This is a genomic window from Vibrio hyugaensis (assembly GCF_002906655.1).
GTDB classification, from domain to species: Bacteria; Pseudomonadota; Gammaproteobacteria; order Enterobacterales; family Vibrionaceae; genus Vibrio; species Vibrio hyugaensis.
Genome location: NZ_CP025794.1, coordinates 2533901 through 2591571 on the forward strand (window position 1 = coordinate 2533901; position 57671 = coordinate 2591571).

General features: G+C 46.2%; 43 protein-coding genes, 3 tRNA genes, 6 rRNA genes and 1 pseudogene (2 of these 53 running past the window's edge). 41 read left to right on the plus strand and 12 right to left on the minus strand.

Going from position 1 to position 57671, the window contains the following annotated elements:
• Both C1S74_RS12545 and metF read left to right on the plus strand, forming a co-directional pair.
• A protein-coding gene (locus tag C1S74_RS12545) for a bifunctional aspartate kinase/homoserine dehydrogenase II (protein ID WP_045399136.1) crosses the window boundary here: on the plus strand, window positions 1-324 show its 3' end. Its footprint begins 2085 nt before the window's first position; only the last 324 of its 2409 coding nucleotides appear in the window; its start codon lies beyond the left edge, outside the window; its stop codon occupies window positions 322-324.
• 271 nt (window positions 325-595) lie between these two features.
• Window positions 596-1498, plus strand: coding sequence for a methylenetetrahydrofolate reductase (gene metF / locus C1S74_RS12550; RefSeq protein ID WP_038873696.1), 903 nt, complete (start codon window positions 596-598; stop codon window positions 1496-1498).
• A 70-nt stretch (window positions 1499-1568) separates the two neighbouring features.
• Here the strand turns inward: metF and C1S74_RS12555 are convergent, their stop codons facing one another.
• The 3 genes from C1S74_RS12555 to argE all read right to left on the minus strand — a co-directional run bounded on the left by C1S74_RS12555 (window position 1569) and on the right by argE (window position 6596).
• Window positions 1569-2108: a PadR family transcriptional regulator gene (locus tag C1S74_RS12555; RefSeq protein ID WP_038873693.1), complete on the minus strand. Its 540-nt coding sequence runs from the start codon at window positions 2106-2108 to the stop codon at window positions 1569-1571.
• A 438-nt stretch (window positions 2109-2546) separates the two neighbouring features.
• Window positions 2547-5180, minus strand: coding sequence for a phosphoenolpyruvate carboxylase (ppc, locus tag C1S74_RS12560; protein ID WP_045399152.1), 2634 nt, complete (start codon window positions 5178-5180; stop codon window positions 2547-2549).
• A gap of 279 nt (window positions 5181-5459) precedes the next feature.
• On the minus strand, window positions 5460-6596 hold the full coding sequence (argE, locus tag C1S74_RS12565) for an acetylornithine deacetylase (protein ID WP_045399134.1): 1137 nt from the start codon (window positions 6594-6596) through the stop codon (window positions 5460-5462).
• Between the two features lie 144 nt (window positions 6597-6740).
• Between argE and argC the strand changes: the two genes are divergently transcribed.
• The 4 genes from argC to argH all read left to right on the plus strand — a co-directional run bounded on the left by argC (window position 6741) and on the right by argH (window position 11988).
• Window positions 6741-7745, plus strand: a complete 1005-nt coding sequence (gene argC, locus C1S74_RS12570) for an N-acetyl-gamma-glutamyl-phosphate reductase (RefSeq protein ID WP_045399131.1) — start codon at window positions 6741-6743, stop codon at window positions 7743-7745.
• A 21-nt stretch (window positions 7746-7766) separates the two neighbouring features.
• A complete protein-coding gene (gene argB / locus C1S74_RS12575) occupies window positions 7767-8558 on the plus strand; it encodes an acetylglutamate kinase (RefSeq protein WP_045399129.1) in 792 nt (263 codons plus the stop codon).
• A 90-nt stretch (window positions 8559-8648) separates the two neighbouring features.
• Complete coding sequence (locus tag C1S74_RS12580; RefSeq protein WP_045399126.1) at window positions 8649-9863, plus strand: argininosuccinate synthase; 1215 nt, start codon at window positions 8649-8651, stop codon at window positions 9861-9863.
• Window positions 9864-10113: 250 nt separating this feature from the next.
• Window positions 10114-11988, plus strand: coding sequence for an argininosuccinate lyase (gene argH, locus C1S74_RS12585; protein WP_045399124.1), 1875 nt, complete (start codon window positions 10114-10116; stop codon window positions 11986-11988).
• Between the two features lie 153 nt (window positions 11989-12141).
• Here argH and C1S74_RS12590 read toward each other — a convergent pair whose 3' ends face one another.
• The 3 genes from C1S74_RS12590 to C1S74_RS12605 form a co-directional block, all read right to left on the minus strand.
• Complete coding sequence (locus C1S74_RS12590; protein WP_045399122.1) at window positions 12142-12423, minus strand: DUF3624 domain-containing protein; 282 nt, start codon at window positions 12421-12423, stop codon at window positions 12142-12144.
• A gap of 384 nt (window positions 12424-12807) precedes the next feature.
• Entirely contained in the window at window positions 12808-14280 is a 1473-nt protein-coding gene (locus C1S74_RS12600; RefSeq protein WP_045399119.1) for a dihydrolipoyl dehydrogenase, read from the minus strand.
• Window positions 14281-14507: 227 nt separating this feature from the next.
• Window positions 14508-15236 (minus strand): redoxin family protein, encoded by a 729-nt coding sequence (locus tag C1S74_RS12605; RefSeq protein ID WP_045399116.1) that lies wholly within the window; start codon window positions 15234-15236, stop codon window positions 14508-14510.
• A 173-nt stretch (window positions 15237-15409) separates the two neighbouring features.
• Here C1S74_RS12605 and oxyR point away from each other — a divergent pair, with 173 nt between their 5' ends.
• Window positions 15410-16318 carry a DNA-binding transcriptional regulator OxyR gene (oxyR, locus tag C1S74_RS12610; protein WP_038865506.1) on the plus strand — a complete coding sequence of 303 codons (909 nt, stop codon included), beginning with the start codon at window positions 15410-15412 and terminating at the stop codon, window positions 16316-16318.
• Between the two features lie 69 nt (window positions 16319-16387).
• Here oxyR and C1S74_RS12615 read toward each other — a convergent pair whose 3' ends face one another.
• The gene (locus C1S74_RS12615) at window positions 16388-18952 is read right to left on the minus strand and encodes a penicillin-binding protein 1A (RefSeq protein WP_045399114.1); all 2565 of its coding nucleotides are present in this window, start codon (window positions 18950-18952) and stop codon (window positions 16388-16390) included.
• Between the two features lie 177 nt (window positions 18953-19129).
• Here C1S74_RS12615 and pilM point away from each other — a divergent pair, with 177 nt between their 5' ends.
• From pilM to rplI, 14 genes are all read left to right on the plus strand, one after another.
• A complete protein-coding gene (gene pilM, locus C1S74_RS12620) occupies window positions 19130-20146 on the plus strand; it encodes a type IV pilus biogenesis protein PilM (protein WP_045399109.1) in 1017 nt (338 codons plus the stop codon).
• Complete coding sequence (locus C1S74_RS12625; RefSeq protein WP_045399107.1) at window positions 20130-20696, plus strand: PilN domain-containing protein; 567 nt, start codon at window positions 20130-20132, stop codon at window positions 20694-20696. The genes pilM and C1S74_RS12625 overlap by 17 nt, the downstream gene beginning before the upstream one ends.
• A complete protein-coding gene (locus C1S74_RS12630; RefSeq protein ID WP_045399104.1) occupies window positions 20689-21282 on the plus strand; it encodes a type IV pilus inner membrane component PilO in 594 nt (197 codons plus the stop codon). The genes C1S74_RS12625 and C1S74_RS12630 overlap by 8 nt, the downstream gene beginning before the upstream one ends.
• Window positions 21272-21787 (plus strand): pilus assembly protein PilP, encoded by a 516-nt coding sequence (locus C1S74_RS12635; protein WP_045399101.1) that lies wholly within the window; start codon window positions 21272-21274, stop codon window positions 21785-21787. Before C1S74_RS12630 ends, C1S74_RS12635 begins: the two co-directional genes overlap by 11 nt.
• 34 nt (window positions 21788-21821) lie before the next feature.
• On the plus strand, window positions 21822-23573 hold the full coding sequence (locus tag C1S74_RS12640) for a type IV pilus secretin PilQ (protein WP_045399099.1): 1752 nt from the start codon (window positions 21822-21824) through the stop codon (window positions 23571-23573).
• A 188-nt stretch (window positions 23574-23761) separates the two neighbouring features.
• Entirely contained in the window at window positions 23762-24280 is a 519-nt protein-coding gene (aroK, locus tag C1S74_RS12645) for a shikimate kinase AroK (RefSeq protein ID WP_038865492.1), read from the plus strand.
• 31 nt (window positions 24281-24311) lie between these two features.
• Window positions 24312-25412 (plus strand): 3-dehydroquinate synthase, encoded by a 1101-nt coding sequence (aroB, locus tag C1S74_RS12650; protein ID WP_045399097.1) that lies wholly within the window; start codon window positions 24312-24314, stop codon window positions 25410-25412.
• Between the two features lie 52 nt (window positions 25413-25464).
• A complete protein-coding gene (locus C1S74_RS12655; RefSeq protein ID WP_045399094.1) occupies window positions 25465-26958 on the plus strand; it encodes an SPOR domain-containing protein in 1494 nt (497 codons plus the stop codon).
• Window positions 26959-27027: 69 nt separating this feature from the next.
• Window positions 27028-27867, plus strand: a complete 840-nt coding sequence (locus C1S74_RS12660; protein WP_045399091.1) for a Dam family site-specific DNA-(adenine-N6)-methyltransferase — start codon at window positions 27028-27030, stop codon at window positions 27865-27867.
• A 100-nt stretch (window positions 27868-27967) separates the two neighbouring features.
• Window positions 27968-28639 carry a ribulose-phosphate 3-epimerase gene (gene rpe, locus C1S74_RS12665; protein ID WP_045399088.1) on the plus strand — a complete coding sequence of 224 codons (672 nt, stop codon included), beginning with the start codon at window positions 27968-27970 and terminating at the stop codon, window positions 28637-28639.
• A gap of 229 nt (window positions 28640-28868) precedes the next feature.
• Window positions 28869-29258: a 30S ribosomal protein S6 gene (gene rpsF / locus C1S74_RS12670; RefSeq protein WP_010443890.1), complete on the plus strand. Its 390-nt coding sequence runs from the start codon at window positions 28869-28871 to the stop codon at window positions 29256-29258.
• A gap of 8 nt (window positions 29259-29266) precedes the next feature.
• Complete coding sequence (gene priB, locus C1S74_RS12675; RefSeq protein ID WP_005438449.1) at window positions 29267-29569, plus strand: primosomal replication protein N; 303 nt, start codon at window positions 29267-29269, stop codon at window positions 29567-29569.
• 16 nt (window positions 29570-29585) lie between these two features.
• Window positions 29586-29813, plus strand: a complete 228-nt coding sequence (gene rpsR / locus C1S74_RS12680; protein WP_000090472.1) for a 30S ribosomal protein S18 — start codon at window positions 29586-29588, stop codon at window positions 29811-29813.
• Window positions 29814-29846: 33 nt separating this feature from the next.
• Complete coding sequence (gene rplI, locus C1S74_RS12685) at window positions 29847-30299, plus strand: 50S ribosomal protein L9 (RefSeq protein ID WP_005438451.1); 453 nt, start codon at window positions 29847-29849, stop codon at window positions 30297-30299.
• Between the two features lie 88 nt (window positions 30300-30387).
• On the opposite strand, the gene C1S74_RS12690 is transcribed toward rplI, so the two are convergent.
• Window positions 30388-31152, minus strand: a complete 765-nt coding sequence (locus C1S74_RS12690) for a DUF481 domain-containing protein (protein ID WP_045399085.1) — start codon at window positions 31150-31152, stop codon at window positions 30388-30390.
• Window positions 31153-31474: 322 nt separating this feature from the next.
• On the opposite strand from C1S74_RS12690, the gene C1S74_RS12695 reads away from it, so the two are divergent.
• Genes C1S74_RS12695 through C1S74_RS12705 form a run of 3 tightly spaced genes read left to right on the plus strand, consistent with a single transcriptional unit; the run spans window position 31475 to window position 35165 of the window.
• A complete protein-coding gene (locus C1S74_RS12695) occupies window positions 31475-32875 on the plus strand; it encodes a replicative DNA helicase (protein WP_045399082.1) in 1401 nt (466 codons plus the stop codon).
• A 4-nt stretch (window positions 32876-32879) separates the two neighbouring features.
• Window positions 32880-33965: an alanine racemase gene (alr, locus tag C1S74_RS12700; RefSeq protein WP_045399149.1), complete on the plus strand. Its 1086-nt coding sequence runs from the start codon at window positions 32880-32882 to the stop codon at window positions 33963-33965.
• Window positions 33966-33968: 3 nt separating this feature from the next.
• Window positions 33969-35165 carry a BamA/TamA family outer membrane protein gene (locus C1S74_RS12705; RefSeq protein WP_045399079.1) on the plus strand — a complete coding sequence of 399 codons (1197 nt, stop codon included), beginning with the start codon at window positions 33969-33971 and terminating at the stop codon, window positions 35163-35165.
• A 51-nt stretch (window positions 35166-35216) separates the two neighbouring features.
• Here C1S74_RS12705 and C1S74_RS12710 read toward each other — a convergent pair whose 3' ends face one another.
• Window positions 35217-35636: a secondary thiamine-phosphate synthase enzyme YjbQ gene (locus C1S74_RS12710; protein WP_045399077.1), complete on the minus strand. Its 420-nt coding sequence runs from the start codon at window positions 35634-35636 to the stop codon at window positions 35217-35219.
• Between the two features lie 306 nt (window positions 35637-35942).
• Between C1S74_RS12710 and pgi the strand changes: the two genes are divergently transcribed.
• Complete coding sequence (pgi, locus tag C1S74_RS12715) at window positions 35943-37595, plus strand: glucose-6-phosphate isomerase (RefSeq protein WP_045399075.1); 1653 nt, start codon at window positions 35943-35945, stop codon at window positions 37593-37595.
• Between the two features lie 99 nt (window positions 37596-37694).
• On the opposite strand, the gene C1S74_RS12720 is transcribed toward pgi, so the two are convergent.
• Together C1S74_RS12720 and zur are read right to left on the minus strand one after the other, a co-directional pair.
• Window positions 37695-38156 carry a chemotaxis protein CheX gene (locus C1S74_RS12720; protein ID WP_045399073.1) on the minus strand — a complete coding sequence of 154 codons (462 nt, stop codon included), beginning with the start codon at window positions 38154-38156 and terminating at the stop codon, window positions 37695-37697.
• Window positions 38157-38164: 8 nt separating this feature from the next.
• A complete protein-coding gene (gene zur / locus C1S74_RS12725; RefSeq protein ID WP_045399146.1) occupies window positions 38165-38629 on the minus strand; it encodes a zinc uptake transcriptional repressor Zur in 465 nt (154 codons plus the stop codon).
• A 285-nt stretch (window positions 38630-38914) separates the two neighbouring features.
• Between zur and dusA the strand changes: the two genes are divergently transcribed.
• The 16 genes from dusA to rrf (C1S74_RS12815) all read left to right on the plus strand — a co-directional run bounded on the left by dusA (window position 38915) and on the right by rrf (C1S74_RS12815) (window position 57248).
• Entirely contained in the window at window positions 38915-39895 is a 981-nt protein-coding gene (gene dusA / locus C1S74_RS12735; protein ID WP_032802564.1) for a tRNA dihydrouridine(20/20a) synthase DusA, read from the plus strand.
• Between the two features lie 163 nt (window positions 39896-40058).
• Window positions 40059-40274 (plus strand): envelope stress response protein PspG, encoded by a 216-nt coding sequence (gene pspG, locus C1S74_RS12740; protein WP_005438463.1) that lies wholly within the window; start codon window positions 40059-40061, stop codon window positions 40272-40274.
• A 100-nt stretch (window positions 40275-40374) separates the two neighbouring features.
• Window positions 40375-41040: a TIGR04219 family outer membrane beta-barrel protein gene (locus C1S74_RS12745; protein ID WP_005438464.1), complete on the plus strand. Its 666-nt coding sequence runs from the start codon at window positions 40375-40377 to the stop codon at window positions 41038-41040.
• 150 nt (window positions 41041-41190) lie between these two features.
• On the plus strand, window positions 41191-41421 hold the full coding sequence (locus C1S74_RS12750) for a hypothetical protein (protein ID WP_005438465.1): 231 nt from the start codon (window positions 41191-41193) through the stop codon (window positions 41419-41421).
• Between the two features lie 116 nt (window positions 41422-41537).
• Window positions 41538-43412, plus strand: a complete 1875-nt coding sequence (locus tag C1S74_RS12755) for an assimilatory sulfite reductase (NADPH) flavoprotein subunit (RefSeq protein WP_103415294.1) — start codon at window positions 41538-41540, stop codon at window positions 43410-43412.
• Window positions 43412-45148, plus strand: coding sequence for an assimilatory sulfite reductase (NADPH) hemoprotein subunit (gene cysI / locus C1S74_RS12760; protein WP_045399070.1), 1737 nt, complete (start codon window positions 43412-43414; stop codon window positions 45146-45148). The genes C1S74_RS12755 and cysI overlap by 1 nt, the downstream gene beginning before the upstream one ends.
• A complete protein-coding gene (locus C1S74_RS12765; protein ID WP_045399067.1) occupies window positions 45141-45920 on the plus strand; it encodes a phosphoadenylyl-sulfate reductase in 780 nt (259 codons plus the stop codon). Before cysI ends, C1S74_RS12765 begins: the two co-directional genes overlap by 8 nt.
• A 626-nt stretch (window positions 45921-46546) precedes the next feature.
• Window positions 46547-48099: ribosomal RNA gene (locus C1S74_RS12775) — 16S ribosomal RNA — on the plus strand.
• A 123-nt stretch (window positions 48100-48222) separates the two neighbouring features.
• Window positions 48223-48298, plus strand: a tRNA-Glu gene (locus C1S74_RS12780).
• Between the two features lie 293 nt (window positions 48299-48591).
• A 23S ribosomal RNA gene (locus C1S74_RS12785) occupies window positions 48592-51482 on the plus strand.
• A gap of 90 nt (window positions 51483-51572) precedes the next feature.
• Window positions 51573-51689 (plus strand): 5S ribosomal RNA (rrf, locus tag C1S74_RS12790).
• A gap of 367 nt (window positions 51690-52056) precedes the next feature.
• Window positions 52057-53609: ribosomal RNA gene (locus C1S74_RS12795) — 16S ribosomal RNA — on the plus strand.
• Window positions 53610-53674: 65 nt separating this feature from the next.
• Window positions 53675-53751 (plus strand) — tRNA-Ile (locus tag C1S74_RS12800).
• Window positions 53752-53787: 36 nt separating this feature from the next.
• Window positions 53788-53863, plus strand: a tRNA-Ala gene (locus tag C1S74_RS12805).
• Window positions 53864-54152: 289 nt separating this feature from the next.
• Window positions 54153-57043, plus strand: a 23S ribosomal RNA gene (locus tag C1S74_RS12810).
• An 88-nt stretch (window positions 57044-57131) separates the two neighbouring features.
• A 5S ribosomal RNA gene (rrf, locus tag C1S74_RS12815) occupies window positions 57132-57248 on the plus strand.
• Together the 16S, 23S and 5S rRNA genes with 3 tRNA genes alongside form the textbook arrangement of a ribosomal RNA operon.
• 110 nt (window positions 57249-57358) lie before the next feature.
• On the opposite strand, the pseudogene C1S74_RS12820 reads toward rrf (C1S74_RS12815), so the two are convergent.
• Window positions 57359-57671 (minus strand): annotated as a pseudogene (locus C1S74_RS12820) (IS630 family transposase); it runs 647 nt beyond the window's last position.

Genomic DNA, 57671 nt, shown 5'->3' on the forward strand with positions numbered 1-57671 from the left:
CGAGATTTGAGCCTAGACGCTTTCTTTGACCAAGGCGATACCTTAAGTGAAATCCTGCAAGAGCGTCTAACTAAAGCTCAAAGAAACGACCAAGTGCTACGTTATGTCGCCCGTCTCGAACGTAACGGTAAAGCAACGGTAGGAGTTGAGGCACTATCACGAGAGCATGCTTTAGCGAACTTACTACCGTGTGACAACATTTTCGCAATTGAGAGTAAATGGTACAAAGACAATCCATTAGTGATTCGTGGTCCAGGCGCAGGGCGTGAAGTGACGGCTGGTGCGATTCAATCTGATCTTAATCGCCTAGCTGGCTTATTCTAAATCTTACTAAGCTTAATTTTGCGAACCACCACAAAACCTCGGATGGCTTCCGGGGTTTTTTATTGTCTTGATAATGCCATACTGAATCGCAGAGTTAGGCGATGAGGTTGTCACTTAGGAACTTGAACTATCCTAATTATTAACTTGAGAAAAATTCATAATCACAAGGTTGACATTAAATCGTATTCAATACATTCTGGAGACATATAGACGTCTAAACGTCGATTTAAGGATTTTGATTTCGTGGTGGAGTTGCCACAGGGAGAGTAAGATGGGATACACACATGCAGGGCATATCGATGCCTTAAACCAGAATATCGCTGAACTATCAGACAATATCAACGTCTCATTTGAGTTTTTCCCACCAAGCAGTGAAAAGATGGAAGAAACACTGTGGAACTCAGTGCACCGCCTTAAAACTCTTCAACCGAAATTCGTTTCTGTTACTTATGGCGCAAATTCAGGCGAGCGTGACAGAACCCACTCTATCATCAAAGAAATCAAAGCAGCGACGGGTCTTGTTGCTGCGCCTCACTTAACGTGTATCGACGCAACTCGTGATGAATTGATCGACATTGCTGACGATTACTGGAATAACGGTATCAAGAACATTGTTGCGCTGCGCGGCGATATTCCACCAGGTGGTGGTGCGCCAGATATGTACGCATCAGACTTGGTAGAGCTGCTTAAAGCACGCCATGATTTTGATATCTCAGTGGCAGCATTCCCAGAAGTACACCCAGAGGCGAAAAGCGCACAATCGGATCTGCTTAACTTAAAGCGTAAGGTTGAAGCAGGGGCAAACCGTGCAATTACCCAATTCTTCTTTGATGTGGAATCTTACCTACGCTTCCGTGATCGCTGTGTAGCGGCAGGGATTGATGTAGAAATCGTTCCGGGGATCTTGCCAGTATCAAACTTCAAACAAGCGTCTCGCTTCGCTGCGCAGAACAACGTGAAAGTGCCGGGTTGGATGAGCAAACAGTTTGAAGGTTTGGATGATGATCCTGTGACGCGTCAGCTTGTTGGTGCTAGCCAAGCGATTGATATGGTGCGTGTCTTAAGCCGTGAAGGCGTGAAGGACTTCCACTTCTACACACTTAACCGTGCAGAGATGACTTATGCACTATGCCATACGCTCGGTGTTCGCCCACAAGTCGCAGTAGGCGCTTAATACGTTTTCCCCAGATAGACAAAAGGCTTGCCCATCGGCAAGCCTTTTTCGTTTCATTCAAAGCGACGAATTAGCCAATCACTTCAAGTTCTGTTAGCACTTCTTCTGCCCAGTTAATCCACGCTTCACGTAGCATTAAGTTACGACGAAGTGTTAGACGCTCTAGTCGTGCTTGTTTGTCTAGTGTTGATGGTGTTGCGTAGTACGCGGCTTCAATCTCTTTGTAATGAGAAACCAGTTTACGAGACTCTTCCACAAGTTCAGAAAGTTGGTCACGAAACGGTGTCGCAGGTTGCACTGCACAAGCCATTAGCTTAGCAGAGAACTCATCACGTACTGTTGGGTGTGCTGTTGGTTGATCGAACCACTCACCTAATGCGCCACGGCCAGCGTCAGTAATTGAGTAAACCTTACGGTCAGGTTTGCCTTCTTGCGGTTCAAGTACGCAAGTAACCAGCTCTTTCTCAGCCATTTTGTTTAGTTCACGGTAAACTTGTTGGTGACTTGCTTTCCAGAAGTAACCGATGCTAGCTGAGAATTCTTTAGTGATGTCGTAACCGGTTGCGTCGCGAGTGCTAAGAACAGTTAAAATTACGTGTGGTAATGACATGTCTTCAATCCAAATGGTCAATAAACTTGTAAACAAGCTACTTACACTTTCATTTGCGCTCTTTCTGACGCTTGAGTTTTTTATGTGTAAATAGCACCAACAATGTTGGTCCTGTCACCTTAAAGCCGTTTATCACCTAGAGTGATGGGTGTTTCCATCGAGCTGGAGCCTATTTGATTGGATTTGTGAGCTTCCAGCAGGCAAGTAGTATATAAATAATAAGCATGAAGTGGAATAGTAGGACAAAATTACCCAAAAAAACTAATAAAATACTCAATAGTGTTTTTGTGTAGTGTTTTATGTTGTTTGGTGGGGACTTTTTGTTTTTTTCTTGGATTAAATATCTGGTTGCGTATTGCTCAAATAGTAGAAGTGATTGGTTAGTAGTAACAAAGGCTGAGTATTAACTCAGCCTTTGGTTCTTTATGCGTAGCTTGGTTAGCCTGTGTTACGCATACCAGCTGCAATACCTGCAATGGTTACCATCAGTGCTTCTTCTAAGTTTGCAGAAGATTCTTCAGTCTGGCGAGTACGGTACAGCAATTCAGCTTGAAGCATGTTCAATGGCTCTACGTAGATGTTACGTAGGCGAATGGATTCTAGGCCCCAAGGATCGCTTTGCATCAAGTTCTCGTTGTTTTCTACGTTCAGGACAGACTTAATGTCCTGTTGAAGTTGATCTCGTAAGCGATCACCCAGCGGTTGAAGCTGCTCCTCAACTAAGCGCTGATCATAGTAACGAGAGATATCCATGTTGCACTTGGTATACACCATCTCAAGCATACCTAGGCGAGTCGAGAAGAATGGCCATTCACGACACATTTCTTCCAGTAGTGCCTGATGGCCTTTGTCTACTGAGTATTGAATCGCTTCACCAGCCCCTAGCCATGCTGGAAGAACCAAACGGTTTTGGCTCCAAGAGAAGATCCAAGGGATCGCACGTAAACTTTCCACGCCACCGTTCGGGTTACGTTTTGCAGGGCGAGAACCTAGAGGCAGTTTACCTAGCTCAAGTTCAGGTGTTGCTTGGCGGAAGTAAGGCACGAAGTCTGGCTCACCACGAACGACGCTACGGTAGGCTTCACAGCTCACCTCGGACAGCACATCCATTAAGTCACGCCACTCTTGTTTAGGCTCTGGTGGCGGCAGTAGGTTCGCTTCTAGGATTGCACTTGCATACAAGTTGAAGCTGTTGACAGCGACATCAGGTAGACCCAGCTTAAAGCGGATCATCTCACCTTGTTCGGTTACGCGCAGACCGCCTTTCAGACTCTTAGGTGGTTGAGATAGTAGTGCAGCGTGAGCCGGCGCACCACCACGACCAATTGTACCGCCGCGACCGTGGAATAGTGTGAGTTCAACGCCTTCTTCTTCTGCAACCTTAACCAGTGAGTCCATCGCATGGTATTGCGCCCAACCTGCTGACATTACGCCTGCATCTTTTGCAGAGTCAGAGTAGCCGATCATCACCATTTGGTGGTTTTGGATAAAGCCGCGGTATAGATCAATGCCCATCAGCTGCTTGATTACCGCTTCTGCGTTGTTCAAATCGTCTAGCGTTTCGAACAATGGACATACGTCCATGCGGTAAGGGCAACCCGCTTCTTGTAACAGTAGATGCACGGCAAGTACGTCAGAAGCGGTACGTGCCATTGAGATAACGTAAGCACCAAACGCTTCGCGAGGTTGTGCTGCAACAATCTTACAGGTATCCAAAACCTCTTTAACTGGATCTGATGGCTCCCAGTCGCGAGGTAGAAGAGGGCGCTTAGATGCAAGTTCGTTGGTTAGGAAAGCAATCTTGTCTTGCTCGCTCCACTGCTCATAGTCACCAATGCCTAGGTAACGAGTCAATTCAGAAAGCACATCAGCATGACGAGTACTTTCTTGACGAATATCGAGACGAACTAGGTGGATACCGAATGCTTTAACGCGGCGCAGCGTATCTAGCAGTGAGCCGTTGGCAATCACGCCCATGCCACATTCGTTTAGCGATTGGTAACACGCGTAAAGTGGTTCCCAGAGCTGCTCTACTTTTTGCAGTGGCGCTTTGACTGCCAATTTCTGGCCGTGAACTTTCGCGTCTAGAATGTCTTTAGTTTCGTTCAATAGTGAGCGAAGTTGTTTCAGAATCGCACGGTATGGTTCGTGTTGATCTTCACCTGCAAGCTCACGAACTTTGTCGTTGCACACTGTCATTGACAGTTCGCTGATCAGTTCGTTGATGTCGTTAAGATATAGGTCAGCTGCTTTCCAGCGAGATAGAAGCAGTACTTCACGAGTCACGCTGTGGGTTACAAATGGGTTACCGTCGCGGTCACCACCCATCCAAGATGAGAAGTGCACTGGGCGAGCATCAATTGGCAGACCTTCGCCAAGGTAAGATTTCAGGCGGTCGTTCATTTCACGTAAGAAGTCAGGTACGGCTTCCCATAGTGAGTTTTCGACCACTGCAAAGCCCCATTTAGCTTCATCAAGCGGTGTCGGGCGCTGCTGACGGATAACGTCAGAGTGCCAGCTTTGAACGATAAGTTGCTCAAGGCGACGTTCAGTTTTCTTACGCTCTTTGAAAGAGAGATCGCTCAGCTCAAGCTTAGATAGACACTCGTTGATCTTCACAAGCTTATTGATCATGGTTCGACGAGTGATTTCGGTCGGGTGCGCAGTTAGAACCAATTCAATGTTCAGGTCGCGAACCGCTTGTGCCGTGTCTAGCTTGCTCACATCATTTTGTACCAGCTTTGAGAACAGCGAGTTAATTGCGTCAGGTTCGCAGATATGCTCTTCACAATGGCGTGAAATGGTGTGGTATTGCTCAGCAATATTGGTCAGGTTTAGAAATTGGTTGAACGCGCGGGTCACGGGCGTCAATTGCTCATCTGGCAAGCTTTTAATCTCTTCGATTAAGCTGTCTCTGTCAGCATTATTTCCAGCTTGGGCCGATTTGGATAATTTACGAATGGTTTCCACTTTCTCGAAGATTTCTTCGCCGTGGGCATCGCGAATTGTGTTGCCCAGTAAGTGGCCCAGCATGCGCACATTGCTTTTGAGTGCGGCGTATTTCTCGTTCATTGTCATCCTGCCTCGTAAAAAAACTACATCCATTGTCCTTGTTAAGACTCCAATCTAGCGAAAAGCACCAGTTCTAGTCAAATAAAGCACGCATAGATTGCAATTATTCCACTTCTCTCCTGATTTAGAGCAAAAATAGGTCAGCTTATCGAAGGAGAAGTGAAAATTAATTACAAAATAGCGCTCTAAAAGAAGGATATAGCGTGCTAGAGGGGACGTGGCGCAGATAACAAAATGCAGCTCAATCGAGCTGCATTGTGAGGAAAGTACAGAATGCGACTAACAACAATATTTCACCATCGCACGTGATAACACGTCGATGGTTGGGTCGATAAAGTCGAATGACAAGAACTCATCAGGTTGGTGAGCTTGGTCAATCGAGCCGGGACCTAAAACCAGTGTTGGACACAACTGTTGAAGAAATGGTGCTTCAGTACAGTAGTTAACGGTTTCTGAACTGGTTTGGCAGATCTTTTCTACACCACCGATAAATGGGTGGTCGTGTTGGCATTCGTACCCCGGAATTGGCTCGTGCAGGGGAATAATTTCTATACGCCCTGGCCATTTCGCTTCCACTTCCTTCAATGCTCCGCGCAGCATGTTCTCTAAACCATCAAGGCTAATACCAGGAAGAGGACGCACGTCATAATGCAGTTCGCAGCAACCGCAAATCCGGTTTGCACTGTCACCACCATGAATATGACCAAGGTTTAGTGTAGGGCTTGGAATGGCAAAACCTGGGTGGTGGTACTCTTTCACTAGTTTGTCACGCAGTTGCATCATGGCAAACATGACCTCATGCATGATTTCAATGGCGTTGACACCAAGTGCCGGATCCGATGAGTGACCGGATTTACCTGTTACGCGAATAGCATTTGCCACATGTCCTTTGTGACCTCGAATGGGTACAAGGCTGGTGGGTTCGCCAATGATGCAGTAATCCGGTTTAAAAGGTGCGTTCTCAGTGAAATGACGCGCACCCAGCATGGTGGTTTCTTCATCACAGGTCGCCAGCACATACAGCGGCTTGGTTTGTTTACTCCAGTCGACTTTCTTTACCGCTTCATAAATAAAGGCAAAGAAGCCTTTCATATCCGCAGTACCTAAACCGTAAAAGCGGTTGTCTTTCTCGGTCAGCTTATGTGGGTCAAAACTCCAACGTCCTTCATCAAATGGCACGGTATCACTATGGCCTGCGAGAAGTAAGCCGCCTTCACCTTCACCCATACGTGCGATCATATTGTGTTTGCCTGGTTCCACTTCGATCACTTCAACACTAAAGCCAAGATCTTTAAACCAAGATGCCAGCTTCTCGATCACTTTGGCATTGCCTTGATCCCAACTTGGATCGGTTGAGCTTATCGAAGAGGTACTGATCAGTCCTTCATAGACCTCTAGAAAACTTGGTAATTGCATGGATTCTTCAATTCTCCTGTTGACAGACAGAGCACAAAAATGTAAAACACATATTAAATCATATTTATTGAATAAAAAATCAAAATAAAGCAAAAATTAAATATGAATAATCACTTTGAGCCTTAAGTATATGGATGTCATGTAATGCTAAAAACCACGATTATCGGAGCCAGCGGCTACACCGGCGCAGAGTTGGCTTTAATGGTCAACAAACACCCTGAACTCACGCTATCAGGTTTATACGTTTCCGCCAATAGCGTAGATGCAGGAAAGAACATTGCTCAATTGCACGGCAAGTTAGCGGGTGTGATTGATATGCCAGTTTCGCCGCTGACTGACCCTGAGCAGGTTGCTCAAGCGTCAGATGTGGTCTTTCTGGCAACGGCCCATGAAGTGAGCCATGACTTGGCTCCTATCTTCTTAGAGGCAGGATGTCAGGTATTCGATTTATCTGGTGCATTTCGTGTGAAAAGCGAAGGCTTCTACGACACCTTTTATGGCTTTGAGCATCAACATAACAACTGGCTAGATAAAGCAGCATATGGCTTAGCAGAGTGGAACCAAGAATCAATAAAAACCACTCCTTTGATTGCAGTAGCAGGTTGCTACCCAACCGCTTCACAGCTTGCAATCAAACCTTTATTAGAACATGCATTACTGGATACCAACCAATGGCCTGTGATTAACGCAACCAGCGGTGTATCAGGTGCAGGGCGTAAAGCCTCCATGGTTAACAGCTTCTGTGAAGTGAGCTTGCAACCTTACGGTGTTTTTAATCATCGTCATCAACCTGAGATTGCTCAGCACTTGTGTTGCGATGTGATTTTTACTCCACACCTAGGCAACTTTAAGCGCGGTATTCTTGCCACTATTACTATGAAATTGGCACAAGGTGTGACGGAAGCACTAGTGGCAAAAGCATTTGAACAAGCTTACCAAGGCAAGCCAGCGGTTCGTCTTAAAGGTGACGGTATTCCACGTATTCAGGATGTCGAAAATACCCCTTTCTGTGATATCGGCTGGAAGGTGCAAGGCGAACACATCATTGTGATTTCGGCGATCGACAACCTACTTAAAGGTGCATCGAGTCAAGCGATGCAATGTCTCAATATTCATTACGGTTACCCAGAACTGACAGCGTTGCTGTAGTCGTTGAAAGAGGGAAATGCGATGACGCAAACCAATCAAGCTCCTTTAGTCATTAAGCTCGGTGGTGCAGCTCTATCTTGCACTCAAACCTTAAGCCAACTGTTTGCTGCTATTGCGGCATACCAAAAATCAGCGCAGCGACAAATCGTCATCGTTCATGGCGGTGGCTACTTAGTTGATGAGTTGATGGCAAAGCTCCAGCTTGAAACCGTAAAGAAAAACGGTCTACGCGTAACACCTTACGATCAAATTCCTGTGATTGCCGGCGCGCTTGCTGGTACCGCGAACAAGATACTGCAAGGCCAAGCAATTTCTGATGGCCTGAATGCGGTGGGTCTTAGCCTTGCTGATGGTGGTTTATGTCATGTTGAAGAGCTTGACTCAGAACTAGGTGCTGTCGGCAAAGCATCACCGGGTGATTCAACCTTATTACAAGCGGTGCTAAACGCAGGCGCACTGCCGATCATCAGCTCAATTGGTCTGACTGAAAAAGGTCAGATGATGAATGTGAATGCGGACCAAGCTGCGGTAGCGGTAGCGGGCGCACTAGATGCGGAGTTAGTACTTCTGTCTGATGTTAGCGGTGTACTTGATGGCAAAGGTCACCTGATCAAAACGCTATCCGAGCAAGAAGCCGATGCATTGATCAAAGGGCAAGTAATCACCGACGGTATGATCGTCAAAGTTAAAGCCGCTTTGGAGGCTGCCAATGATCTTGGTCGTCCTATCGAAGTCGCGACATGGCGTTACCCAGAGAAACTAACCCAGCTATTCGCGGGTGAAAGTATCGGAACGCAGTTTCTGCCGCAATAGAGCAGAAGCAAACCAGTTAAAGAATTGAACATTAGGAAGTGGTTGGCACTGACCGCCGAGAGCAGCGCCAGTTAAGTTTGGAGAAAAAACATGAGCAAAGTGAACGTAAATAAAGTGGTAGTCGCATACTCAGGCGGTCTAGATACTTCAGTAATCATCCCGTGGCTAAAAGAGAACTACGACTGTGAAGTGGTGGCTTTCGTTGCCGATGTTGGTCAAGGTGCAGAGGAGCTAGAAGGTATTGAAGCGAAAGCAAAAGCTTCAGGTGCTTCAGAGTGCTACATCGCTGACCTGAAAGAAGAAATGGTCGCAGACTACATTTACCCGACACTAAAAACAGGCGCTTACTACGAAGGTAAATACCTACTAGGAACATCAATGGCGCGTCCAATCATTGCCAAAGCGCAGGTTGAAGTTGCACGTAAAGTTGGCGCAGACGCTCTGTGTCATGGTTGTACAGGTAAAGGTAACGACCAAGTACGTTTTGAAGGTGCATTTGCAGCACTAGCACCAGATCTGCAAGTTATTGCGCCTTGGCGTGAATGGGATCTAGTGAGCCGTGAAGAATGTCTGGATTACCTAGCAGAGCGTAACATTCCTTGTTCAGCATCTCTTACTAAGATTTACTCGCGTGATGCGAATGCATGGCACATTTCTACTGAAGGTGGCGTTCTAGAAGATACATGGAATGCGCCAAATGAAGATTGCTGGGCTTGGACTGTAGACCCAGAGCAAGCACCAAATGAAGCTGAAACCGTGACCTTGAAAGTAGCGAAAGGTGAAGTTGTTGAGGTAGACGGTGAAGCGATGACACCATACAACGCGTTGGTTTACCTAAACGAGAAAGGTGCGAAGCATGGTGTTGGTCGTATCGATATTGTCGAAAACCGTCTAGTGGGTATGAAGTCTCGTGGTTGCTACGAAACTCCGGGTGGCACTATCATGATGGAAGCGCTGCGTGCAGTGGAGCAACTTGTGCTGGACAAAGCATCATTTGAATTTCGCGAGGAGCTTGGTCTGAAAGCATCGCACCTTGTTTACGATGGTCGTTGGTTCACGCCTCTATGTAAGTCTATTCTTGCGGCTTCTGAAGAGCTCGCGCAAGACGTGAATGGCGAAGTGGTTGTGAAGCTTTACAAAGGCCACGCAACGGTCACGCAAAAACGTTCGGATAACAGTTTGTACTCTGAAGAATTTGCTACTTTTGGTGAAGATGAAGTTTATGACCAAAGCCATGCTGAAGGCTTTATCCGTCTTTACTCGCTATCAAGCCGTATTCGTGCGTTGAACAGCCAGAAAAAATAAACCAATTTAGCGCCTTATAAGATAAGAGACCTGCCACTATTGGCGGGTCTTTTTCGTTTTTGCTGACCTCATTGGCATAAAGATAAAATATTCATGAATAAATATGTAGAAATATTGAATTTCTACTTTATTTTTATCTGTGATTATCGTAACGTTGAGACATAAGAAAAAGTGAGCAAATGACCACCGATTTGGTCAACACTTAATGAAGAATACGTTAGCGTAAGCAATAGTCATCAGGAGAAACGCAATGGCATTATGGGGCGGAAGATTTACCCAAGCGGCAGACACCAGATTTAAGGACTTCAACGATTCATTGCGTTTCGATTACCGATTGGCTGAGCAAGATATTGTTGGTTCAATTGCGTGGTCAAAAGCCTTGCTTTCTGTTGACGTATTATCAGCAGATGAGCAGCAAAAGCTAGAACTAGCTCTCAATGAGCTCAAGCTTGAAGTGATGGAAGACCCTCAGCAAATCCTACGTTCGGATGCGGAAGATATCCACTCTTGGGTTGAACAGCAGTTGATCAGCAAAGTGGGCGACTTAGGCAAGAAGCTACATACAGGCCGTTCTCGTAATGACCAAGTGGCTACAGACCTTAAACTTTGGTGTCGTCAGCAAGGCCAACAACTGTTGATTGCTTTAGACCGTCTGCAAACACAAATGGTAGGCGTAGCTAAGCAACATCAAGGTACGGTGCTTCCGGGCTACACGCATTTGCAACGTGCTCAGCCTGTTACGTTTGCTCACTGGTGTTTGGCTTATGTTGAAATGTTTGAACGTGACTACTCGCGTCTGAGTGACGCACTTAAGCGTTTGGACACGTGTCCACTTGGTTCTGGAGCGCTTGCGGGCACCGCTTACCCAATCGATCGTGAAGAGTTAGCTCACAATCTCGGTTTCCATCGCGCAACGCGTAACTCATTGGATTCAGTTTCCGATCGTGACCATGTGATGGAATTGATGTCTGTGGCGTCTATCTCGATGTTGCACCTTTCGCGTTTAGCAGAAGATATGATCTTCTACAATTCGGGTGAATCTAACTTTATTGAATTAGCTGATACGGTAACCTCAGGCTCTTCTCTGATGCCACAGAAGAAAAACCCTGATGCATTAGAACTTATCCGTGGTAAGACGGGGCGTGTGTACGGCGCACTTGCTGGCATGATGATGACGGTTAAAGCGTTACCATTGGCTTACAACAAAGACATGCAGGAAGATAAAGAAGGTCTGTTCGATGCGCTCGATACATGGAACGATTGCATGGAAATGGCGGCACTTTGTTTTGATGGTATCAAAGTCAATGGTGAGCGTACGCTAGAAGCGGCGAAACAAGGTTACGCAAACTCTACCGAATTGGCAGATTATCTAGTGGCGAAAGGCATCCCATTCCGTGAAGCGCACCATATTGTCGGTGTCGCTGTGGTCGGTGCTATTGCCAAAGGCTGTGCGTTGGAAGAATTGTCGATTGAAGAGCTGAAAGCTTTCTCTGAAGTGATTGAAGCGGATGTGTATGACATTCTTACCATTGATTCGTGCCTAGAGAAGCGTTGTGCACTTGGTGGTGTCGCGCCTCGGCAAGTTGCTTTCGCCGTCGATCAAGCAGACAAGCGCCTTTCTCAACGTGATACATCAGCAGTGAAAGTTCGACCTGCTCGTCTAACCGATATTGAAACCGTAGAAGGTATGGTTGCTTATTGGGCGAATATGGGGGAAAACCTACCACGCTCACGCAATGAGTTGGTACGTGATATTGGCTCCTTCGCGGTTGCCGAGCATCACGGAGAGGTTACTGGTTGTGCATCTTTGTATGTCTATGACTCAGGGTTAGCAGAAATTCGCTCTCTAGGCATTGAAGCTGGTTGGCAAGGCCAAGGGCAGGGGAGTGCGATTGTGAACTATCTGGTTGAGAAAGCACGTCAGATGGCTATCAAGAAAGTCTTTGTGCTGACACGTACGCCTGAATTCTTTATGAAGCAGAGCTTCTTGCCAACCTCGAAGTCGTTGCTACCAGAAAAAGTACTGAAAGATTGCGATCAGTGTCCACGTCAGCATGCGTGTGATGAAGTTGCATTAGAGATCAACTTGGTTGAACAAGTGATCCAAAAAAGCCATGTCGCCTAGGTGGATGATTTTATTAGCTTTGAATAAATGATTTAAAAAATTGAAAAAAAGTTGGAACCTTTGAGAGGAAGCCCGGTCTATTAAAGTACCACTGCTTTTTCTTAGAAGAATCTAAGAGAGCCCCAAGACCGGTATTGGTTTTGGGGCTTTTTTCTATCTGTCATCTGAGTGATGATCATCCTTACTTTCTCTTCCACGACGGCGCTGCCACGGCAAAACCACAAAGCGCATCCATAGGTGCAAAAACAGTAAGCCGTTAAATGCAAATCCGGCAAAGATCAGTGCGATCGATTCAATACTTTGCGGATCATCTTTAAACGCAAACCACCACACGATCCAACATAAAACCGAAAGTACCGTCAGTTGAACCATGCATCGTTGGCAACGTCCGATCTTTTTCCAAAACCAGTGCTCCTGGCAACTTCGACAAGCCATTGTTCTATCCACACTATCTATTTGTTCCTGATTATAACGGCTAACTCATGTTTGAGTTTCTCTTTGTCTGGTTTCTATGTCGTGTCTATCGAACCAAAAATGGAAAATTAACTTGGTTAAAAATGTGTAGCACGTAATTGGTGTATGGTGAGCTGTCAGCCAGACAATAGGAAAATAATAATGTCGACAGAACTTAAAGTAGCACTAGGCCTTGCTGGTGGTTTCTTCACAATTGGATTTACTGCCATTGTGCTTGTTAGCCGTTACGCAATGATGACTGCTTAAACAACCACTTTGCTCAGTTTGAACTGATAGAGTTGGAATGAGAAAGCCTCGTCTATGACGAGGCTTTTGTTTGTCTGGGAGAGGTAAAGAGAGTGAGCGTTAGCAACCAGGACCGCAATCTAGGCAGTGCTTAATCGTCTCTGGACCTAAGTGAAGTTTCGCATTCAAATCTCGTAGCGCAGTGCGAACGCCTTCTTCAATCACAGGGTGGTAAAATGGCATATCAAGCATTTCAGATACTGTCATCTTATTTTGGTGTGCCCAAGCAAGCAGGTGGGCTAGGTGTTCGGCGTTTGGTCCCATCATTTCTGCGCCCAAGAAGCGACCAGTACCTTGTTCCCCATAGACATGCAGAATGCCTTTATTTCGAAGCATAACGCGTGAGCGACCTTGATTTTCAAACGATACTTGACCGGTAGCGAAACAGCCACATGTGCCAAAACGCGTTTCTAGTTGCTTGAAGGTTTCTCCTACCATGGCAATTTGTGGATCAGAGAACACTGCTGAGATTGGCGAGCGGCGCAGGCCTGCACGAATATCAGGGAAACGACCTGCGTTGTCGCCAGCAATACGCCCCTGATCGGCCGCTTCGTGTAATAATGGAATTTGATTGCTTGCATCACCCGCGATAAAGATGCTCTCTACCGAGGTTTGCAGAGTGTAATGATCCGCCGTTGGTACGCCGCGCTCATCCAGTGCCACATTGGTGTTTTCAATCGCTAGCTTGTCGACATTCGGGCGACGACCAGTTGCTGCCAATACGTAATCAACAATAAAGGTTTCTAGTTCACCATCGTGGTTGATGAATTGGATTTCGACCTTATCTTCACCGTCATTTTCTGGTGAAGTAATACGTTTCATGCTTTCGACTTTTACATCGGCATCAAGGTAAAACTCTTCTTTGAAGGCTTTATCGGCATACGCCATCACTTCAGGGTCGGTCAATGGTCCTACTTGACCACCAAGACCAAATAGCTTCACATTTACACCTAAGCGATGCAACGCTTGACCTAATTCAAGACCAATCACACCCGGACCAAATACTGCAACGGATTCTGGCAAGTCATCCCAATCGAACACATCATCGTTAATCACCAAGCGGTCGCCGAGTTCATTCCATACGGCAGGGTAAGCAGGACGCGAACCTGTTGCGATCACAATACGCTTAGCTGTGATTTGAGTTTGGTCATCAACGATTAACGTGTTGTCGTTGGTAAACTTAGCATAACCCGACACTTTATCTTCAGCAGGAATCTCATCGACGCCTTCCAACACAAAGCCTACAAAGCGGTCACGCTCTCGCTTTACTCGGTCCATGACTTCACGACCATTAATGTAAATGTCGCCTTGTGGGTGTACACCAAAGCCTGGTGCTTTCTCGATTTGGTGTACGCTTTCAGCGGCGGCGATCAAAAGTTTCGATGGCATGCATCCGACACGAGCACATGTTGTGCCGTAAGGGCCACCTTCGATCATCACAACGCTGTCTGTGTGTGATTTTGCTGCGCGGTAGGCGCCAAGGCCAGCTGTACCACCACCAATAATTGCTACGTCGACATTTAACTGTTTCATAATGGATTCTCGTTTTTCCCAAACGCAGTTGAAGTGACTAAGTTTGGATGAGTGAATTTGAGTTCATTAATCTTGATAACTGGTTGAACGGTGAAGACGACCAGTTATCAAGACTAAGCATAGGAAGTGATTGAGGGGGATGGTCTCCCAGGCGAGGGATGCTCCGGGAGACCAAGGGCTGAGTTCTGGATAGCGAGATTGCCAACTCAAGCCCATTAGGCAAATTATTAACCAAGGTACGTTTCTAGCTCTTCGCTACCGCCGATGTGTTTACCACCGATGAACACTTGAGGTACCGTTGTGCGACCAGAGATTGCACGTAGACTTACTGTTGTTGCGTCTTTACCCAGAATCACTTCTTCATATTGAAGACCGTGGTCAATCAGATTTTGTTTCGCCTTCATGCAGAAAGGACAACCTGGTTTGGTGAACACAGTGATAGATTCTTGAGTTTTGTACTCAGGTGCTACGTAGTTCATCATTGTGTCTGCGTCGGAAACTTTGAACGGGTCGCCTGGCTCGTTTGGTTCGATGAACATTTTCTCAACCACGCCGTTTTTCACTAGCATGCTGTAACGCCATGAACGCTTGCCAAAGCCGATGTCGTTTTTGTCCACTAGCATACCCATACCGTCTGTGAACTCACCGTTACCATCTGGGATGAAGGTAATGTTTTCTGCTTCTTGGTCAGCTTTCCATGCGTTCATTACGAATGTATCGTTTACGGAAACGCATAGAATCTCATCCACGCCATGTTCTTTAAATACAGAGAACAGTTCGTTGTAACGTGGTAGGTGGCTTGATGAGCACGTCGGAGTAAAAGCACCAGGCAAGCTAAATACGATAACCGTTTTGTCTTTAAACAAGTCTTCCGTGGTTACATTCACCCATGCGTCACCTTTACGGATAGGAAAAGTAACTTGTGGTACAGCTTGACCTTCTTTTGATGCAAACATGATGATTTCCTTTTAAATCTATGAATAATTCATTATCGAGCTTAGCGTTATTTAGCGCTCAGTTTCGTTTTCTTGAGCTCATTATTGAAAAAAAACTTTGATAGCTCTAATCGTTTAATGCTATGGTTTTGATAGATTATTTCTATCGCCAAACAAGAAGTGAATCGTACGTTATGAATATTCGAGATTTTGAGTACTTGGTGGCGCTTGCGGAGCACAAGCATTTTCGAAAAGCAGCGGAAGCTTGTTTTGTTAGTCAGCCAACATTGAGTGGCCAGATTCGTAAACTAGAAGACGAGTTAGGCACTGCCCTGCTTGAAAGAAGCAGTCGTCGCGTGTTGTTTACTGACTCTGGTTTACAGTTGGTTGAGCAAGCAAAACGTATTTTGAGTGAAGTAAAAACCTTCAAAGATATGGCGAGCGGTCAAAGTGGTGCCATGACTGGCCCAATGCACATTGGCTTTATCCCAACAGTTGGTCCTTACCTCCTACCTAAAATAGTCCCTCACCTTAAAGAAGAGTTTCCAGATTTGGAGCTGTTTTTACATGAGGCGCAGACCCACCAATTGGTCCGTCAATTAGAAGATGGCAAGTTAGATTGTCTTGTTTTAGCATCGGTTGATGAGACTGCGCCCTTTAAAGAAATTGAGGTGTACAACGAGCCTTTAAGTGTTGCGGTACCTTGTGATCACGAATGGGCTGGGTTAGATCATATTGATATGCTCGACCTCAATGGCAAGACGGTGTTGTCTTTGGGTGATGGTCATTGTTTACGAGACCAAGCTCTGGGTTTCTGCTTTGCTGCAGGAGCGAAAGATGATGAGCGCTTTAAAGCGACTAGCCTAGAAACACTGCGTAACATGGTGGCGGCGGGAGCAGGGATTACTCTGTTGCCACAGTTGTCTGTGCCGCATGAAAAGAAAAAAGATGGCGTGTGTTACGTGCCAGCAATGAACCCAACACCATCACGCAGCATTGTGTTGGTTTACCGTCCTGGCTCTCCATTGCGTACGCGTTTTGAAACCTTAGCAGCGACCATCAAAAACATTCTTGAAGCGAAAGAAGCACCAATTGCAGCCTAGCTTTGAAATGCTGATATAGACAAAAGGGAGCCAATCGGCTCCCTTTTTCTTTGTTAGTATTACGTGCTATTAGAACAGTTCTTCTGCACCGCCACTGCCACCAGAGTAGATGCTGTCTTCCAGGCTGTTGCCGACATACTCGGTTGGTTCTGTGCCTTTTTCGAAGTATTCGAACATGGATGAACCATCAATTTTATGAGTCAGTAGGCCACTATCACGATCGATACGAACTCGAACGATATTGTCTGGAATATTCTTACCTTGTTGAGGCACTCCGTCTAGTGCAGTACGCATGAAATCAATCCAAGCTGGTTCTGCCGTTTTCGCACCAGATTCTGCACCAGAAATTTGGCCTTTCCCTAGGTTACTGTTCACAGTGGTACGGCCTAACGTGCGAGAGTGATCATCAAAACCAACCCATGCGATAGCCACAATACCCGGGCCGTAACCGTTGTACCAAGTGTCTTTTGAGTCGTTGGTTGTACCGGTTTTGCCACCAATATCACGACGTTCCAATTTTTGCGCTCGCCAGCCGGTACCGTTCCAGCCAGTGCCATCTCGCCAGCTACCACCACCCCAGATGTTGCTGTACATCATCTCGCGCATGATGAATGCATTTTGAGCAGAGATAACTTGTTTCGCGTACTGTGGTGTGTCGTTTTCTAGAGCGTTATCAGGGGCAATGTTTTCCGTTGTTACATCTTGCTCACCAAATTCGGCTGCAAACTTGTCTTCAGGTTGTACTGGCATTTGAGGACAGTCGTGCTGACAAATCACTTTTGGGTTTGCCTTAAACAGTACTTCACCAAATGAGTTTTCTACGTGGTCAATGTAAAACGGTTCTACGTAGTAGCCGCCATTTGCAAACACAGAGTAGCCTTGCGCGACTTTCATTGGTGTTAAGCTACCAGCACCCAATGCGATAGTCTCTGAGCGAGGCACTTGGTCAATATCAAACCCAAAGCGAGTTAAGTATTCACGTGTTTCGTCCAAGCCCACTTCACGCAGTGTACGAACTGCCATTACGTTTTTCGACTGCGCTAAACCGATACGTAGGCGAGTAGGGCCAACGTAAGTCGGTGGTGAGTTCTTCGGACGCCATGCCGAACCTGAACCTGCATCCCACTTGTTGATTGGCGCATCGTTTACCAGCGAAGCAAGGGTTAAGCCCTTATTGATTGCCGCCGAATAGATGAATGGTTTGATACTCGAACCAACCTGACGAATAGACATGGTTGCACGGTTAAACTTGCTATGAACAAAGTTAAAGCCGCCAACTAAAGACAGGACTGCACCGTTTTCTGGATTCATTGCTACAAACGCAGTATTTGCACTTGGTACTTGGCTTAGTTTCCAGCTTTGAGTTTTTGTGCCTTCTTTATCTGTCGAACTGATCTCACGTACCCAGATTTGTTGACCTGTCGCTAAAATTTCTTTGGCTGACTTTGGCGCTCGACCTTGACGTTGGTCTGTTAGGTATTTACGAGCCCAATTCATCCCTGTCCAAGTGACAGTTTGTTCTTCGTTATTTTTCACCCAAACCTGCGCGGTTTTGTCATCTACTTTGGTGACAATTGCAGGATAGAGCTGACCATAGGTTGGTTGCTTCTTCAGGTGCTTTTCAATTTGTTCTGTATCCCAAGACGTTTCGCCCTCTTTCCACAGCACTTTTTCTGCACCGCGGTAGCCATGACGTTCATCGTAAGCCAGGATATTGTTGATAGAAGCCGTGTTTGCTGCGTCTTGTAGTTTTGAATCTACCGTCATGTAGATATTCAAACCTGATGTATAAGCTTGTTCTGCACCGTACTCTTTTACTGCCCATGAACGCGCTAACTCTGCAACGTATGGAGCAGATAGCTCAATTTCAGCGCTGTGGTAGCGAGCTACAATTGGTTCTGAACGCGCTTCATCGTATTGCTCCTGAGTGATGTATTTCTCATCTAGCATACGCATCAACACCACATTACGACGATTTGTCGCACGCTCTAACGAGTAAAGAGGGTTCATGGTTGATGGCGCTTTTGGCATGCCTGCCAATGTCGCGATTTCGCTCAGTGTTAGCTCATTTAGACTTTTCCCAAAGTAGACCTGAGCGGCTGCGCCGAAACCATATGAGCGGTAACCAAGGAAGATCTTATTGACATACAACTCCATGATTTCTTCTTTAGAAAGAAGCTGTTCAATGTGAATTGCGATGAAGATTTCTTTAATTTTACGCATGATCTTCTTCTCGTTAGATAAGAAGAAATTACGCGCTAGCTGCTGAGTAATAGTACTCGCACCTTGTTTTGCAGAACCTGACAAAGCAACCACGACTGCTGCACGCGTAATACCGATTGGGTCAATGCCTGGGTGCTCATAAAAACGACTATCTTCGGTCGCGATCAGCGCATGAATTAAATCTTGTGGAATTTCGTCGTAGGTAACAGGAATTCGACGCTTCTCGCCAAACTGTGCGATCAGTTTCCCGTCTTGACTAAATACCTGCATAGGTGTTTGTAATTCAACATCTTTTAGTGTTGCAACATCTGGCAATTCAGGCTTCACGTATTGATAGAAGCCAAAAATTGTGGTGACTCCAAGAATTATGCAAATCAATGTTAAAAATAATAAACGCTTTATGAACTTCACCGGAGAATCCCTGATTGGTTGAGGCTGTGTAACGGCAAACCCTTGTACTCTTAGGTCAAAAATTTAGCACATAAGAGATATTAACTCTTATTTGGATGCTAATAACAACCTTTGCACGAAGAAAATTCTCTGGGTGCTCTTTACAGTGCACACAGGAGTTTCGGAGCGAGAGTAGAGATGGATAAGCTATTAGTTACGGGTATAGATATCGGCCATAACAGCCTCAAAGCCGTGGTACTTAAACCCAATGGCAACAGTTATGCCTTACTGGGTTACAAAGAAATAATACTTAAAGAAGGTATTGTCGCTGAAAATAACACCATAAATCATCAAGAAATTGTAAAGACCCTAAAAGAGATGAAAAAAGACCTCCCTTTTAGGGCTAATCGAGTCGCGATTTCGGTACCTGACAATGCGGTGATCAGCAAAAAACTGCAAATCGAACAAAGTTTAGAGGAAAGTGAAAAAGAGTTTGCTGTCGTACAGGCTTTTTCTCATCAATCGCCGTTCCCTGTAGAAGAGCTTAGTCTTGATTTTGTATTAGTGGAATCTGAAGAGCAAATGCGTGGGACAGAAAGCTATCAAGTTTTTGCAACACGTAAAGACGTGGTGGAAACCCGCGTAGAAGCATTGCAAAAATCTGGTCTAAAAACCGTGCTGGTGGATGTGCATTCCCAAAGTCTTGGGCATATCTGGAAGTTAACCACTGAACGTTATCCTGACAAAAGCAAATACTGCCTACTGGACATCGGGGTATTAAATAGCTCGTTCACTATGTTTACCGAGCAAGGCGAGTTATTCCATAAGGAGTTTGTGTCTGGCACTCGTGCCGCTAGCGGCCTTTTGCACGACAACCCGCTTTCTGATGATGCTCAAGTCATGACGGAACAATTCAACCGTCAAGTTGTGGATCGTGTGAAACGTCAAATGCAGCTCTATACCTCTATTAATGGTTCTCAAGATATTAAAGGTATTTGGCTCTCCGGTGAGGGCGCATCCACTCCGATGTTAGCCGAGGAGCTTTCCAGCCAACTGGCTCTAGAATGTGAGTTGCTTAACCCACTGGGCTTATTTGAAATGAAAGTTTCTAAGCGCAAGCGCCGAGCCGCGGATTGGCAGCACTTTACCACTGCTGCGGGTTTAGCTGTACGTGGTATCCAGTGGTTGGGAGGCAATCATGCTGTATCACATTAACCTACTCCCTTGGCGTGAAAACCTGCGTGAAGAACATCGTCGCCGCTTTATTGGATTGATTGTGCTCGGTGCAATTGCAGCGTTAGGGGTGCAATGGGGAATTGGCAAATATTACCAATACCAACAAGACCAACAGCAACAACGTTTGGATTACTTAGCTCATTATATCTCTCAATTAGACAAACGCATTGAAGCAATGAAGATTGCAGAACAAGAGCACGGCAAAATCTTAGAACGTTTGAAAATTGTTGAAGGTCTACAAAACGGACGCAATAAAACCACCGAGTTTATGAACTTGATGCCGTCGGTGATCCCAAATGGTGTTTATGTCGACAAGATAAAAATGAACGACTTTGAGATTGAAATTTCCGGTATCTCTGACAGCACGCCACGTTTGGCGACCATGTTAGACAACATGGAACGCTCTGCGAAGTTGCTGGATGTCGAAATGCATTCAATTGTTCATGGTAAAGCACGTTTTGGTAAAGAGTTCCAAACGTTCAAAGTCTCTTTCATGTTTAAAGAAGCGGGAGGAGAACAACGTGGTTAATTGGCAAGATCTCGATATAGATGAAATTGCTGAGTGGCCAGTGCTGCCTCAGTTGGTTGTCATCTTATTAATGATGCTTTTGATCCAAGGCTTTGGCTATTGGTTCTATCTAAAGCCGGAGGAGGAGCGCTTAAATACGCTGATCCAGGAAGAGCAAACCTTAAAAGTCGCTTTGCGTATCAAGGCCAACAAAGTGGCGGCGTTACCGCAATTGCAATCTCAACTTGATGAGCTAACCACGCGCTACGAGTTGTTGCTGCAGCAACTGCCTGCGCAAAAAGAACTAGCGACCATGTTGGCTTCGGTCAACGAATTGGGGATCGACAATAAGCTGACGTTTACTCGAATTGACTGGGGCGAGAAGCAATCTGAACACTTCCTTTACCGTTTACCACTCAACATCGAGTTAACAGGAGATTTCCACGACATCGGCCGTTTCTCTCAGGCTATCGCGACGTTACCTCGCATCATCACATTTAAAGACGTGACTTGGCAGCGTGTCAGCCAAGAAAGTGAAACGTTGCACTTCCGTGTTAGGGCGAATACTTACCAGTTCAAACCAGAGGAAAAGAAAGATGCGAAATAAATCTTTGCTGATGGTTTGCATGGTCACTTTATTAACCGGCTGCCAAGCCAATGATGAGTCACTCACAGGCTTTATTCGTGATGTGGAAAACCAAGCTCGTCGTGATGTCGCCAAACTGAAACCTGCCGAAGATTATGTGGTGGTGAATTATGAGCCGAAAATCATGCGAGCGCCTTTTGAGTTGCCGAAGGAGGCGACCATTGCGACTCAACCAGTCGCAAGAGAAGACTGTTGGCAACCACCATCAAGAAAGCGTACTGGCAAATTAGAGCGCTTTCCGCTTGGTCAACTGCGTCTGAAAGGCGTGATGGGAATGGGCAGTAGCGTGTCCGGGCTAGTCCAAGCGCCCAATGGCACCGTTTATAAAGTAAAGCCGGGACAATATCTAGGGCGTAACAACGGCAAGGTCACCCATGTATCCCACAACTATTTATTGATTAATGAAACTCTGCCAGACGGTCTGGGTTGTTGGCAAAAACGCAAAGTTAAGTTGGCGTTGAGATAGGCATAGCTGCATTTATTTTTGATATTGAGTAATGATGAAAATGAGACAAGGATTAACACGCATACCAAGGAAGCTAATAGGGCTCTTCTCTTTTTGGTTGTTTTTACTTTTAGCCCCTTTCGCTTTCGCGAACGAAGTTCAGTCTAATGCCTTCAAAAGCATTGATTTCCGTACCAATAAAGATAAAGACGCGGTGATAGTGGTTGAGCTTGCTTCGCCAGCTGCCATAGTGGACATCAAGCGCGTGCAAGAAGGCTTGAGTATCGATTTGCTCAATACGTCAGTTAAAGACGATCAGCTTTATCTTCTTGATGTAAAAGACTTCTCTACCGTGGTGGAAAGTGTCGAGATATTTCGTGATACCTCGACAACGCGCCTCGTGGCTTATATTGATGAAGACTATACCCATGATTACCGTCTGACAGGGCGATACTTGGAAGTCAAAGTGGGTAAGCTCAAGCCGAACGAAAAGGTGCCAGACAAAAGTATTCTGGAAAAAGAAGGCAAGTTGATTTCGATTAACTTCCAAGACATTCCAGTGCGTAACGTTCTGCAACTTATCGCGGATTATAACCAGTTCAACTTAGTTGTTTCTGACTCAGTAGAAGGCAACCTCACATTGCGTCTTGATGGTGTGCCTTGGCAGCAAGTACTCGATATCATTCTGCAAGTAAAAGGCTTAGACAAACGCGTGGATGGCAACGTTATTCTGGTCGCACCAAAAGATGAGTTGGATTTGCGTGAGAAGCAGCAGTTAGAGAAGCAGAAGCTTGAGCAAGAGATGGGAGACCTTTCTTCGGAGATCATCAAAGTGAACTTTGCGAAAGCCTCTGATATCGCAGAGATGATTAATGGTGAAGGTAATATCAGCATGTTGTCGGACCGCGGCAGTATGACGATTGATGAACGCACCAATTCTCTGTTGATTCGAGAGCTTCCTAGTAACATTGAAGTGATTCGTGAAATCATAGAGTCTCTCGATATTCCAGTGAAACAGGTTCAGATTGAAGCGCGTATCGTTACCATCAATGAAGGTAATATGGACGAGCTGGGTGTTCGTTGGGGCTTTACTTCTATTAATGGTAGTCACACGGTGGGTGGTTCTATCGAGAATAACCTTGCCACTATCGGCCTTTATGATGGCGGCGGTGGTGACGGCGAAGGTGAAGACGGTGGTGGTAGTGTCGGTATCGATGATTTCCTTAACGTCAACTTGGCAGCAACCAGTCCAAATGCAACCAGCCTTGCCTTTCAAGTGGCTAAGCTAGGTTCTGACACCTTATTGGATTTAGAGCTGTCTGCACTACAACAAGAATCAAAGGCTGAAATCATTTCAAGTCCACGTCTCATTACCACTAACAAAAAACCGGCTTATATAGAGCAAGGTACAGAGATCCCTTACTTAGAGTCGTCATCCAGTGGTGCAACTTCTGTGACCTTTAAAAAAGCCGTGCTTAGTTTGAAGGTGACACCGCAGATTACTCCTGACAACCGTTTGGTGCTGGATTTGAGTGTTACGCAAGATAGACCAGGGCAAGTGGTAAAAACGGGTACTGGTGAGGCGGTAGCGATCGATACTCAACGTATTGGTACTCAAGTGTTAGTGAATAATGGGGAGACCGTCGTACTCGGCGGTATTTTCCAACATAGTATTACCAACTCCGTCGATAAGGTGCCTTTATTAGGTGATTTACCGCTGTTAGGAGCGCTTTTCCGCCGAAGTTACGAAAATGTAGGCAAAAGTGAGTTGTTGATTTTTGTTACGCCGAAGGTCGTTATTCAGTAAGACAGAATCAGCAAAAAAACGATTAGATCAAAAATAAAGTTGCATTAGTGGCACCATGCTTGGATAATTTCGGGTCTTATCACGAATTATCTGTGAGGAATTGGTGCCACAAGCCTTGTGAAACAGCACTTTGGCTGTGTTTTCTTGTGGCGATCTTATTGAATTAACGTTGTAAATTACCGCTAAATATGGCTGAGAAACGTAATATTTTTCTTGTTGGCCCAATGGGTGCCGGCAAAAGTACAATTGGTAGACATCTAGCACAGCAGCTGCATATGGAGTTCGTGGACTCTGATACAGTGATCGAAGAACGTACCGGTGCAGATATCTCTTGGGTTTTTGATGTAGAAGGTGAAGAAGGCTTCCGTAAGCGTGAAGAAACGGTGCTTGAAGACTTAACTCAAGAGCAAGGCATCGTGCTAGCGACTGGTGGCGGCTCTGTAATGAGCAAAGAAAACCGCAATCGCCTTTCTGCTCGTGGTGTTGTTGTTTACCTAGAAACAACTATCGAAAAGCAACTTGCACGTACAAACCGTGACAAGAAGCGTCCATTACTTCAAACGGACAATCCTCGTGAAGTGTTGGAATCTTTGGCAGGCGAACGTAACCCACTATACGAAGAAGTAGCGGATTACACAGTTCGTACTGACGATCAGAGTGCAAAAGTGGTAGCCAACCAGATCGTAAAAATGCTAGAAGAGAGATAAGCATTTATCTTTTTCAAATTGGAGCACACCGATGGAACGGATTACGGTCAATCTAGCAGAGCGTAGCTACCCAATCTCTATTGGCGCCGGGTTATTTGAGGACCCGGCGTACCTTTCTCAAGTTCTCTCAAATAAAAACGCAAATCAGAAGGTTGTCGTGATCAGTAATGTCACGGTCGCGCCTCTGTACGCGGACAAAATTCTTAGTCAACTAAAGCAACTTGGCTGTGATGCCTCTTTGCTTGAATTACCCGATGGTGAGCAATACAAAAGCCTAGAAGTATTTAATCAAGTCATGAACTTCCTGCTAGAGGGAAGCTATGCACGTGACGTTATGATTATTGCACTGGGCGGTGGCGTGATCGGTGATTTAGTTGGTTTTGCTTCCGCTTGTTATCAACGTGGGGTGGATTTTATTCAAATCCCGACCACCTTGTTGTCTCAAGTTGATTCTTCAGTTGGTGGTAAAACTGCGGTTAACCATCCGCTGGGCAAAAACATGATTGGTGCCTTCTACCAACCTAAAGCCGTAATCATTGATACCAATTGTTTATCAACATTACCAGAGCGTGAGTTTGCAGCTGGTATTGCTGAAGTAATCAAATACGGCATCATTTACGATGGTGCGTTTTTCGATTGGCTAGAAGAGAACCTTGACCGCCTCTATACCCTCGAAGAAGAGGCGCTGATTTACGCGATTGCACGTTGTTGTGAAATTAAAGCGGAAGTCGTTGCTCAAGACGAAAAAGAATCGGGTATCCGTGCGTTACTTAACTTGGGTCATACTTATGGTCATGCTATTGAAGCTGAGCTAGGTTACGGCAATTGGTTACATGGTGAAGCCGTTTCTTCTGGCACCGTGATGGCTGCGAAAACGTCACATCTTCGTGGGCTCATTACTCAAGAACAGCTTGATCGTATTATTGCGATTCTGCGTCGCGCGAAATTGCCAGTTCACACTCCAGAAAGCATGACTTTTGATGATTTTATGACGCACATGATGCGTGATAAAAAAGTGCTTTCAGGTCAGCTTCGTTTAGTCTTACCGACGGGGATTGGTAGTGCAGAAGTCATTGCCGACACACCTCAAGATGTGATCAAACAAGCTATCGACTTCGGTCGCGATATTTAACCTTGTAATGACGCCTTCGGGCGTCATTCTTGTTGTTTATTAAGGTTATTAGATGAGTTTCGCTCACGTTCTGGAATTGGATTCTCAAACTGAGTTATTGGATCGATTAGGGTTGCTGACCAACTTTGGCTCTAACCTTATTGCGATTAATGGCCATGCGGGATATGGCAAATCTTGGTTAGCGCAACGATATCTTGAGCTTGGTGCAAGTAACAAAAATCAATGTTTGCTACTTTGTCATGCTAATCAAGATGATGTTCAACGTCGAATGCTCATCTTGAGCCAGATCGTTTCGGATGCTTTATTTAACCAACAAGATACCTTGGTTGACAGTCTTGAAAGAATCTTGGGTAACGAGGCATGCGACATCGCTATTGTTGTCGATGATGCACATCTTCTCAGTGAAACTTTAGTTTCGGAACTTTGGACGTTAGTACTTGCAGCGCAAGTGAATCCGAAGTGGAAAATAAACATCTTATTATTCACTCAAGCTGGTCGATTGGAATCTCTATTGTCACGTATTAGTTACGGGCAAGAGCACAAACCAGTAGAGCTTGATGTAGAAATGCTCTCAGAAGTGGAAGCGCGTCGTTTCTTTGAATCCTTGGTGATTCGATACGTTGACGATGAGTCCGAAAAACGCGTTCGAGATGCATTTAAAAAAGTCGACCCTGTACCGGGCGACATCATGGCGTTAGGAGAGATGAAAGTGGAAAAAAGGATCATTATCCGCTCAATTGTTGGCTCACCACTTAAAATCGCATTGGTGGTGCTGGTTCTATTATTGTTAGCTGCGGGTGGGTACTGGTGGATGTTCAATCAACCAAGTGCTGACGATAAAGCTCAGCAGATCACTGGTAGCATTGAACAAACGGCCATTCCAACCTTAACTGAGCCTGAAGCTCAATCCAGCGGCGCAGACTCAACCATGAACCAAGACTCTGGGACTGTGGATACTGCGAGCGCAACCGATGATTCTGATTCACTGCCGCCAGCGGTGACGGATGAAGTGGCAAGTGTTGGCACTGAAGATAAACAGCAACGTGTGGTGATTGAATCTGACGTCGTGGATGCGTTGTTAGAAGGAAAGCCAGAGGAAGCCAATACAGATGAAATCAAGCAAGTGGTTGAAGAGTCTGTTCCTCAAGCGAAAACTAGCGCTGGTTCGTCATTGATTAATGTGGTTCAAAAAGAGCAGGGCGCATCAACAGAACCGAGTCCTTCCAGCAAGCCGATCGTAAAATTCTCTTTTGCGCGAGAAGAGCTTAAAGCGATTTCTCCAAGAGCGTATACCTTGCAGCTAGCCGCAATGACGTCAATGGAAGATGTGCAAGCTTTTTTGGATGAACACCAACTTAGCCAACAAGTGAGAATCTACCCAACCGTGCGTAGCGGGACGGAATGGTACATTGTTACCTATAAAGACTATCCGACTATCCAGCTTGCACGCGATGCGGTGGAAAGTTTGCCAGAATCACTGAAATCGTTGAGTCCTTGGGCAAAATCTTTAGGTCAGGTGCATCGTGAAATTGATCGCGTGAAATAATCCTGAGCTTCGTTGAAAAATATGTTACATTCCGCAGCCTTAATTTTTGGTCGATAGATAGAGCAGTAGATGAAAAAGCAACGAGCCTTTCTTAAGTGGGCAGGAGGAAAATACGGTCTGGTTGAAGACATCCAACGTCATTTGCCACCGGCTCGAAAGCTAGTTGAACCTTTTGTTGGTGCAGGTTCAGTATTTCTAAATACTGATTATGACCAATATCTATTGGCCGACATCAACCCTGATCTGATCAATCTCTACAACTTACTGAAAGAGCGTCCTGAAGAGTACATCTCGGAAGCGAAACGCTGGTTTGTTGCTGAGAACAATCGCAAAGAAGCGTATTTAAGTATTCGTGCTGAGTTCAATAACACAGACGATGTGATGTATCGATCGTTGGCCTTCTTGTACATGAACCGTTTTGGTTTTAATGGCCTTTGTCGCTATAACAAAAAAGGCGGCTTCAACGTGCCTTTTGGCTCATACAAGAAACCGTACTTTCCAGAAGCTGAGATGGAATTCTTTGCTGAAAAAGCGAAGAAAGCTACTTTCGTATGTGAAGGCTATCCTGAGACGTTCAGTCGAGCACGTAAGGGCAGTGTGGTTTATTGCGATCCACCTTATGCTCCACTATCGAACACGGCAAACTTTACCTCTTACGCCGGAAATGGCTTTACGCTTGATGACCAAGCCGCATTGGCGGACATCGCAGAGAGGGCAGCGACTGAACGCGGCATTCCTGTTTTGATTTCTAACCACGATACGACACTCACGCGTCGCTTGTATCATGGTGCTGAGCTGAGCGTTGTTAAAGTTAAGCGTACTATTAGCCGTAATGGCAGCGGCCGAAACAAAGTCGATGAGTTACTGGCTCTTTTTAATGCGCCGAACTCGGATACTTCTGCCTCATAATTCTCACACTATTACGTCTAAGTAGTGGATCTCCCCACTGGCTTCGGTAGAATTGCGCGCAATATTATTTGTTGTTTGCTCGCCACTACTGAGGTCAGGTATGAAAGATTTTCTTATTGCTCCATCCATTTTATCGGCTGATTTTGCTCGTCTCGGTGAAGACGTAGAAAAAGTACTCGCAGCGGGTGCGGATGTGGTGCATTTCGATGTGATGGATAACCACTACGTACCAAACCTGACTTTTGGTGCCCCAATCTGTAAAGCGCTTCGTGACTATGGCATCACGGCTCCAATCGATGTTCACCTAATGGTGAAACCTGTAGACCGCATCATCCCGGACTTCGCGAAAGCGGGTGCATCGATGATTACCTTCCACGTTGAAGCATCAGAGCACGTTGACCGCACATTACAGTTGATTAAAGAGCATGGCTGTAAAGCGGGTGTGGTACTTAATCCTGCTACGCCGTTGTCACACCTTGAATTCATCATGGATAAAGTTGATCTAATTCTTCTAATGTCAGTAAACCCTGGCTTTGGTGGCCAATCATTCATCCCTCATACGCTGGATAAATTGCGCGCAGTACGCAAGATGATTGATGAGTCTGGCCGTGACATTCGCCTTGAAATCGATGGCGGTGTGAAAGTCGATAATATTCGTGAAATCGCAGAAGCGGGCGCAGATATGTTCGTTGCAGGCTCTGCGATTTTCGGTCAGCCAGATTACAAGCAAGTGATCGACCAAATGCGTGAAGAGCTAGCAAAAGCAAAATAAGCATTGAAGTCTTAAACTTCCAAGGCTGCCACTTTGCTGGCAGCCTTTGTCGTATCTAGGGCTAGAGCGCAGAAAATATCGCCTGAACGACGTAAATAATCACTTGCCTATTTTGCTTCCTTTCTGTACAATCCGTCTTCCTTAATTCTCGGTCAATTTTCTTTAGTTCCTTGCTTCCTCTGGACGACCGAGCCAATCGTGGAAGCTAATAATCCGTAAGGAGCAACCAATGCGTCATTACGAAATCGTATTCATGGTGCACCCTGATCAAAGCGAGCAAGTTGCTGGCATGATCGAGCGTTACACTGGTTCAATCACTGAAGCTGGCGGTAAAATCCACCGTCTAGAAGACTGGGGCCGTCGTCAACTGGCTTACCCAATCAACAAGCTTCACAAAGCTCACTACGTTCTAATGAACGTTGAAGCTGACCAAGCTGTAATCGATGAGCTAGAAACTGCTTTCCGTTTCAACGATGCAGTTCTACGTAACATGATCATGCGTACTAAAGCGGCTATCACTGAGCAATCTATCATGCTTAAGCAGAAAGAAGAGCGTGCAGAGCGTGCTCCTCGTCGCGAAGAGCGTGCTGAAGCTAAGCCAGAAGCAGCTGCTGAGTAATATTTCTTATGACCAATCGAATGGAGCTGAGTGGCACCATTGCCAAGCCGCCCATTCGTAGTAAAAGCCCTGGTGGCATTGAACACTGTCGATTTTGGTTAGAGCATCGCTCTACCGTTATCGAAGCTAATCTACCTCGACAAGTATATTGTCGAATGCCGGTAGTTGTTAGTGGGCTTGGGTCACAAGCATTAACTCAGAATTTAGTACAAGGCAGTAACATTAAGGTAGGCGGTTTTGTCGCTTATCAGACCGGCCGAAATGGCGTTGGGAAATTAGTGTTACACGCCGACAACATTACTCAAATTTAAGATCAGGAGATAGCCCATGGCTCGTTTCTTCCGTCGTCGTAAATTCTGCCGTTTCACTGCAGAAGGCGTACAAGAGATTGATTACAAAGACGTAGCAACTCTTAAAAACTACATCACTGAAGCTGGTAAAATCGTACCTAGCCGTATCACTGGTACAAGCGCTAAGTACCAGCGTCAACTAGCTCGCGCTATCAAGCGTTCTCGCTACCTAGCTCTACTACCGTACACTGACAAGCATCAGTAATCGGTTCGTTTTATTAAGAAAGAGGATTAAACAATGCAAGTTATTCTACTTGATAAAATCGGTAACCTAGGTGGTCTTGGCGATACAGTAAACGTTAAGTCTGGCTACGCTCGTAACTTCCTTATCCCTCAAGGTAAAGCAGTTATGGCAACTAAAGGCAACGTTGAAATGTTCGAAGCTCGTCGCGCTGAACTAGAAGCTAAAGTTGCTGAGCAACTAACTGCTGCTGAAGCACGTGCTGAGAAAGTTAACGCTCTAGAAGCAGTTGTTATCGCTTCTAAAGCTGGTGACGAAGGTAAACTGTTCGGTTCTATCGGTACTCGTGACATCGCTGACGCTATTACAGCTGCAGGCGTTGAAGTTGCTAAGAGCGAAGTTCGCCTTCCTGAAGGTGCTCTACGTAACACTGGTGAGTTCGAGATCAGCGTTCAACTTCACTCAGAAGTTTTCGCTACTGTGAACGTACAAGTTGTTGCTGCTGAGTAATTCAGTACCAAGACGAAATATTAAAAAGCACCTCTTTTGAGGTGCTTTTTTTATGTCTGATTTTCATCGAAAAATGAAGAGGTGAAAATTAGAAGGCGAACAGTAAGTTTACCGAGAATACACTGTCTGCTTTGCTGAGCCCTTCAGGCACTTTATCGTGGTATTGGCGCGAGTGTGTCAGCTTCAATGCAATGTCTTCGGTGATGTCATTAGTCACGCTTAGATCACTATCGACACGAGTGTTGCTTTTACCTGTGACTAACGTAATGTCGGCAGCAAAACTCAGATTATCCAAAGCATGCCACGTGGTATTGATGTTGCCACGTAATATCCCTTCTTGAACGATGTTAGGAAAGACGATGTCGTCGTCGTCTATCTCATCAAGGTTCGGTTCTTGATAACGAAAGCCAGGACCGATCTCCGCCTCTAGTGTGAAATTCTCTGTATAAGCGAATTGGTAACCCAGACCGCCAGAAAGTGTGTAGTCTTTAAAGTAAGCACTGTAGCGTGAATCAACGCCTTTAAAGCTGCCGTACAGATAGGTTTTTGGGCCTAACTTGTAGTCACTCTGAGCGGTGTATGTGGAAGAGCGTTTGTCTTCTTCACCGTCTTTGTAAAGGTTGTAGTACTTCCACTCACCGTATGAACGGTGTCGACCAGAAGTATATTCAGCACTCAGACGAGCATTCAGGGAACGAGAGTCCGTGTTACCTGTGTGAGCTTGATAGCCGAACTCGACCTCAGTAAGTAGAGGATCGGGTACTTCAATTTCTTGCTCTGGCTGTACTGATTCTTCAGCGAACGATGCTCCCGTGCAAAGTAAGCTAAAGCCAAGTAACCAGTATCGGGACACAAATACCTCGAACGTAATTAAAAAAGGAGGGGCATGATACTGATACAGATATTTTATTGGGTCAATGGTAGGTTAAATTTTATTAGACCTAAGCGTAAGAACCGAGGTGTACGCTCCCATTCGAACGACTAAACTTAGTGAACTATCTGTTTCATTACGGATAAATCGATTCTAACCAAATAGCGAAAGTTAACTGCGATGAAAAGCGGATTGTTAGTCATTCACTTGTTGAATTCTTAACAAGTAATTGTCGCATCGGGGAAGCATCTTAGTTGGGTTTAAGGTTATAATCTTGGGTCATTAGTAGTTATCGAGCAAAGTCATGGCGGAAAATAGAAATCGCAAACCTTCAGACAGTCAGGTAGACGCAATCAAAGTGCCACCTCACTCACTGGAAGCCGAGCAATCAGTGATTGGTGGTCTCTTACTGGACAATGAACGTTGGGACACCGTTGCAGAGCGCGTTGTCAGCAGTGATTTCTATAGCCGTCCACACCGCCTTATTTTCGAAGGCGTGAAAACCACACTAGAAGCGGGTAAGCCTCTCGACTTAATCACACTCTCTGAACATCTTGAGCGTCATGAACAGCTTGAAGATGTGGGTGGCTTTGCTTACCTTGCCGATCTGGCCAAAAACACACCAAGTGCTGCGAATATTAATGCCTATGCCGATATCGTTGCTGAACGCGCGATTGTGCGTGGTTTAATTGGTGTAGCCAATGAGATTGCGGATGCCGGTTATGATCCTCAAGGTCGTAGCTCTGAAGACTTAATTGACCTAGCCGAGAGTAAAGTCTTTGCAATTGCAGAGGCTCGTACCAGTGAGAATGAAGGTCCACAAAACGTGGATAACATTCTCGAAAAAACACTGGAACGTATCGAGATTCTGTACAAAACACCACAAGATGGTGTAACTGGTGTAGATACGGGCTTTACGGACCTCAACAAGAAGACCGCCGGCCTGCAAGGCTCTGACTTGGTGATTGTCGCGGCACGTCCATCGATGGGTAAAACGACCTTTGCGATGAACTTGTGTGAAAACGCGGCGATGCAGCAAGAAAAACCAGTACTTATTTTCTCGCTAGAGATGCCAGCAGAACAGTTGATGATGCGTATGCTTGCGTCCCTTTCTCGTGTTGACCAAACTAAGATCCGTACTGGTCAGCTAGATGACGAAGATTGGGCACGCATTTCTTCTACCATGGGTATCCTGATGCAGAAGAAGAATATGTACATAGATGACAGCTCAGGTCTAACTCCAACAGAAGTTCGCTCGCGAGCGCGTCGTATTGCTCGTGAACATGGTGGTCTATCAATGATCATGGTCGATTACCTTCAGTTGATGCGTGTTCCTGCTATGTCGGATAACCGTACATTAGAGATCGCAGAGATCTCACGCTCGCTTAAAGCATTAGCAAAAGAGCTAAACGTGCCGGTTGTGGCACTATCGCAGCTTAACCGTTCCCTAGAGCAACGTGCTGATAAACGCCCAGTTAACTCGGACTTGCGTGAATCGGGCTCTATCGAGCAGGATGCCGACTTGATCATGTTCATCTACCGTGACGAGGTTTATCACCCAGATAGCCCATACAAAGGCACCGCAGAAATCATCTTGGGTAAGCAGCGTAACGGTCCTATCGGTTCGGTGCGTTTGACCTTCCAAGGACAACACTCGCGCTTTGATAATTACGCGGGTCCAGCATTTGATATTGATGATGAGTAATGCAATGAGTTACAAGAAAGCCGCGATGGCATGCATTGACTTGTCTGCACTGCAACACAATTTGCAGTGTGTAAAAGAGCAAGCACCAGACAGTAAAGTGATGGCGGTAGTCAAAGCCAATGGTTACGGCCATGGTCTGCGTCATGTGGCTAAACATGCCACGCACGCTGATGCTTTTGGTGTTGCACGAATTGAAGAAGCGCTGCAATTACGCGCTTGTGGTGTGGTAAAGCCGATTCTGTTACTAGAAGGTTTTTACTCACCAGGTGACTTACCTATTTTAGTGACCAATAACATTCAAACGGTTGTGCACTGTGAAGAACAACTTGTTGCTCTAGAGCAAGCAGAGCTCGAAACTCCAGTCGTTGTTTGGCTTAAAATCGACAGCGGTATGCACCGTTTGGGGGTTCGCCCAGAACAATACGACGAATTCGTTTTACGCCTAAAAGAGTGCTCAAATGTAGCGAAACCGCTTCGTTACATGAGTCACTTCGGTTGTGCTGATGAGCTAGACAGCAACATCACTCCTGACCAGATTGAACGTTTCATGTCTTTGACTTCTGGTTGTCAGGGAGAGCGTTCTCTGGCAGCTTCGGCAGGTTTACTTGCTTGGCCACAAAGCCAGTTGGATTGGGTTCGTCCGGGTATCATCATGTACGGTGTTTCACCATTCAATGACAAAACTGCACAAGACCTTGGCTACCAACCTGTCATGACGCTGAAATCGCACTTGATTGCGGTGCGTGAGGTGAAGAAAGGTGAGAGCGTGGGTTACGGTGGTATATGGACTAGCGGACGCGATACCAAAGTGGGCGTGATTGCGGTTGGTTATGGTGATGGTTACCCAAGAACGGCACCAAATGGCACGCCTGTTTTGGTTAATGGACGTAAAGTGCCAGTTGCTGGTCGAGTCTCAATGGACATGTTGACGGTCGACTTAGGACCCGACGCGACTGATAAAGTAAGCGATGAGGCGATTCTATGGGGTAAGGATTTACCGGTAGAAGAGGTGGCTAGTCACATAGGTACCATTGCTTATGAACTGGTGACCAAACTGACTTCTCGTGTCGAAATGGAATATTCGAAGTAACTCATGAAGAAAAGATTATTCTCAGTGCTGGCATTCTCTGCCAGCCTTTTTTTATCTCAGCAGACTATTGCGAAAGAGAAAGACTCAGCATTTGTTCCGTTCTATTTCAGTACTGAGACTATGGGCAGCACCATCGGTCTAGCGGGTGTTGCGAAAGGAGTTGGACAGCCGCAGGCCGCATTGTTTGGTATGGGGTTGTATTCTGAGAAAGACAGCTATGTCGGCTTTCTTTCTGCATTCAACTACGCTTTGTCGCCAAACCTATTGTTTAGTACGCAAATGTACCAAGCGCGTTTTAACGACAATCCTTACTACTTAGGTGATCAAGGCTCAAACAGCTCTTCAACGGAAGACAAAACCGTGACCAATGGGGATGAAGAGAACTACAAGCTTGAATTCAAGTACCTGCTTCCTTGGGGTAATGTTCGTGAACATGGCCTGCTCGGTGCATTCCAACCGGTTCGAGATGTCAGTTTTGCTTCTCCAGTTGAATCGGGAGTCAGTTCGATCATCTTCACGCCTTTTTACTCATCTCGAGAGTTGGATATCTACAGTGATAAAAAGGAAGAGGCGACAGGTTTCACGTTAACATTTGATTGGGATAACCGAGACAGTGTTCGTAATACCACTCGCGGCTCGCATACTTCTTTCGATCTAACCACGGGCGCGGACAGCTTTCAGTCTGAAGACTTGTGGTTGAAATGGGAATTCCAAAATAGCCAATACTATTCACTAGGTCCGTTAGGCGATTTGTTTGATCAGCAAGTACTCGCCTTTGATTTCTACACCGCGGATACCCCTACGTGGAACCAGTGTGATAGTGCAGTATGCAGTCGCCCACCAGAGCAAGAGCAAGTTCGTCTTGGCGGTTTATATCGTCTGCGCGGTTACACCGCAGGCCGTTACCATGGGCGCTCAGCGATTCACTACTCTGCTGAATATCGAGTGCTGCCAGATTGGCAACCGCTGGATGATATTCCATTCATCAACTACTACGATTTGCCTTGGTGGCAGTGGGTAGCTTTTGTCGAAGTGGGTAGAGTTGCAGATGAATACAATCTTAAAACATTACATGAAGACATGAAGTGGAACATCGGTGGTGCAGTGCGCTTCCAAGTCGAGGGTATTGTTGTTCGTGCTGAAATGGCCAAAGGTGCTGATGAAGGCACCTTCCGAGTAATGATCAATCAGCCCTTCTAAATTGAGATAAAACAAAGGCTAACCAGTTGGTTAGCCTTTGTTTTATCTGAACTATTCACCGTTGATGGTTGCGATGACACGACGGCTTCCGCCGTAATCGCGGTGCTCACCCAAGTAAATACCCTGCCACGTTCCTAACGCTAATTGACCGTTTTGGATGGGAATTTTCACACTACTGCCAAGTAAAGACGCTTTAATATGGGCTGGCATATCATCATCGCCTTCATAAGTGTGTTGGTAGTACGGGGCACGCTCAGGAACAAATCTGTTGAAGTGGGCTTCCATATCCATGCGTACTGTTGGGTCGGCATTTTCATTCAAGGTCAAACTGGCCGAAGTGTGTTGAATAAACAGGTGTAACAAACCTACTGAAAGCGATTGGATTTGTGGTAATTGTTGTTCAATTTCATCAGTGATGAGATGGAAACCACGGCTACGCGCTTTTAATTGCAGTGTTTTTTGTGCCCACATATGCGTTCCTTTGGAAAAATTCGATTTGGCGTCTATCCTAATCCAATTAGAGCCTATCATGAGTAGATGATATGATTCCCGACATCTTAAATGAATTGTTCAAATTCGAAACAGGGAACGTGACCTAACTCAATGTGAGTGTAAAGGCACTCGGTCATAATTGATGATTGAAAAAAAATTACAAAGCCTTGTTTTGTGGCAATTCGCCCAAACATCTAATTTATATTCTTTTTGCTAAATCGGGGATTCCACAGTTTTCGCTAGACTGTAAGGAATGGAACCTACTGTAACATCGGGATAAAGACCATGTTGAAAAATATCAACCCAACGCAAACACAAGCTTGGAAAGCGCTAACGGCGCATTTCGAATCTGCACAAGATATGGATCTGAAAGAGCTATTTGCTCAAGACGCAGCGCGTTTCGACAAATACTCTGCACGCTTCGGCTCAGACATCCTAGTCGATTACTCAAAGAACCTAATCAACGAGGAAACTCTGAAGCACCTTTTCGCTCTTGCTAACGAGACTGAGCTTAAGTCAGCAATTGAAGCGATGTTCAGTGGTGAAGCGATCAACAAAACGGAAGATCGCGCTGTTCTTCACACTGCATTACGTAACCGTTCGAACAAGCCAGTAATGGTTGGCGGCGAAGACGTAATGCCAGCGGTAAACGCGGTTCTAGAGAAAATCAAATCATTCACTGATCGCGTAATTGGCGGTGAGTGGAAAGGTTACACAGGTAAAGCAATCACAGACATCGTAAATATCGGTATCGGCGGTTCTGACCTTGGTCCTTACATGGTGACTGAAGCACTAGCACCATACAAAAACCACCTAAACCTACACTTCGTTTCTAACGTTGATGGTACTCACATCGTTGAGACTCTGAAGAAAGTCGATCCAGAGACAACACTATTCTTGATCGCGTCTAAGACGTTCACGACTCAAGAAACCATGACAAACGCGCACTCTGCTCGTGGTTGGTTCCTTGAAACTGCTGGCGATCAAGCACACGTTGCTAAGCACTTCGCAGCGCTTTCTACTAACGCTCCTGCGGTATCTGAATTTGGTATCGACACAGACAACATGTTTGAGTTCTGGGACTGGGTTGGTGGTCGTTATTCTCTATGGTCAGCAATCGGTCTTTCAATTGCACTAGCAGTAGGTTACGACAACTTTATTGAGCTTCTAGACGGTGCTCACGAGATGGACAACCACTTCGTGTCTACAGATCTAGAAAGTAACATCCCTGTAATTCTTGCTCTGATCGGCATTTGGTACAATAACTTCCACGGCGCAGAGTCAGAAGCAATTCTACCTTACGATCAATACATGCACCGTTTCGCAGCGTATTTCCAGCAAGGTAACATGGAATCTAACGGTAAGTACGTTGACCGTGAAGGTAACGCAGTAACTTACCAAACAGGCCCAATCATTTGGGGTGAACCTGGTACAAATGGTCAGCACGCGTTCTACCAGCTGATTCACCAAGGCACTAAACTGATCCCATGTGACTTCATTGCACCTGCAATCAGCCACAACCCAGCAAGCGATCACCACCAAAAACTGATGTCTAATTTCTTTGCACAAACAGAAGCTTTGGCATTTGGTAAGCCTGCGGAAACAGTGAAAGCAGAATTTGCGAAAGCAGGTAAGAGTGAAGAAGAAATGGCGTCACTAGTGCCATTCAAAGTGTTTGAAGGTAATCGCCCAACAAACTCTATTCTTGTTAAACAAATCACACCTCGCACGCTAGGTAACCTGATCGCAATGTACGAGCACAAGATCTTCGTTCAAGGTGTTATTTGGAATATTTTCAGCTTCGACCAATGGGGTGTTGAGTTAGGTAAACAACTAGCGAACCAAATCCTACCTGAGCTAGCTGATGGTTCTGAAATCAGTTCACACGACAGCTCTACAAACGGTCTAATCAATGCATTCAAAGCGTTTAAAGCTTAATGTTTGAATAGAAAAAGAAAAGGTCAGCAAATGCTGACCTTTTTTATTGTCTGAGACAGAAACAAATAGGTTGGCATTTACCAACTTATTTATTCTCTATTATTCGAAGCAAATCTCGATGAAGGCATTTCCCCACTGTGAAGAGAAAGGCATGATGATGATTGAGCCTTCACACTTGTGGCGAATGGTATGGCCTCTACCTGATACCACAACTGGCGTTGCCATATCAAAGTCGAATCCACTTTCCGCTAGAATACGTTTCGCACCACCAGTCACCATGTTAGTGATTTCACCAACCATGTCCGTCACTTCTTCGTTCAGCCCGTTTGGACGTTCACCAAGCATGTTCTGCATGATTTCTAGTGCTAACGCTTCATCAAAGGTAATCGACATTGAGCCACGAGTTTGTTGGCCTACCATACCGATAAGACCAGAAACGTCACCTCGTGCGATCTCATCTTTCTTGATTCGCGGTTTTTGTGGCTTCAGTTCTAGCGAAGCCATAGTTTTTAGAACATTCATTAAAGAAGCTAAAAACGGGTTTACAAATTCAGCGCGCATACGTTCTTCTATCTTTCTTCTTTCGTCTCCGAGGAACACGCCTGGCATTCGCCATGGGTTTCGATAACTTGATTCGTCAGTTTGAATCCATGTTTCTCGGCGTTATTGGCTAACAAGGATATCAGCGTCTCGTCTTCGAGTTCAACGACATCGCCACATTTATCGCAAATTAACAGTTGGAAAAAGTGCTGTTGAGTATTGAACGAACAGCAAGTGATAAAGCTGTTCGTTGATTCCACTCGATGAATAAAGCCTTGTTCTAGAAGAAAATCTAATGCTCGATAAACAGTCGGTGGCTTAGCCTGAGGCTCACTCTCTTTCAGTTGCTCCAATAGCTCATACGCACTAGAGGCGCGGCGATTAGAACAAATTAGCTCAAAAACGCGTCGGCGTTGCGGAGTCAATCTTACTCCACGTTCCATGCATATACTTTCAATTTGTTCAAGGATTGTTGGGTCCAAATCTTTCACCATAACTATCGGACGTGCTTTATGATAAACCATTTCTATACGAAGTTCGTTTAGAAATACTGCATTTTACCTACTATCAGACCGAAAATCATGAACTAAAGCAAGTCGATGAAGAGTAGAGTGAGCAACGGATATCACAGAACGAGATACCAATGCCTAAATGCGCTTATCAGCGATTGAATTCACAAGGCTCGCATCCACTGCACAGTGGGTATACAATACCCGACTTAATTTTTTGAGCGCACCTTCGCGCTCTACCTTTGCAACGTAAAAACGGGTGTTTATATCATGACTCATTCTTGCAGGCTCTCTGTAGCACCAATGTTGGATTGGACAGATCGTCATTGTCGCTACTTCCATCGCTTAATGACCAAAGAAACCCTGCTGTACACCGAAATGGTGACCACAGGCGCGATCATTCATGGAAAAGGAGATTTCCTTGCTTATAACGAAGAAGAGCATCCGTTAGCCCTTCAGCTTGGCGGTTCAAACGCAGCGGATTTGGCTACGTGTGCCAAACTCGCTCAAGAGCGTGGCTATGATGAAATCAACCTAAATGTAGGTTGTCCATCGGATCGCGTTCAAAACGGTCGCTTTGGTGCGTGCCTAATGGCTGAGCCTCAATTGGTTGCAGACTGCGTTGCGGCGATGAAAGACGTGGTTGATATTCCTGTTACGGTAAAAACTCGTATCGGTATTGATGACCAAGATTCTTACGAGTTCCTAACGGATTTCGTATCTATTGTTTCTGAGAAAGGCGGTTGTGAGCAGTTCACTATCCACGCACGTAAAGCATGGTTAAGTGGTCTAAGCCCGAAAGAAAACCGTGAGATCCCACCATTGGATTACCCACGCGCTTACCAACTGAAGAAAGATTTCTCACACTTAACGATTGCAATTAACGGTGGCGTGAAATCACTGGAAGAAGCGAAAGAGCATCTACAACACCTAGATGGCGTGATGATCGGCCGTGAAGCTTATCAAAGCCCTTACTTGCTAGCATCTGTTGACCAAGAGTTGTTTGGTTCAAATGCGCCAGTGAAAAAGCGCAGCGAAATCGTTGAAGAGATGTACCCGTACATTGAAGCGCAATTGGCAAAAGGTGCTTACCTTGGCCATATCTCACGTCATATGCTGGGTCTGTTCCAAAACATGCCGGGTGCTCGTCAATGGCGTCGTCACATCAGTGAAAACGCGCACAAACCGGGTTCTGGTCTAGAAGTTCTGCAAGATGCGCTGGCGAAGATTCCAAAAGAATTGAACGTGTAAATTTCACCAGTGGTTGGTGAAAATTACCAACTTAAAAATAGAAAAGCCAGAGTGCAGAAATGTCTCTGGCTTTATTTTTACTTATAGATCATGGTGTTATTCTTGTTTTAATAAGTTGGTACAGAACCTGCTCTAGTAAAACTAAAACAAAGGAGAAGTGATTATGTTGGAGCTGATCTTTATTTTAGTATTTGCGGCAACTCTGCTCGTGACTGGTATTACGATGGTGACTGTATTTGCTGCGACTGGCATTGCATTGGTGGTGATGTTCTTATTGGGCATGGTTGGAGCTGTGCTAAAACTATTGCCTTGGCTAATAGTGATTGCATTAGGCATATGGTTTTTTAAAAACTTCGTCGCTCAGCCTCGTTATAAGTAACGGATTGTAGAGATTTAGTTGATGGTGGGCTGTGAGAGTATGTTAGTATTTCTCACATGCCCCTTAATGTTGAAATCAGCTATCTCGGAGTAAAAATTACATGACATATAAAGCGACCATCGCTTTAGCGACACTATCGTTGGCAGCATCTTACCCTTGTTTTGCAGAACAAGAGTCTTCTTTCACAACCACGGTTGGTGCAGAAGTTTGGGTTGCGGATACCAAAGTGAATGAAGTAAGAAGAGATAGCGATACAACGGGTACTTTCTACGCAGCGATTGAACATGACGTAAAATACGTTCCAAACGCGCGTCTTCGTTATTCAAGCGTTGATGCCGATTACATGGGTTTCGATAAACTAGACCTCACTCTTTACTACCAAATTCTTGAACACGACTTAATGCACTTTGATGCGGGTCTGACCTTTAGTAATTTGAGTGATACCAAATACGTAGACGCAGGTACCAATGCTCGTACAGAAGATTTTGATGAGCTGATTTGGGCTTGGTATGGCTACGCAGAAATCACCGTGCCAAATACAAACTTTGATGTGATTGGTGAGATGAACTTTGGTGATAACAAGGGCATTAAGAGTACCGACCTTATGGCTGGTGTTCAGTACCGTATTCCTTTCCAAGAGTCTGAATTGACATTCCGTGGTGGTTACCGAGTGATCGACTTGGAGTCAGAAGAGTTTCTATCGAGCCTAGGAAAAGAGTTCATTTTTGCAGACGGTTTCTTCGTTGGTGCCCAGTACTCCTTCTAAACACATTTCTCTGAATCTCTTAAAACGTCGCTTTATAAGCGGCGTTTTTTTATATCACTTCATTATATTAAATCGAATTTCTCGCCCAAGTATCAGACTTCGACCATGCTTATCTAGGAGCAATGTATAAAAGTTGGAGCAGGGATTGCGATGACAATAAATGAATTACGACATCTATTTCGTGACAACCAGCTAGTAGAAGCCATCATCGAGCCTTCAATTCAAGAAGGTGGGTGGGTTGTTGAGTTTCGCCATGCACGCGGTGGGTTTGTCTGTCTAACTGACAGTCACGGGGAAGAGTGCCATTATGATGATCTCGATACGGCATCCAAATCGGCAATGGCTGTCGGCTTTCAGCAGGTTCGTATTGAAGATCGGTGAGTCTTAGCGCGACTTGCTTACTTCCAAAAAGTTATAAAACATTCTCTTCTATTCTTTCTTGTTATTAGAGAGAGTGGTTAATCTATCGTCACGCAATGAATAGGGATGTCGTGACAATGTCTTTTCAACAGAATGAATATTCTCACAAGAAAGTGTCGGAAGATAATAATGGGCAAGGTGGTAATCCACCAATCGCAAGCCCGCTTAATGACCAGCAATTTAACTCACTCCAGCAAACTGTCTCAGAGTTGTCTTCACAGCAACTTGCATGGGTCAGCGGTTACTTCTGGGGACTCGCTCAAAACCAACCAAGTGCAGCGGCGGCAACGCCAATCGCACAGGCCGCTGCTTCTGTTGCTGCAAAACCAGCAGGTAAGCTAAGCATCATTTTTGCTTCTCAAACCGGTAATGCGAAAGGTGTTGCTGAAGCACTAGAGCAAGAAGCTAAAGCAGAAGGTATTGCTGTAGAGCTGTTTGATGCTAGCGATTATAAAGGCAAGAACTTAGCAAAAGAGACTCACGTGATCATCGTGGCGTCGACCAATGGTGAAGGCGAAGCGCCAGATAATGCCATTGAACTGCATGAGTTCCTTCAATCTAAGAAAGCACCCAAGTTACCAAATCTGCAATACGCCGTGATTGCGCTGGGTGATTCTAGTTACGAGTTCTTCTGCCAAACGGGCAAAGACTTCGATACTTACTTGTCTAAGTTAGGTGCAACTGCCTTCATCGATCGCATTGATTGTGATGTGGATTATGAAGCGGCGGCTGCTGAATGGCGTAAGCAAGCGCTTGAACAAGTAAAAGAAGCCCTTTCTTCAGGTAATGAAGCAGAAGTCGTCCAACTACCTGTTGGTCAAGCCGCTCCAGGACATTCTGCTTATAACAAGCAAAACCCATATACCGCAACGTTACTGACAAGCCAGAAAATCACGGGTCGTGATTCGGGTAAAGACGTTCGTCATGTAGAGATTGATCTCGAAGAATCAGGTTTAACTTATCAAGCCGGCGATGCTTTAGGGGTGTGGTTCGATAATAGTTCAGAGTTAGCCAACGCGATCTTAGCTAAGGCTGGTCTATCCGGTGTAGAAAGTGTTGAAGTGGATGGCGAAAGCCTTTCTATTCATAGTGCATTGGTTAGCAAATACGAAATCACCGCATCAAACCCTCAGTTTGTCACTAAATTCGCAGAGCTATCTGGTAGTAAGAAACTGCAAAAGATAGTGGAAGATAAAGACAAGCTTCGTGAGTACGCTGCAAATACTCAAGTTGTGGATGTGCTTGCAGAGAAGAAGACCAAGCTAAGTGCCGACGAGTTGGTTGGTTTGCTTCGTCGATTGACGCCTCGTCTATATTCTATTGCTTCGAGTCAAACGGAAGTCGATGAAGAAGTTCATCTAACCGTAGGCTTGGTTGAATACGACAAAGGTGATGAAAAACGTTATGGCGGAGCATCGAGTTTCCTCGCTCAACGTCTAGAAGAAGGTGGTGAAGTGAAAGTGTTTGTTGAGCACAACAATAACTTCAAACTGCCACAAGATGACAACACACCAATCATCATGGTTGGTCCTGGTACCGGTATTGCGCCTTTCCGTAGCTTTATTCAAGAGCGTGATAACCGTGACGCGGAAGGTAAGAACTGGTTGTTCTTTGGTGACCGTACCTTTACTCAAGATTTCCTTTACCAAGTGGAATGGCAAAAGTACCTCAAGTCAGGTTTGCTGACTCGCCTTGATGTCGCGTTTAGCCGTGACCAAGCAGAGAAGGTATATGTTCAACATCGCATCCTAGAAAACGCTGAGCAAGTGTGGCAATGGATTCAAGATGGTGCCTACATCTATGTATGTGGTGATGCCACTCGCATGGCAAAAGATGTTCACGATGTGCTGGTATTTGTAGCCGAGCAACAAGGCAAGCTATCTCGTGAAGAAGCCGAAGCATTTATCAACGATCTACGTAAAGCGAAACGTTACCAAAGGGATGTGTACTAATGAGCGCGAATCAACAATCAAACAGCCAAGAAGTATTAGGTGAGGTGCTTGGTCCACTCTCGGATAACGAGCGCCTTAAAAGAGAAAGTAACTTACTGCGTGGAACGATTGAACAAGATCTGCAAGATCGTATTACTGGTGGCTTTACTGCAGACAACTTCCAATTGATTCGTTTCCACGGAATGTACCAGCAAGATGACCGCGATATCCGTAACGAGCGTGCTAAACAAAAGTTGGAGCCGCTGCACAATGTCATGCTTCGTGCACGTATGCCGGGCGGCATCATTACGCCAAAGCAATGGCTAGCGATCGACAAGTTTGCAACTGAGCACTCTTTATATGGAAGTATTCGTCTTACGACTCGTCAAACGTTTCAGTTCCATGGCGTGCTAAAACCAAATATCAAGTTGATGCACCAAACGCTCAACAGCATTGGTATTGATTCGATTGCCACCGCGGGTGATGTTAACCGTAACGTGTTGTGTACCACTAATCCAGTGGAGTCGGAACTACACCAAGAGGCTTACGAGTGGGCGAAGAAGATCAGTGAACATCTATTACCGAAGACACGCGCTTACGCAGAGATTTGGTTAGACGGTGAAAAAGTAGAAAGCACGGAAGAAGACGAACCGATTTTAGGCAAGAACTACTTACCACGTAAGTTTAAAACCACAGTGGTTATCCCACCGCAAAATGACGTAGACGTACACGCTAACGATCTTAACTTTGTAGCGATTGCAGATAACGGCAAGCTGGTTGGTTTTAACGTGCTTGTCGGCGGTGGTTTGGCAATGACGCATGGTGATACGTCAACCTACCCACGCAGAGCGGATGATTTTGGTTTTATCCCACTAGAGAAAACGCTTGATGTTGCGGCTGCCGTAGTAACGACGCAACGTGATTGGGGTAACCGTTCAAACCGTAAGAATGCAAAAACGAAGTACACATTAGATCGTGTCGGCAGTGATGTCTTTAAAGCAGAAGTAGAAAAGCGTGCTGGTGTTAAGTTTGAGCAAAGTCGCCCTTACGAATTTACGGAGCGTGGTGACCGTATCGGTTGGGTTGAAGGGATTGATGGTAAGCATCATCTAGCGCTTTTCATTGAAAACGGCCGCCTACTAGATTTTCCGGGGAAACCACTCAAGACTGGTGTTGCTGAAATTGCCAAAATCCATAAAGGTGATTTCCGCATGACAGCAAACCAAAATTTGATTGTTGCTGGTGTACCAAAAAGCCAAAAATCGAAGATCGAGAAGATTGCTCGTGAACATGGCTTAATGGATGATGGTGTGAGTGAGCAGCGTAAGAACTCGATGGCGTGTGTCGCATTTCCTACTTGTCCGCTCGCGATGGCCGAGGCTGAACGATATCTGCCTCAGTTTGTTACTGATGTTGAAGATATTCTAGAAAAGCATGGTCTACCGGAAGAAGACAATATCATTCTTCGTGTAACAGGGTGTCCAAATGGCTGTGGCCGAGCAATGTTGGCAGAAATCGGCTTAGTTGGTAAAGCGCCGGGTCGATACAACTTACACCTAGGTGGTAACCGCGGCGGTACTCGAGTACCGAAGATGTATAAAGAGAACATTACGGATAAGCAAATCTTAGAAGAGATTGATCAGCTGGTGGCTCGTTGGGCTGCTGAACGTGAAGAAGGCGAAGCATTTGGCGATTTCACGATTCGAGCTGGCATTATCCAAGAAGTGTTTGTATCAAAGAGGGACTTCCATGCTTGATTCTGTAGCGTCCAAACCGGAGCTAGCAGAGTTACTGACATTAACTAAGACGGAGCAAATCCTCCGTCTTGCTCAAATCAATGTCGAGCTCGAACAGCTTTCGGCACAAGAGAGAGTAAAGTGGGCATTGGAGAATTTGGAAGGGGAGTTCGCAGTCTCATCCAGTTTCGGTATCCAAGCAGCAGTGATGCTCCATCTTGTGACACAACAAAAGCCGGACATTCCAATCATCCTAACGGACACCGGATATCTATTTGCGGAGACTTATCAATTTATTGATCAGTTGAAAGCGCAACTGAGCCTCAACCTTAAAGTATACCGAGCAAAAGAAAGCGCCCATTGGCAAGAAGCACGTTACGGAAAACTTTGGGAACAAGGTATAGAGGGAATTGAAAAGTACAACAAGATAAACAAAGTAGAACCAATGCGACGGGCTCTGCGTGAGCAAAATGTCGGTACTTGGTTTTCAGGACTGCGTCGAGAGCAAAGCCAATCTCGTGCAGGTCTACCAATCTTGTCGATTCAAAATGGTGTATTTAAATTCTTACCAGTGATCGACTGGACGAATAAAGATGTGCATTACTACCTAGAAGAACATGGTTTGAGTTATCACCCTTTATGGGACCAAGGATATCTTTCAGCAGGTGATACTCATACAACAAGGAAGTGGGAACCAGGCATGTCAGAAGAAGAAACCCGCTTCTTCGGTTTAAAACGAGAGTGTGGTCTTCATGAAGATGAGGGTGCAGAACAAGATGGTTCTGGCATCTAGTCATTTGGACGTCGAAACACACGTATCGGCTAAATAAAGAAAGCTGCTGTAAAGCAGCTTTCTTTATTTACAGTAAGTAAAAATGAGGCAAAAAAGGATAACTCTGTGGATAAGTTGTTTAACTCTTTGGGGTAAAGTTTGATAAATAAGCCTTTGAATGAAAAGTCGACGTTTAACCATTATTTTGTAATTTTTGCAAAATAACGCTTGCCAACGTGAGCGCGATCTCTATAATGCCACCTCATCGACAGGGCAAGCGCTCACAAGGGTTCAAGCAACGTCGATAAGGTCAGAAAGAAAAGCGAAATAATTTGAAAAAGTGTTTGACACAAAAAATGATCTCGCTAGAATGGCCGCCTCTTCCGAAGTGATATGAGTCACAAAGAAGAATCGCTCTTTAAAAATATAGACCTATCAATCTGTGTGGGCACTCGTTGATGATAATCCAATTAGAAACTTCGGTTTCAAATTAGGTTTCAATGAACTGAGTGACCAATCAAGTCTTCGGACTTGGCACAGTCAATTCATTATCATTCTGTTGGAATGATAATAGCTTTAAAATTACTTCTTACTTTCGAGTAAGGATGAGTTTTGAAGTCAGTATTCGTTGAGCCGAACAAAATCTTAAATTGAAGAGTTTGATCATGGCTCAGATTGAACGCTGGCGGCAGGCCTAACACATGCAAGTCGAGCGGAAACGACTTAACTGAACCTTCGGGGAACGTTAAGGGCGTCGAGCGGCGGACGGGTGAGTAATGCCTAGGAAATTGCCCTGATGTGGGGGATAACCATTGGAAACGATGGCTAATACCGCATGATGCCTACGGGCCAAAGAGGGGGACCTTAGGGCCTCTCGCGTCAGGATATGCCTAGGTGGGATTAGCTAGTTGGTGAGGTAATGGCTCACCAAGGCGACGATCCCTAGCTGGTCTGAGAGGATGATCAGCCACACTGGAACTGAGACACGGTCCAGACTCCTACGGGAGGCAGCAGTGGGGAATATTGCACAATGGGCGCAAGCCTGATGCAGCCATGCCGCGTGTGTGAAGAAGGCCTTCGGGTTGTAAAGCACTTTCAGTCGTGAGGAAGGTAGTGTAGTTAATAGCTGCATTATTTGACGTTAGTGACAGAAGAAGCACCGGCTAACTCCGTGCCAGCAGCCGCGGTAATACGGAGGGTGCGAGCGTTAATCGGAATTACTGGGCGTAAAGCGCATGCAGGTGGTTTGTTAAGTCAGATGTGAAAGCCCGGGGCTCAACCTCGGAATAGCATTTGAAACTGGCAGACTAGAGTACTGTAGAGGGGGGTAGAATTTCAGGTGTAGCGGTGAAATGCGTAGAGATCTGAAGGAATACCGGTGGCGAAGGCGGCCCCCTGGACAGATACTGACACTCAGATGCGAAAGCGTGGGGAGCAAACAGGATTAGATACCCTGGTAGTCCACGCCGTAAACGATGTCTACTTGGAGGTTGTGGCCTTGAGCCGTGGCTTTCGGAGCTAACGCGTTAAGTAGACCGCCTGGGGAGTACGGTCGCAAGATTAAAACTCAAATGAATTGACGGGGGCCCGCACAAGCGGTGGAGCATGTGGTTTAATTCGATGCAACGCGAAGAACCTTACCTACTCTTGACATCCAGAGAACTTTCCAGAGATGGATTGGTGCCTTCGGGAACTCTGAGACAGGTGCTGCATGGCTGTCGTCAGCTCGTGTTGTGAAATGTTGGGTTAAGTCCCGCAACGAGCGCAACCCTTATCCTTGTTTGCCAGCGAGTAATGTCGGGAACTCCAGGGAGACTGCCGGTGATAAACCGGAGGAAGGTGGGGACGACGTCAAGTCATCATGGCCCTTACGAGTAGGGCTACACACGTGCTACAATGGCGCATACAGAGGGCAGCAAGCTAGCGATAGTGAGCGAATCCCAAAAAGTGCGTCGTAGTCCGGATTGGAGTCTGCAACTCGACTCCATGAAGTCGGAATCGCTAGTAATCGTGGATCAGAATGCCACGGTGAATACGTTCCCGGGCCTTGTACACACCGCCCGTCACACCATGGGAGTGGGCTGCAAAAGAAGTAGGTAGTTTAACCTTCGGGAGGACGCTTACCACTTTGTGGTTCATGACTGGGGTGAAGTCGTAACAAGGTAGCGCTAGGGGAACCTGGCGCTGGATCACCTCCTTATACGATGATTACTCACGATGAGTGTCCACACAGATTGATACGGTTTATAAGTAAAAGAGACGAAGATATCCCAATATCTTCGAAGTTTGGTTCTGCTTTTTAAAAGTGGAAACAAATAGCAGTGTCCCGTTCGTCTAGAGGCCTAGGACACCGCCCTTTCACGGCGGTAACAGGGGTTCGACTCCCCTACGGGATACCATCTTTAAACATTCTCTCTTGAGAGTTTTTAAAAATGGTTACTTCATAAGAAGTGATTAGCTCTTTAACAATTTGGAAAGCTGACAAAGTAATCTTTAAGATTACTTGTAAAGTTCTCAATGTTTGTCTTTAAGACAAACACCAAAAAACACATTCAAGTGTTCTTGGGAATATCACTTTTAAGTGATTATTCGAAATTGAGTCCGGCAAAATCGAAATGTCTCTCGCTCATTCAAATAATGAGAGACAACTTTGGTGATTTGAACATCAACTCGAAACTCCTTCGGGTTGTATGGTTAAGTGACTAAGCGTACACGGTGGATGCCTTGGCAGTCAGAGGCGATGAAGGACGTATTAACTTGCGATAAGCCCAGATTAGGTAGTAAAAACCACTTGAGTCTGGGATTTCCGAATGGGGAAACCCACTAGCATAAGCTAGTATCGCTGCGTGAATACATAGCGCAGCGAGGCGAACCGGGGGAACTGAAACATCTAAGTACCCCGAGGAAAAGAAATCAACCGAGATTCCGAAAGTAGCGGCGAGCGAAATTGGACTAGCCCTTAAGCTTTATATGCGTTAGACGAACGGTCTGGAAAGTCCGGCAATAAAGGGTGATAGCCCCGTAGTTGACAACGCACATTCAGTGAAATCGAGTAGGGCGGGACACGTGATATCCTGTCTGAATATGGGGGGACCATCCTCCAAGGCTAAATACTACTGACTGACCGATAGTGAACCAGTACCGTGAGGGAAAGGCGAAAAGAACCCCTGTGAGGGGAGTGAAATAGAACCTGAAACCGTGTACGTACAAGCAGTAGGAGCACCTTCGTGGTGTGACTGCGTACCTTTTGTATAATGGGTCAGCGACTTATATTCAGTGGCAAGGTTAACCATCTAGGGGAGCCGTAGCGAAAGCGAGTGTTAACTGCGCGACTCAGTCGCTGGATATAGACCCGAAACCAGGTGATCTAGCCATGGGCAGGTTGAAGATTGAGTAACATCAATTGGAGGACCGAACCGACTAATGTTGAAAAATTAGCGGATGACTTGTGGCTAGGGGTGAAAGGCCAATCAAACCTGGAGATAGCTGGTTCTCCCCGAAAGCTATTTAGGTAGCGCCTCGGACGAATACTACTGGGGGTAGAGCACTGTTAAGGCTAGGGGGTCATCCCGACTTACCAACCCTTTGCAAACTCCGAATACCAGTAAGTACTATCCGGGAGACACACGGCGGGTGCTAACGTCCGTCGTGGAGAGGGAAACAACCCAGACCGCCAGCTAAGGTCCCAAATTATTACTAAGTGGGAAACGATGTGGGAAGGCTCAGACAGCCAGGATGTTGGCTTAGAAGCAGCCATCATTTAAAGAAAGCGTAATAGCTCACTGGTCGAGTCGGCCTGCGCGGAAGATGTAACGGGGCTAAGTAATAAACCGAAGCTGCGGCAATGAAGTTTACTTCATTGGGTAGGGGAGCGTTCTGTAAGCCGTTGAAGGTGTGTTGTAAAGCATGCTGGAGGTATCAGAAGTGCGAATGCTGACATGAGTAACGATAAAGGGGGTGAAAAACCTCCTCGCCGGAAGACCAAGGGTTCCTGTCCAACGTTAATCGGGGCAGGGTAAGTCGACCCCTAAGGCGAGGCCGAAAGGCGTAGTCGATGGGAAACGGGTTAATATTCCCGTACTTCTTACAATTGCGATGGGGGGACGGAGAAGGCTAGGTGGGCCTGGCGACGGTTGTCCAGGTTCAAGTGCGTAGGCTGAAGAGTTAGGTAAATCCGGCTCTTCTTAAGGCTGAGACACGACGTCGAGCTACTACGGTAGTGAAGTCATTGATGCCATGCTTCCAGGAAAAGCCTCTAAGCTTCAGATTGTAAGGAATCGTACCCCAAACCGACACAGGTGGTCGGGTAGAGAATACCAAGGCGCTTGAGAGAACTCGGGTGAAGGAACTAGGCAAAATGGTACCGTAACTTCGGGAGAAGGTACGCTCTTGATGGTGAAGTCCCTTGCGGATGGAGCTGACGAGAGTCGCAGATACCAGGTGGCTGCAACTGTTTATTAAAAACACAGCACTGTGCAAAATCGTAAGATGACGTATACGGTGTGACGCCTGCCCGGTGCCGGAAGGTTAATTGATGGGGTTAGACTTCGGTCGAAGCTCTTGATCGAAGCCCCGGTAAACGGCGGCCGTAACTATAACGGTCCTAAGGTAGCGAAATTCCTTGTCGGGTAAGTTCCGACCTGCACGAATGGCGTAATGATGGCCACGCTGTCTCCACCCGAGACTCAGTGAAATTGAAATCGCTGTGAAGATGCAGTGTACCCGCGGCTAGACGGAAAGACCCCGTGAACCTTTACTACAGCTTGGCACTGAACATTGACCCTACATGTGTAGGATAGGTGGGAGGCTTTGAAGCACAGTCGCTAGATTGTGTGGAGCCGTCCTTGAAATACCACCCTTGTAGTGTTGATGTTCTAACGTCGACCCCTAATCGGGGTTGCGGACAGTGCCTGGTGGGTAGTTTGACTGGGGCGGTCTCCTCCCAAAGAGTAACGGAGGAGCACGAAGGTGGGCTAATCACGGTTGGACATCGTGAGGTTAGTGCAATGGCATAAGCCCGCTTGACTGCGAGAATGACAATTCGAGCAGGTGCGAAAGCAGGTCATAGTGATCCGGTGGTTCTGTATGGAAGGGCCATCGCTCAACGGATAAAAGGTACTCCGGGGATAACAGGCTGATACCGCCCAAGAGTTCATATCGACGGCGGTGTTTGGCACCTCGATGTCGGCTCATCACATCCTGGGGCTGAAGTCGGTCCCAAGGGTATGGCTGTTCGCCATTTAAAGTGGTACGCGAGCTGGGTTTAGAACGTCGTGAGACAGTTCGGTCCCTATCTGCCGTGGGCGTTGGAAGATTGAAGGGGGCTGCTCCTAGTACGAGAGGACCGGAGTGGACGAACCTCTGGTGTTCGGGTTGTGTCGCCAGACGCATTGCCCGGTAGCTAAGTTCGGAATCGATAACCGCTGAAAGCATCTAAGCGGGAAGCGAGCCCTGAGATGAGTCTTCCCTGATACTTTAAGTATCCTAAAGGGTTGTTCGAGACTAGAACGTTGATAGGCAGGGTGTGTAAGCGTTGTGAGGCGTTGAGCTAACCTGTACTAATTGCCCGTGAGGCTTAACCATACAACACCCAAGGGGTTTTGATGGACTCAATACAAGAACGATTGAATGTGTAAGTAGAACTTAAAACAGCTTTCCGGATTAAAGAATTTGCTTGGCGACCATAGCGATTTGGACCCACCTGACTTCCATTCCGAACTCAGAAGTGAAACGAATTAGCGTCGATGGTAGTGTGGGGTTTCCCCATGTGAGAGTAGAACATCGCCAGGCTTTATTTCGCACTTGCTTATTTAATAAGCAAGTCACCATAAAGTTCTAAATTATTTTAGAGTTTTATGTTGACTTTCAAAGTGAAAAGCGTATCATACGCACCTCGCTTAAGTGCTAAGGCACTGAAAGCCAAGCTCTTTAACAATATAGACCTATCAATCTGTGTGGGCACTCGTTGATGATAATCCAATTAGAAACTTCGGTTTCAAATTAGGTTTCAATGAACTGAGTGACCAATCAAGTCTTCGGACTTGGCACAGTCAATTCATTATCATTCTGTTGGAATGATAATAGCTTTAAAATTACTTCTTACTTTCGAGTAAGGATGAGTTTTGAAGTCAGTATTCGTTGAGCCGAACAAAATCTTAAATTGAAGAGTTTGATCATGGCTCAGATTGAACGCTGGCGGCAGGCCTAACACATGCAAGTCGAGCGGAAACGAGTTATCTGAACCTTCGGGGAACGATAACGGCGTCGAGCGGCGGACGGGTGAGTAATGCCTAGGAAATTGCCCTGATGTGGGGGATAACCATTGGAAACGATGGCTAATACCGCATGATGCCTACGGGCCAAAGAGGGGGACCTTAGGGCCTCTCGCGTCAGGATATGCCTAGGTGGGATTAGCTAGTTGGTGAGGTAATGGCTCACCAAGGCGACGATCCCTAGCTGGTCTGAGAGGATGATCAGCCACACTGGAACTGAGACACGGTCCAGACTCCTACGGGAGGCAGCAGTGGGGAATATTGCACAATGGGCGCAAGCCTGATGCAGCCATGCCGCGTGTGTGAAGAAGGCCTTCGGGTTGTAAAGCACTTTCAGTCGTGAGGAAGGTAGTGTAGTTAATAGCTGCATTATTTGACGTTAGCGACAGAAGAAGCACCGGCTAACTCCGTGCCAGCAGCCGCGGTAATACGGAGGGTGCGAGCGTTAATCGGAATTACTGGGCGTAAAGCGCATGCAGGTGGTTTGTTAAGTCAGATGTGAAAGCCCGGGGCTCAACCTCGGAATAGCATTTGAAACTGGCAGACTAGAGTACTGTAGAGGGGGGTAGAATTTCAGGTGTAGCGGTGAAATGCGTAGAGATCTGAAGGAATACCGGTGGCGAAGGCGGCCCCCTGGACAGATACTGACACTCAGATGCGAAAGCGTGGGGAGCAAACAGGATTAGATACCCTGGTAGTCCACGCCGTAAACGATGTCTACTTGGAGGTTGTGGCCTTGAGCCGTGGCTTTCGGAGCTAACGCGTTAAGTAGACCGCCTGGGGAGTACGGTCGCAAGATTAAAACTCAAATGAATTGACGGGGGCCCGCACAAGCGGTGGAGCATGTGGTTTAATTCGATGCAACGCGAAGAACCTTACCTACTCTTGACATCCAGAGAACTTTCCAGAGATGGATTGGTGCCTTCGGGAACTCTGAGACAGGTGCTGCATGGCTGTCGTCAGCTCGTGTTGTGAAATGTTGGGTTAAGTCCCGCAACGAGCGCAACCCTTATCCTTGTTTGCCAGCGAGTAATGTCGGGAACTCCAGGGAGACTGCCGGTGATAAACCGGAGGAAGGTGGGGACGACGTCAAGTCATCATGGCCCTTACGAGTAGGGCTACACACGTGCTACAATGGCGCATACAGAGGGCAGCAAGCTAGCGATAGTGAGCGAATCCCAAAAAGTGCGTCGTAGTCCGGATTGGAGTCTGCAACTCGACTCCATGAAGTCGGAATCGCTAGTAATCGTGGATCAGAATGCCACGGTGAATACGTTCCCGGGCCTTGTACACACCGCCCGTCACACCATGGGAGTGGGCTGCAAAAGAAGTAGGTAGTTTAACCTTCGGGAGGACGCTTACCACTTTGTGGTTCATGACTGGGGTGAAGTCGTAACAAGGTAGCGCTAGGGGAACCTGGCGCTGGATCACCTCCTTATACGATGATTACTCACGATGAGTGTCCACACAGATTGATACGGTTTATAAGTAAGAGACGATACTGGGTCTGTAGCTCAGGTGGTTAGAGCGTTCGCCTGATAAGCGAGAGGTCGGTGGTTCGAGTCCACTCAGACCCACCAATTTCCTTGGAAATTGGCACACAGTATCACACTGATGGGGCTATAGCTCAGCTGGGAGAGCGCCTGCCTTGCACGCAGGAGGTCTGCGGTTCGATCCCGCATAGCTCCACCATCTTTAAGTGTTCTTGAAAAAGAACCTTTAAAAATGGTTTCATTAAGAAATCTAGCTCTTTAACAATTTGGAAAGCTGACAAAACAATCTTTAAGATTGTTTGTAAAGTTCTCAATGTTTGTCTTTATGACAAACACCAAAAAACACATTCAAGTGTTCTTGGGAATATCACTTTTAAGTGATTATTCGAAATTGAGTCCGGCAAAATCGAAATGTCTCTCGCTCATTCAAATAATGAGAGACAACTTTGGTGATTTGAACATCAACTCGAAACTCCTTCGGGTTGTATGGTTAAGTGACTAAGCGTACACGGTGGATGCCTTGGCAGTCAGAGGCGATGAAGGACGTATTAACTTGCGATAAGCCCAGATTAGGTAGTAAAAACCACTTGAGTCTGGGATTTCCGAATGGGGAAACCCACTAGCATAAGCTAGTATCGCTGCGTGAATACATAGCGCAGCGAGGCGAACCGGGGGAACTGAAACATCTAAGTACCCCGAGGAAAAGAAATCAACCGAGATTCCGAAAGTAGCGGCGAGCGAAATTGGACTAGCCCTTAAGCTTTATATGCGTTAGACGAACGGTCTGGAAAGTCCGGCAATAAAGGGTGATAGCCCCGTAGTTGACAACGCACATTCAGTGAAATCGAGTAGGGCGGGACACGTGATATCCTGTCTGAATATGGGGGGACCATCCTCCAAGGCTAAATACTACTGACTGACCGATAGTGAACCAGTACCGTGAGGGAAAGGCGAAAAGAACCCCTGTGAGGGGAGTGAAATAGAACCTGAAACCGTGTACGTACAAGCAGTAGGAGCACCTTCGTGGTGTGACTGCGTACCTTTTGTATAATGGGTCAGCGACTTATATTCAGTGGCAAGGTTAACCATCTAGGGGAGCCGTAGCGAAAGCGAGTGTTAACTGCGCGACTTAGTCGCTGGATATAGACCCGAAACCAGGTGATCTAGCCATGGGCAGGTTGAAGATTGAGTAACATCAATTGGAGGACCGAACCGACTAATGTTGAAAAATTAGCGGATGACTTGTGGCTAGGGGTGAAAGGCCAATCAAACCTGGAGATAGCTGGTTCTCCCCGAAAGCTATTTAGGTAGCGCCTCGGACGAATACTACTGGGGGTAGAGCACTGTTAAGGCTAGGGGGTCATCCCGACTTACCAACCCTTTGCAAACTCCGAATACCAGTAAGTACTATCCGGGAGACACACGGCGGGTGCTAACGTCCGTCGTGGAGAGGGAAACAACCCAGACCGCCAGCTAAGGTCCCAAATTATTACTAAGTGGGAAACGATGTGGGAAGGCTCAGACAGCCAGGATGTTGGCTTAGAAGCAGCCATCATTTAAAGAAAGCGTAATAGCTCACTGGTCGAGTCGGCCTGCGCGGAAGATGTAACGGGGCTAAGTAATAAACCGAAGCTGCGGCAATGAAGTTTACTTCATTGGGTAGGGGAGCGTTCTGTAAGCCGTTGAAGGTGTGTTGTAAAGCATGCTGGAGGTATCAGAAGTGCGAATGCTGACATGAGTAACGATAAAGGGGGTGAAAAACCTCCTCGCCGGAAGACCAAGGGTTCCTGTCCAACGTTAATCGGGGCAGGGTAAGTCGACCCCTAAGGCGAGGCCGAAAGGCGTAGTCGATGGGAAACGGGTTAATATTCCCGTACTTCTTACAATTGCGATGGGGGGACGGAGAAGGCTAGGTGGGCCTGGCGACGGTTGTCCAGGTTCAAGTGCGTAGGCTGAAGAGTTAGGTAAATCCGGCTCTTTTTAAGGCTGAGACACGACGTCGAGCTACTACGGTAGTGAAGTCATTGATGCCATGCTTCCAGGAAAAGCCTCTAAGCTTCAGATTGTAAGGAATCGTACCCCAAACCGACACAGGTGGTCGGGTAGAGAATACCAAGGCGCTTGAGAGAACTCGGGTGAAGGAACTAGGCAAAATGGTACCGTAACTTCGGGAGAAGGTACGCTCTTGATGGTGAAGTCCCTTGCGGATGGAGCTGACGAGAGTCGCAGATACCAGGTGGCTGCAACTGTTTATTAAAAACACAGCACTGTGCAAAATCGTAAGATGACGTATACGGTGTGACGCCTGCCCGGTGCCGGAAGGTTAATTGATGGGGTTAGACTTCGGTCGAAGCTCTTGATCGAAGCCCCGGTAAACGGCGGCCGTAACTATAACGGTCCTAAGGTAGCGAAATTCCTTGTCGGGTAAGTTCCGACCTGCACGAATGGCGTAATGATGGCCACGCTGTCTCCACCCGAGACTCAGTGAAATTGAAATCGCTGTGAAGATGCAGTGTACCCGCGGCTAGACGGAAAGACCCCGTGAACCTTTACTACAGCTTGGCACTGAACATTGACCCTACATGTGTAGGATAGGTGGGAGGCTTTGAAGCACAGTCGCTAGATTGTGTGGAGCCGTCCTTGAAATACCACCCTTGTAGTGTTGATGTTCTAACGTCGACCCCTAATCGGGGTTGCGGACAGTGCCTGGTGGGTAGTTTGACTGGGGCGGTCTCCTCCCAAAGAGTAACGGAGGAGCACGAAGGTGGGCTAATCACGGTTGGACATCGTGAGGTTAGTGCAATGGCATAAGCCCGCTTGACTGCGAGAATGACAATTCGAGCAGGTGCGAAAGCAGGTCATAGTGATCCGGTGGTTCTGTATGGAAGGGCCATCGCTCAACGGATAAAAGGTACTCCGGGGATAACAGGCTGATACCGCCCAAGAGTTCATATCGACGGCGGTGTTTGGCACCTCGATGTCGGCTCATCACATCCTGGGGCTGAAGTCGGTCCCAAGGGTATGGCTGTTCGCCATTTAAAGTGGTACGCGAGCTGGGTTTAGAACGTCGTGAGACAGTTCGGTCCCTATCTGCCGTGGGCGTTGGAAGATTGAAGGGGGCTGCTCCTAGTACGAGAGGACCGGAGTGGACGAACCTCTGGTGTTCGGGTTGTGTCGCCAGACGCATTGCCCGGTAGCTAAGTTCGGAATCGATAACCGCTGAAAGCATCTAAGCGGGAAGCGAGCCCTGAGATGAGTCTTCCCTGATACTTTAAGTATCCTAAAGGGTTGTTCGAGACTAGAACGTTGATAGGCAGGGTGTGTAAGCGTTGTGAGGCGTTGAGCTAACCTGTACTAATTGCCCGTGAGGCTTAACCATACAACACCCAAGGGGTTTTGATGGACTCAATGCAAGAACGATTGAATGTGTAAGAACTTAGAAACAGCTTTCCGAATTAAAGAATTTGCTTGGCGACCATAGCGATTTGGACCCACCTGACTTCCATTCCGAACTCAGAAGTGAAACGAATTAGCGTCGATGGTAGTGTGGGGTTTCCCCATGTGAGAGTAGGACATCGCCAGGCTTTAAATTTGAAGAAGCCTACTCGAAAGAGTAGGCTTTTTTGCGTTTGGAGCAAAGTAAATTTGAGCACTATATTCTTCCTATAAAGTCACATTATACCAATCTGGAAAATTAACTGGTCAGGTTAAGCCATTCTCTTCTGCACATATCTGTCACCCTATCAGTACTTTCCAAGAATCGATCCCATGCGCTGCACACCTTGTCTACAATATCGTTGTAGTTCGTAAAGGTCTGGTTCGCTAAATAGTGTTGTCGTAGCCAACTCCATACTTGTTCTATTGGGTTCAACTCTGGTGAATAGGGTGGGAGCTTGATGATACTCACATTGTTAAACTGCTCGGCAATGTCATCTGTATGCCATCCAGCCCTATCCATGATCACGACAGCATGACGGCCATACTCTGTTACTTGAGAGATTTGATTA

Bases quoted from the DNA above. Each gene is read 5' to 3' on its own strand.
- metF (WP_038873696.1), top strand. From the start codon at position 596: ATGGGATACACACATGCAGGGCATATCGATGCCTTAAACCAGAATATC.
- C1S74_RS12555 (WP_038873693.1), bottom strand. From the start codon at position 2,108: ATGTCATTACCACACGTAATTTTAACTGTTCTTAGCACTCGCGACGCA.
- ppc (WP_045399152.1), bottom strand. From the start codon at position 5,180: ATGAACGAGAAATACGCCGCACTCAAAAGCAATGTGCGCATGCTGGGC.
- argE (WP_045399134.1), bottom strand. From the start codon at position 6,596: ATGCAATTACCAAGTTTTCTAGAGGTCTATGAAGGACTGATCAGTACC.
- argC (WP_045399131.1), top strand. From the start codon at position 6,741: ATGCTAAAAACCACGATTATCGGAGCCAGCGGCTACACCGGCGCAGAG.
- argB (WP_045399129.1), top strand. From the start codon at position 7,767: ATGACGCAAACCAATCAAGCTCCTTTAGTCATTAAGCTCGGTGGTGCA.
- C1S74_RS12580 (WP_045399126.1), top strand. From the start codon at position 8,649: ATGAGCAAAGTGAACGTAAATAAAGTGGTAGTCGCATACTCAGGCGGT.
- argH (WP_045399124.1), top strand. From the start codon at position 10,114: ATGGCATTATGGGGCGGAAGATTTACCCAAGCGGCAGACACCAGATTT.
- C1S74_RS12590 (WP_045399122.1), bottom strand. From the start codon at position 12,423: ATGGCTTGTCGAAGTTGCCAGGAGCACTGGTTTTGGAAAAAGATCGGA.
- C1S74_RS12600 (WP_045399119.1), bottom strand. From the start codon at position 14,280: ATGAAACAGTTAAATGTCGACGTAGCAATTATTGGTGGTGGTACAGCT.
- C1S74_RS12605 (WP_045399116.1), bottom strand. From the start codon at position 15,236: ATGTTTGCATCAAAAGAAGGTCAAGCTGTACCACAAGTTACTTTTCCT.
- oxyR (WP_038865506.1), top strand. From the start codon at position 15,410: ATGAATATTCGAGATTTTGAGTACTTGGTGGCGCTTGCGGAGCACAAG.
- pilM (WP_045399109.1), top strand. From the start codon at position 19,130: ATGGATAAGCTATTAGTTACGGGTATAGATATCGGCCATAACAGCCTC.
- C1S74_RS12625 (WP_045399107.1), top strand. From the start codon at position 20,130: ATGCTGTATCACATTAACCTACTCCCTTGGCGTGAAAACCTGCGTGAA.
- C1S74_RS12635 (WP_045399101.1), top strand. From the start codon at position 21,272: ATGCGAAATAAATCTTTGCTGATGGTTTGCATGGTCACTTTATTAACC.
- C1S74_RS12640 (WP_045399099.1), top strand. From the start codon at position 21,822: ATGAAAATGAGACAAGGATTAACACGCATACCAAGGAAGCTAATAGGG.
- aroK (WP_038865492.1), top strand. From the start codon at position 23,762: ATGGCTGAGAAACGTAATATTTTTCTTGTTGGCCCAATGGGTGCCGGC.
- aroB (WP_045399097.1), top strand. From the start codon at position 24,312: ATGGAACGGATTACGGTCAATCTAGCAGAGCGTAGCTACCCAATCTCT.
- C1S74_RS12655 (WP_045399094.1), top strand. From the start codon at position 25,465: ATGAGTTTCGCTCACGTTCTGGAATTGGATTCTCAAACTGAGTTATTG.
- C1S74_RS12660 (WP_045399091.1), top strand. From the start codon at position 27,028: ATGAAAAAGCAACGAGCCTTTCTTAAGTGGGCAGGAGGAAAATACGGT.
- rpe (WP_045399088.1), top strand. From the start codon at position 27,968: ATGAAAGATTTTCTTATTGCTCCATCCATTTTATCGGCTGATTTTGCT.
- rpsF (WP_010443890.1), top strand. From the start codon at position 28,869: ATGCGTCATTACGAAATCGTATTCATGGTGCACCCTGATCAAAGCGAG.
- priB (WP_005438449.1), top strand. From the start codon at position 29,267: ATGACCAATCGAATGGAGCTGAGTGGCACCATTGCCAAGCCGCCCATT.
- rpsR (WP_000090472.1), top strand. From the start codon at position 29,586: ATGGCTCGTTTCTTCCGTCGTCGTAAATTCTGCCGTTTCACTGCAGAA.
- rplI (WP_005438451.1), top strand. From the start codon at position 29,847: ATGCAAGTTATTCTACTTGATAAAATCGGTAACCTAGGTGGTCTTGGC.
- C1S74_RS12695 (WP_045399082.1), top strand. From the start codon at position 31,475: ATGGCGGAAAATAGAAATCGCAAACCTTCAGACAGTCAGGTAGACGCA.
- alr (WP_045399149.1), top strand. From the start codon at position 32,880: ATGAGTTACAAGAAAGCCGCGATGGCATGCATTGACTTGTCTGCACTG.
- C1S74_RS12705 (WP_045399079.1), top strand. From the start codon at position 33,969: ATGAAGAAAAGATTATTCTCAGTGCTGGCATTCTCTGCCAGCCTTTTT.
- C1S74_RS12710 (WP_045399077.1), bottom strand. From the start codon at position 35,636: ATGTGGGCACAAAAAACACTGCAATTAAAAGCGCGTAGCCGTGGTTTC.
- pgi (WP_045399075.1), top strand. From the start codon at position 35,943: ATGTTGAAAAATATCAACCCAACGCAAACACAAGCTTGGAAAGCGCTA.
- C1S74_RS12720 (WP_045399073.1), bottom strand. From the start codon at position 38,156: ATGCGCGCTGAATTTGTAAACCCGTTTTTAGCTTCTTTAATGAATGTT.
- zur (WP_045399146.1), bottom strand. From the start codon at position 38,629: ATGGTGAAAGATTTGGACCCAACAATCCTTGAACAAATTGAAAGTATA.
- dusA (WP_032802564.1), top strand. From the start codon at position 38,915: ATGACTCATTCTTGCAGGCTCTCTGTAGCACCAATGTTGGATTGGACA.
- pspG (WP_005438463.1), top strand. From the start codon at position 40,059: ATGTTGGAGCTGATCTTTATTTTAGTATTTGCGGCAACTCTGCTCGTG.
- C1S74_RS12745 (WP_005438464.1), top strand. From the start codon at position 40,375: ATGACATATAAAGCGACCATCGCTTTAGCGACACTATCGTTGGCAGCA.
- C1S74_RS12750 (WP_005438465.1), top strand. From the start codon at position 41,191: ATGACAATAAATGAATTACGACATCTATTTCGTGACAACCAGCTAGTA.
- C1S74_RS12755 (WP_103415294.1), top strand. From the start codon at position 41,538: ATGTCTTTTCAACAGAATGAATATTCTCACAAGAAAGTGTCGGAAGAT.
- cysI (WP_045399070.1), top strand. From the start codon at position 43,412: ATGAGCGCGAATCAACAATCAAACAGCCAAGAAGTATTAGGTGAGGTG.
- C1S74_RS12765 (WP_045399067.1), top strand. From the start codon at position 45,141: ATGCTTGATTCTGTAGCGTCCAAACCGGAGCTAGCAGAGTTACTGACA.